48 protein-coding genes (2 of these 48 cut by a window edge) are annotated in these 56557 nt (G+C 71.3%); 28 read left to right on the forward strand and 20 right to left on the reverse strand.

The annotated features are described in order from the left end of the window. Together K8638_RS20295 and K8638_RS20300 are read left to right on the forward strand one after the other, a co-directional pair. Positions 1-622, forward strand: the 3' portion of a protein-coding gene (locus tag K8638_RS20295) for an AEC family transporter (RefSeq protein ID WP_223756209.1). It extends 284 nt beyond the left edge of the window; the window shows 622 of its 906 coding nt (coding positions 285-906); its start codon lies beyond the left edge, outside the window; its stop codon occupies positions 620-622. Between the two features lie 154 nt (positions 623-776). Continuing rightward, a complete protein-coding gene (locus tag K8638_RS20300; RefSeq protein ID WP_223756210.1) occupies positions 777-1577 on the forward strand; it encodes a nucleotidyltransferase family protein in 801 nt (266 codons plus the stop codon). 30 nt (positions 1578-1607) lie between these two features. On the opposite strand, the gene K8638_RS20305 is transcribed toward K8638_RS20300, so the two are convergent. Together K8638_RS20305 and K8638_RS20310 are read right to left on the reverse strand one after the other, a co-directional pair. Continuing rightward, the gene (locus K8638_RS20305) at positions 1608-2327 is read right to left on the reverse strand and encodes a hypothetical protein (protein WP_223756211.1); all 720 of its coding nucleotides are present in this window, start codon (positions 2325-2327) and stop codon (positions 1608-1610) included. A gap of 294 nt (positions 2328-2621) precedes the next feature. After that, the gene (locus K8638_RS20310; RefSeq protein WP_223756212.1) at positions 2622-2831 is read right to left on the reverse strand and encodes a hypothetical protein; all 210 of its coding nucleotides are present in this window, start codon (positions 2829-2831) and stop codon (positions 2622-2624) included. Between the two features lie 242 nt (positions 2832-3073). On the opposite strand from K8638_RS20310, the gene K8638_RS20315 reads away from it, so the two are divergent. Further along, the gene (locus K8638_RS20315) at positions 3074-3277 is read left to right on the forward strand and encodes a hypothetical protein (protein ID WP_223756213.1); all 204 of its coding nucleotides are present in this window, start codon (positions 3074-3076) and stop codon (positions 3275-3277) included. 59 nt (positions 3278-3336) lie between these two features. Then, complete coding sequence (locus K8638_RS20320; protein ID WP_223756214.1) at positions 3337-3624, forward strand: hypothetical protein; 288 nt, start codon at positions 3337-3339, stop codon at positions 3622-3624. Between the two features lie 13 nt (positions 3625-3637). On the opposite strand, the gene K8638_RS20325 is transcribed toward K8638_RS20320, so the two are convergent. After that, the gene (locus K8638_RS20325; RefSeq protein WP_223756215.1) at positions 3638-4834 is read right to left on the reverse strand and encodes a hypothetical protein; all 1197 of its coding nucleotides are present in this window, start codon (positions 4832-4834) and stop codon (positions 3638-3640) included. A gap of 143 nt (positions 4835-4977) precedes the next feature. On the opposite strand from K8638_RS20325, the gene K8638_RS20330 reads away from it, so the two are divergent. The 6 genes from K8638_RS20330 to K8638_RS20355 all read left to right on the forward strand — a co-directional run bounded on the left by K8638_RS20330 (position 4978) and on the right by K8638_RS20355 (position 16693). Then, the gene (locus tag K8638_RS20330; protein ID WP_223756216.1) at positions 4978-8061 is read left to right on the forward strand and encodes a carboxypeptidase-like regulatory domain-containing protein; all 3084 of its coding nucleotides are present in this window, start codon (positions 4978-4980) and stop codon (positions 8059-8061) included. Then, complete coding sequence (locus tag K8638_RS20335; RefSeq protein ID WP_223756217.1) at positions 8058-10493, forward strand: alpha-2-macroglobulin family protein; 2436 nt, start codon at positions 8058-8060, stop codon at positions 10491-10493. The genes K8638_RS20330 and K8638_RS20335 overlap by 4 nt, the downstream gene beginning before the upstream one ends. Before the next feature lie 192 nt (positions 10494-10685). Further along, positions 10686-11720 carry a trypsin-like peptidase domain-containing protein gene (locus K8638_RS20340; RefSeq protein WP_223756218.1) on the forward strand — a complete coding sequence of 345 codons (1035 nt, stop codon included), beginning with the start codon at positions 10686-10688 and terminating at the stop codon, positions 11718-11720. A 51-nt stretch (positions 11721-11771) separates the two neighbouring features. Continuing rightward, on the forward strand, positions 11772-14306 hold the full coding sequence (locus tag K8638_RS20345; protein WP_223756219.1) for a hypothetical protein: 2535 nt from the start codon (positions 11772-11774) through the stop codon (positions 14304-14306). Positions 14307-14561: 255 nt separating this feature from the next. Next, the gene (locus K8638_RS20350) at positions 14562-16151 is read left to right on the forward strand and encodes a carboxypeptidase-like regulatory domain-containing protein (RefSeq protein ID WP_223756220.1); all 1590 of its coding nucleotides are present in this window, start codon (positions 14562-14564) and stop codon (positions 16149-16151) included. A 158-nt stretch (positions 16152-16309) separates the two neighbouring features. After that, the gene (locus K8638_RS20355) at positions 16310-16693 is read left to right on the forward strand and encodes a hypothetical protein (RefSeq protein ID WP_223756221.1); all 384 of its coding nucleotides are present in this window, start codon (positions 16310-16312) and stop codon (positions 16691-16693) included. A gap of 8 nt (positions 16694-16701) precedes the next feature. Here the strand turns inward: K8638_RS20355 and K8638_RS20360 are convergent, their stop codons facing one another. Next, complete coding sequence (locus tag K8638_RS20360; RefSeq protein WP_223756222.1) at positions 16702-18201, reverse strand: serine/threonine-protein kinase; 1500 nt, start codon at positions 18199-18201, stop codon at positions 16702-16704. A 44-nt stretch (positions 18202-18245) separates the two neighbouring features. Between K8638_RS20360 and K8638_RS20365 the strand changes: the two genes are divergently transcribed. The 9 genes from K8638_RS20365 to K8638_RS20405 all read left to right on the forward strand — a co-directional run bounded on the left by K8638_RS20365 (position 18246) and on the right by K8638_RS20405 (position 28298). Continuing rightward, positions 18246-19127: a YARHG domain-containing protein gene (locus tag K8638_RS20365; RefSeq protein WP_223756223.1), complete on the forward strand. Its 882-nt coding sequence runs from the start codon at positions 18246-18248 to the stop codon at positions 19125-19127. A 73-nt stretch (positions 19128-19200) separates the two neighbouring features. Beyond that, a complete protein-coding gene (locus K8638_RS20370; RefSeq protein WP_223756224.1) occupies positions 19201-19875 on the forward strand; it encodes a MotA/TolQ/ExbB proton channel family protein in 675 nt (224 codons plus the stop codon). 2 nt (positions 19876-19877) lie between these two features. Beyond that, positions 19878-20306, forward strand: coding sequence for a biopolymer transporter ExbD (locus K8638_RS20375; RefSeq protein ID WP_223756225.1), 429 nt, complete (start codon positions 19878-19880; stop codon positions 20304-20306). Positions 20307-20316: 10 nt separating this feature from the next. Beyond that, the gene (locus tag K8638_RS20380) at positions 20317-21105 is read left to right on the forward strand and encodes an energy transducer TonB (RefSeq protein ID WP_223756226.1); all 789 of its coding nucleotides are present in this window, start codon (positions 20317-20319) and stop codon (positions 21103-21105) included. A 149-nt stretch (positions 21106-21254) separates the two neighbouring features. After that, a complete protein-coding gene (locus K8638_RS20385; protein WP_223756227.1) occupies positions 21255-24023 on the forward strand; it encodes a TonB family protein in 2769 nt (922 codons plus the stop codon). Between the two features lies 1 nt (position 24024). Then, positions 24025-24948, forward strand: a complete 924-nt coding sequence (locus K8638_RS20390; protein WP_223756228.1) for a hypothetical protein — start codon at positions 24025-24027, stop codon at positions 24946-24948. 90 nt (positions 24949-25038) lie between these two features. Beyond that, entirely contained in the window at positions 25039-27195 is a 2157-nt protein-coding gene (locus K8638_RS20395; protein ID WP_223756229.1) for a caspase family protein, read from the forward strand. A 37-nt stretch (positions 27196-27232) separates the two neighbouring features. Continuing rightward, a complete protein-coding gene (locus K8638_RS20400) occupies positions 27233-27841 on the forward strand; it encodes a hypothetical protein (RefSeq protein WP_223756230.1) in 609 nt (202 codons plus the stop codon). 37 nt (positions 27842-27878) lie between these two features. Next, entirely contained in the window at positions 27879-28298 is a 420-nt protein-coding gene (locus K8638_RS20405; RefSeq protein ID WP_223756231.1) for a hypothetical protein, read from the forward strand. A 9-nt stretch (positions 28299-28307) separates the two neighbouring features. Here K8638_RS20405 and K8638_RS20410 read toward each other — a convergent pair whose 3' ends face one another. Continuing rightward, positions 28308-29087, reverse strand: a complete 780-nt coding sequence (locus K8638_RS20410; RefSeq protein WP_223756232.1) for an alpha/beta fold hydrolase — start codon at positions 29085-29087, stop codon at positions 28308-28310. 97 nt (positions 29088-29184) lie between these two features. Between K8638_RS20410 and K8638_RS20415 the strand changes: the two genes are divergently transcribed. Then, the gene (locus K8638_RS20415; RefSeq protein WP_223756233.1) at positions 29185-29703 is read left to right on the forward strand and encodes a nuclear transport factor 2 family protein; all 519 of its coding nucleotides are present in this window, start codon (positions 29185-29187) and stop codon (positions 29701-29703) included. A gap of 123 nt (positions 29704-29826) precedes the next feature. Here K8638_RS20415 and K8638_RS20420 read toward each other — a convergent pair whose 3' ends face one another. From K8638_RS20420 to K8638_RS20435, 4 genes are all read right to left on the reverse strand, one after another. Beyond that, the gene (locus K8638_RS20420) at positions 29827-30582 is read right to left on the reverse strand and encodes a LamG domain-containing protein (RefSeq protein ID WP_223756234.1); all 756 of its coding nucleotides are present in this window, start codon (positions 30580-30582) and stop codon (positions 29827-29829) included. Positions 30583-30948: 366 nt separating this feature from the next. Next, positions 30949-31359, reverse strand: coding sequence for a DUF2379 family protein (locus tag K8638_RS20425; protein WP_223756235.1), 411 nt, complete (start codon positions 31357-31359; stop codon positions 30949-30951). A gap of 322 nt (positions 31360-31681) precedes the next feature. Further along, positions 31682-32038, reverse strand: a complete 357-nt coding sequence (locus K8638_RS20430) for a hypothetical protein (protein ID WP_223756236.1) — start codon at positions 32036-32038, stop codon at positions 31682-31684. Between the two features lie 189 nt (positions 32039-32227). Beyond that, positions 32228-33571 (reverse strand): erythromycin esterase family protein, encoded by a 1344-nt coding sequence (locus K8638_RS20435; protein WP_223756237.1) that lies wholly within the window; start codon positions 33569-33571, stop codon positions 32228-32230. Positions 33572-34108: 537 nt separating this feature from the next. Here K8638_RS20435 and K8638_RS20440 point away from each other — a divergent pair. From K8638_RS20440 to cglB, 5 genes are all read left to right on the forward strand, one after another. Next, complete coding sequence (locus tag K8638_RS20440; protein WP_223756238.1) at positions 34109-35707, forward strand: methyl-accepting chemotaxis protein; 1599 nt, start codon at positions 34109-34111, stop codon at positions 35705-35707. A gap of 19 nt (positions 35708-35726) precedes the next feature. Next, complete coding sequence (locus tag K8638_RS20445; protein ID WP_223756239.1) at positions 35727-36338, forward strand: YfiR family protein; 612 nt, start codon at positions 35727-35729, stop codon at positions 36336-36338. Positions 36339-36903: 565 nt separating this feature from the next. Further along, positions 36904-38091, forward strand: a complete 1188-nt coding sequence (locus tag K8638_RS20450; RefSeq protein WP_223756240.1) for an efflux RND transporter periplasmic adaptor subunit — start codon at positions 36904-36906, stop codon at positions 38089-38091. Further along, the gene (locus K8638_RS20455; protein WP_223756241.1) at positions 38088-41273 is read left to right on the forward strand and encodes an efflux RND transporter permease subunit; all 3186 of its coding nucleotides are present in this window, start codon (positions 38088-38090) and stop codon (positions 41271-41273) included. The genes K8638_RS20450 and K8638_RS20455 overlap by 4 nt, the downstream gene beginning before the upstream one ends. 283 nt (positions 41274-41556) lie before the next feature. Beyond that, positions 41557-42828: an adventurous gliding motility lipoprotein CglB gene (cglB, locus tag K8638_RS20460; protein ID WP_223756242.1), complete on the forward strand. Its 1272-nt coding sequence runs from the start codon at positions 41557-41559 to the stop codon at positions 42826-42828. Here the strand turns inward: cglB and ureG are convergent. The 7 genes from ureG to K8638_RS20495 form a co-directional block, all read right to left on the reverse strand. Beyond that, positions 42819-43550: an urease accessory protein UreG gene (gene ureG / locus K8638_RS20465; RefSeq protein WP_223756243.1), complete on the reverse strand. Its 732-nt coding sequence runs from the start codon at positions 43548-43550 to the stop codon at positions 42819-42821. The genes cglB and ureG overlap by 10 nt on opposite strands. Before the next feature lie 12 nt (positions 43551-43562). Then, a complete protein-coding gene (locus K8638_RS20470) occupies positions 43563-44225 on the reverse strand; it encodes an urease accessory protein UreF (RefSeq protein WP_223756244.1) in 663 nt (220 codons plus the stop codon). Between the two features lie 13 nt (positions 44226-44238). Next, positions 44239-45954, reverse strand: a complete 1716-nt coding sequence (gene ureC, locus K8638_RS20475) for an urease subunit alpha (protein ID WP_223756245.1) — start codon at positions 45952-45954, stop codon at positions 44239-44241. After that, entirely contained in the window at positions 45951-46721 is a 771-nt protein-coding gene (gene ureA, locus K8638_RS20480) for an urease subunit gamma (RefSeq protein ID WP_223756276.1), read from the reverse strand. The genes ureC and ureA overlap by 4 nt, the downstream gene beginning before the upstream one ends. 211 nt (positions 46722-46932) lie before the next feature. Continuing rightward, positions 46933-48087 carry a serine/threonine-protein kinase gene (locus K8638_RS20485; protein WP_223756246.1) on the reverse strand — a complete coding sequence of 385 codons (1155 nt, stop codon included), beginning with the start codon at positions 48085-48087 and terminating at the stop codon, positions 46933-46935. Positions 48088-48261: 174 nt separating this feature from the next. Continuing rightward, a complete protein-coding gene (locus tag K8638_RS20490) occupies positions 48262-50103 on the reverse strand; it encodes a serine/threonine-protein kinase (protein WP_223756247.1) in 1842 nt (613 codons plus the stop codon). Beyond that, positions 50100-51023 (reverse strand): DUF2381 family protein, encoded by a 924-nt coding sequence (locus K8638_RS20495; RefSeq protein WP_223756248.1) that lies wholly within the window; start codon positions 51021-51023, stop codon positions 50100-50102. Before K8638_RS20495 ends, K8638_RS20490 begins: the two co-directional genes overlap by 4 nt. Before the next feature lie 386 nt (positions 51024-51409). On the opposite strand from K8638_RS20495, the gene K8638_RS20500 reads away from it, so the two are divergent. Beyond that, positions 51410-51769, forward strand: coding sequence for a hypothetical protein (locus tag K8638_RS20500; protein WP_223756249.1), 360 nt, complete (start codon positions 51410-51412; stop codon positions 51767-51769). A 62-nt stretch (positions 51770-51831) separates the two neighbouring features. After that, on the forward strand, positions 51832-52743 hold the full coding sequence (locus K8638_RS20505) for a hypothetical protein (RefSeq protein ID WP_223756250.1): 912 nt from the start codon (positions 51832-51834) through the stop codon (positions 52741-52743). A 127-nt stretch (positions 52744-52870) separates the two neighbouring features. Here the strand turns inward: K8638_RS20505 and K8638_RS20510 are convergent, their stop codons facing one another. The 4 genes from K8638_RS20510 to K8638_RS20525 form a co-directional block, all read right to left on the reverse strand. After that, on the reverse strand, positions 52871-53716 hold the full coding sequence (locus tag K8638_RS20510) for an urease accessory protein UreD (RefSeq protein ID WP_223756251.1): 846 nt from the start codon (positions 53714-53716) through the stop codon (positions 52871-52873). 99 nt (positions 53717-53815) lie between these two features. Further along, positions 53816-54181, reverse strand: coding sequence for a PilZ domain-containing protein (locus K8638_RS20515; RefSeq protein WP_223756252.1), 366 nt, complete (start codon positions 54179-54181; stop codon positions 53816-53818). 92 nt (positions 54182-54273) lie between these two features. After that, positions 54274-54960 (reverse strand): zf-TFIIB domain-containing protein, encoded by a 687-nt coding sequence (locus K8638_RS20520; RefSeq protein WP_223756253.1) that lies wholly within the window; start codon positions 54958-54960, stop codon positions 54274-54276. A gap of 116 nt (positions 54961-55076) precedes the next feature. Then, positions 55077-56009 (reverse strand): LysR family transcriptional regulator, encoded by a 933-nt coding sequence (locus tag K8638_RS20525; protein ID WP_223756254.1) that lies wholly within the window; start codon positions 56007-56009, stop codon positions 55077-55079. A 131-nt stretch (positions 56010-56140) separates the two neighbouring features. Here K8638_RS20525 and K8638_RS20530 point away from each other — a divergent pair, with 131 nt between their 5' ends. After that, a protein-coding gene (locus tag K8638_RS20530; RefSeq protein WP_223756255.1) for an NAD(P)-dependent alcohol dehydrogenase crosses the window boundary here: on the forward strand, positions 56141-56557 show its beginning. It continues 579 nt past the right edge of the window; the window shows 417 of its 996 coding nt (coding positions 1-417); it begins with the start codon at positions 56141-56143; its stop codon lies beyond the right edge, outside the window.

Here is a 56557-nt window from a genome sequence, read left to right on the forward strand (position 1 = left end):
GACGGGGGGCCTGGGCAACACGGCCTTCGTGGGACTGCCCATGGCGGAGGCGCTGCTGGGGCAGGAAGGGCTGGCCGTGGCGGTGGTGGCGGACCAGCTCGGCTCGTTCATGGTGTTGTCCACGCTGGCGACGCTCGCGGCGACGCGGGCGAGCGCGGAGACGCCGCTGCCGTGGCGCGTGCTGGCGCGGAAGGTGGCGACCTTTCCTCCGTTCCTGGCGCTGGTGGTGTCGCTGGCGCTGCGGCCATTCGGCTTCCCCGTGTGGCTGGACACGGTGCTGGAGCGGCTGGGGGCGCTGCTCACGCCGCTCGCGCTGTTCTCGGTGGGGTTGCAGCTCCGGCTGACGGGGCTGCGGCACCGGGTGCCCGCGCTGGTGCTGGGGCTGTCCTACAAGCTGCTGCTGGTGCCGGGGCTGGTGATTCTGGGGCTGCTGGCGATGCCGGGCCTGGCGCCCATGGTGGTGCAGGCCACGGTGCTCCAGGCGGCGATGGCGCCCATGGTGAGCGCGGCGATTCTCGCGGCCGAGCACGAACTGGACCCGGAGCTGGCCGTGCTCATGGTCGGCGTGGGCATTCCGCTGTCCTTCGCCACCGCTCCGTTGATGCTGTGGCTGGTGCGGTGAGGGACGCGGGTGGACACGGGCCGAGCCTGCCCGGCCGCCCTGCCTGCGGGCATGCGGCCGTACCGCTGTCGTGCAGGCACCGTCCCCCTATCTTTCGCCCATGGCTGAGCAACCACCGAAGGCCTCGGGTGCGCCCGGGGGAGACCCGCGGCGGATGGAGGTTCGGCGGCCCATCGCCGAACTGGGCGCGCGCGCCTACGCCATCCAGCTACTGAACGATGCCGGCATCCCCTTCCTGGTGGGCGGTGCGTACGCGTTCGCGCACTACACGGGCATCTACCGCGACACGAAGGACCTCGACCTCTTCATCCGCAAGGCCGACGCCGACCGCGCGCTGGAGGTGCTCGGCCAGAATGGCTGGCGCACCGAGAGCAACGTCCACGGCTGGCTGCACAAGGCCTTCTGGGACGACTTCCTGGTCGACCTCATCTTCGCGGCCGGCAACGGCCTCACCGTCGTCGACGACGGCTGGTTCGAGCACGCCGCCGGCGCGCAGATGCTGGGCTGCCCATGCAAGGTGCCTCCCGCGGAGGAAATCTTCTGGAGCAAGGCCTTCGTCCTGGAGCGCGAGCGCTTCGACGGCCACGAGCTCACCCACCTCCTGCTGAAGGCGGGCAGGGACTTCGACTGGCCGCGGCTGCTCAAGCGCTTCGACCGGTACTGGGAGGTGCTGCTCGGGCACCTGATGTTCTTCCGCTTCGCCTATCCCGCGGACCGCGCCATCGTCCCGGATTGGTTGATGAACGAGCTGCTCTCCCGTGCCAGCGGCTCCGTGCAGGAGGGCAACTGGGAGCAGAAGCTCTGCCGGGGCCGGCTGCTGTCCTATGTGAGCTACGAGGTGGACCTCAACGAGTGGGGCTACGAGGACGGCCGCGCCTGGGACGAGCAGGACCGCGAGCGGGGTGACGCGAAGCTCGCGACGGGACACGCGAGCAGCATCCACGGGCCTCACTGAGACAGGGCGCGCGGAGGGGAGCGTCGCGCCTCATGTCCCATCGGAGAGCGGAGGGAAGGCGCTCTCCGCCCTGATGGAGCCGCGGGCCTGCTCGTCCGGTTCGTCCCAGCCGGAGACCGGCTGATGCCCTTCTTCTTCCAGCATCATCATCGCGATGTGGTGCGCGGGCACGCTGAGGTCTTCGATGTCCTCCTCGGCTCGGGAGGTGCGGGAGCGCGCCTCGCCCTCGCTCAGTCCCGCGAAGGCCATGGCTGGCGGAGCCGACAGCCACTCCTCCTCGGTCATCGCGGGCGCCTGGGAGCGGGGCTCCGGGGGGACGGCGTGAGGTTTCGCGGCGCCCCGCGCCTCCGCCACGGTCGAGCGGGGCTTCGCCATCCCCTGGGCCCCCACCGTCGTCGTGGGAGGCCTCGCGGCGCCAGGGGTCTCCATCGCCGCCGCGTGAGGCTTCGGCGGCATCGCGGCGGTGGTGCCTACCTCCACGCCGGATGCAGGCGGACGCGGTGCCGCGAAGGGGGCCTGCCGCGCCCAGCTCGCGGGCGCGGGCGGAGGCGCGGGCATCTGCATGCCCATGGGCATGGCTCCCTGCATCCCCATCCACGGAGTCCGGGTCCGCTCCCACGCCGCCGCGAGGGAGGCCCAGGACGTGGCCAGCTCCGCCCACGACGCCGCGATGTACGCCCACGCCTGGGCCACGTCCGCCCAGGAAGGGGCCGCCTCGGAAGCGCCGGCCTGTCCTCGTGCCGGTTCCATCCCTGGAGTGACACCTTCGCCGCTCATGACGCACCCCCTGGAAGCAACGTCTTCCCTCCAGGTCCGCACGATTCACGCCAATGCAACCCGGGCAGCCGTGCAGGCAGAGGCCGCCACGAAGACGGAAGCCCCGCGAGCATGACGCGGGGCCCTCCATCACGCGGCTCCTCACCGCGCCGTGACGTCGAAGGTCTCTGGACGGAAGTGGGAAGATTCCCGCGGTGCTCCAGCGAGGCGACACATCGGGCGGCGGGGCCGGAGCCGCTCCACGCCACCCGGAAAAAGAGTCCGGCGTTACGCGAGCGCGGTCGTGGCGAAGGACAGCTCCACGCCGTTGTCGCGCACACGCATCTGCGGCTTGGACAGCCAGTGGCACTGCGGACAGTAGCTGTGCGCACCCGCCTGTGAGGCGCGCACAGTCACTTCGCCGCCGCAGAGCACGCAGCCGTCGGGGAGGACGAATTCGGCGAACTTGTCGCCGTTGCTGCTCTCGAAGTGAGTCATGCTCTTGAGGTAACGCAGGATCCGCGCGGCACAAGGTGACCCGGGGTGTACCCCGGTACGCACAGCCACCGGCCGCTTCCATGGCGTCTCGTCCAGGCAGGCGGGCAGCCGGGCCCTCCTGCAATCCTTACCGCCTCCCCCCCGAGTGCTGACTGCCCGACACCCCAACCGGGGAAGTCCACGGCCTCCGGCTGGCACGGGGATTTCAAGGGGAAGGGGGAATGGATGTGGGAGGGGATGGCATGGGCGAGGTGGCACAGGTGGAGCTTCTCCACGACAAGCGGGGCTGGGGCGTGGAGGTGCTGACGCGGGAAGGGGCCGTCCGGCGCTACCGCTACGGCAGCGAGGCCCAGGCCCGGTACTTCGCCGCCGTGTTCGCCCTGGGGCCCCGGGTGCTGCCTCCGGTGGCACCCGCGCGGCGCAAGCGCTCCCGGCGGGCGGCCTGAGGCCCCTACCCCGGCTTCCCTCTACCCTTGCGGGCGGGTTTCGGAGAGGCTTTCGCGCCATGAGCGACGCATCCAAGCCCTTTCTTCACCGTCCCAACCGCCAGCACATCACCAAGGAGCCGGACCCGGCGGGCCGCTGGTCCACGCAGTTCCCGGACATGATTGGCTACGCCAGCCAGGGTGGCGGCAAGGTGCCGGCGGACTTCGGCTGGAACACCAACCCCAAGCAGTGGCAGGAGGAGATGACCCCGGAGACGCTCGCGGCCCGCTACGACGAGCTGCGCATCCTCCCTCCGAAGCCCCAGGCCCCGGCGCTGCCGCAGGGCACCGAGGCCAGGAAGGAGTAGCGCCCCCGCGCTCCTAGCTGAACGGCAGGGCCGCGAGCCGCTCCCGGAAGCGCGAGAGCATGTCCCGCGTCCCTGCCTCGTCCAGGCCGCCGCCGGCCTCCTGGCGCGCCTTGCGCAGGAAGAGGTCGAACGGCGCCGAGCGCCCCTGCAGCGCGCCCGCCGCGTCCACCGCCTCCGCCAGCACGCGGGCGGCACCCTGCGAGCCGAGCGCCAGGTGCATCTCCACCTGCTCCAGCTTCATCCCGCACTCCGCCCATACCGCGCGGTCGTGCACGATGAGCCAGGTGCGCGTCACCTCCTCCATGTGCCCGTCCAGGGCCGCGAGGAAGGGCTCCACGATTTCCGGGAGGGTGTCCGGCCCCAGCTCCGGCCGGGAGGCCGTCTCCAGGAGGCGCGCGCGTGCCTCCAGCACCTCGCGCTTATGGGGCGTGCGCAGCGCCACCGACGCGGGCAGGGAGATGAAGGCCGACAGGCTCTCCGCCACCTGCTTCGCCAGCGCGGGCCGCGCGGAGGGCTCCGCCTTCGCCGCGCGCTCCAGCCGGCCTTGCAGGGAGCGGCGCAGGTCCGCCGCCGCCGCGCGCAGGGCGGCCCGCGCCGCCACCTGGTGCACGTAGCCGGGCACCACGTCCTCGCGGCGCACGTCCTCGAAGGCCGCGGCGGTGAGGTAGACGAGGTCGCCGATGCGGACGCTGAAGTCGGCGCGGAACGCCTGCAGCTCCGCCATCAGCGTCCAGCGGTCGCTTACCACCTCCGGGCGGCGCATCTGCTGGCCCAGCTCGCCCACGCGCTTCGCCAGCCGCTCCGCGCTGGCGTGCAGCACCGCTTCCACCTCCTGCGCCAGCCGCTCGTCCGAGCTGGCGGGAGGGGGCGCCCACCCTTCTCCGCCGCCGGCCGGGCGCGCGGGTGGGGGGAACTCCTTGTTGATGGCGGCGACGAGCTGGTTGACGCCCATCACCGTGTCGCCGATGGCCGGCGCCATCGTCTCCCACAGGGACAGGTCCGCGCCGCCGTCCGGCTCCACGGAGGTGGGCTCGTACTTCGCGATGCTCAGGTGCCCCAGCCGGTCGATGGCCACGGCCGCGGCGCGGTGGACGCGCGTGAGACGGTCCGCGAGGTGGCGGTCCGTGAGTAACTCCAGGAGTGTCTCCAGCCGGGAGGGCAGGGCGTCCTGGGGAGGACGGGACTTGGGTTTGGGGGTCGGCGCGGGCATGTGGGGTGTGGGCTGTGGGCCTCGACGGCGGACAGCGGAGGAGGAACCCTAGCGCACCGTTACAATCCGGTGAAAATCCGGGGCTCGGCAGGGAACGGCCGCCCCTGCGTAGGGTGTCGTAGAGTGGGGAAAGGGGAGGAAATATGACAAACCGCTTTCGCCGCCGGCTGCTGGCCGGGGGGCTCGCCGCGTTCCTCGTGGGAGGCGCGCTGGCCGTGGCCTCGTGGGACGTGTGTCTGTCCGCCTGGGCGCTGCGCGGGGTGAAGGTTCCGCGCTGCCCGGACGGGCAATTCCGGCAGACGGTGGGGCTGAGCGCCTACGGGCTGTCGCGCGGAATCGCGGGCCCGGTCTCCGTCTGGGCCCAGGCGCATGCACCGGACCCGCGGCACGGCGGGCTCATGGACAGCCGGGTGCGGCGCGGCTCCGCGGAGCTGTTCCTGGTGGACGCGGAGGGGAAGGAGACGCCGCTCACCCCGGAGAAGGAGCACGGCTGGCAGCGGGATGACGCGTACGCGCTGGCGGCGCGGGTGGCGCTGCCGCAGGTGCCGGATGGGGACTACAAACTGCGCGCCCGCGTCACCAGCCCGCTGGGCACGGACACGGTGGACGCGGCGCTACCTTTATATGCGCCCGCGCGTGTGCACGTGCTGACGGACCGGCCGCTGTACGAGCCGGGCCACGAGGTGCGCTTCCGCGCGGTGGTGCTGCGCGCGAAGGACCTGTCGCCGCTGGACGGCCGGCCCGGGACGTGGCTCTTGAAGGACCCGTCCGGAGAGGTGGTGCTGGAGGAGCGCGCGCCGGCGGGCCCGTGGGGCGTGGTGGCCGGCAGCTTCCCGCTCGACAGGGGCGCCGCCACCGGCACGTGGACGGTGAGCTGGTCCAGCGGTGGCGCGCAGGCGCAGGCCGCCTTCCAGGTGGAGCCCTTCACCCTGCCGCGCTTCCGCGTGGAGGCGCAGAGCCCGAAGCCCTTCTGGCGGGCCGGGGACACGCCGGAGGTGGAGGGGCAGGTGGTGTACGCCTCGGGCGCGCCGGTGGCGGGCGCGGAGGTGGAGCTGGACTGGAGCCACTCGGGGGACTGGCCACCGCCGGTGGAGTGGCTGGCGGACGGCGGGCTGCCCAGGCGTGCGCGCACGGACGCCGCCGGCCGCTTCCGCGTGGTGCTGCCGCGCGTGCCCATGGACCTGCGCGGCAACGCGCGGCTGACGGCGGGCGTGGTGGCGAAGGACGCGGCGGGTGACAGGGTGGAAGGCGCGGTGTCGCTGCTGCTGGCCGAGGACGCGCTCGCCGTTTCCGCGGTGACGGAGCTGGAGGACGGACTGGTGGCGGGCTTCAGCAACCGCGTCTACCTGCGCGCCACCACCGCGGATGGCCGGGTGCTGCCCGGCACGGAGCTGACGGTGAAGCGCGCGTGGGACCCTCGGGACGAGGGCGTGCGCGCGGTGACGGACGAGGACGGCGTGGCCGCCTTCCAGTTGGACCCGGGGCCTCCCGTCAACGTGGTGGTGCCGCCCATGCCGGTGCGCCGTCCGCCGCCGCCTCCGCCCGTGGAGCTGGGCGGTGTGAGGGATTTGGTGGATGAGAGTGGAGAGGCATCCTTGCAGGACCAGCTCGCGGTGGAGGGCTGGCTGCCGTCGCTCTTCCCATGCGCGCGCTTCGTGACGCCGGACGACGGCTTCCAGAACGTGGAGCTGGGGCTGCGCGTGGGCGCGGGGGGCGCGGTGGCGGACGTGGTGGGCGCGGACGGCCCGCTGGCGTCGTGCCTGGCCACGGTGCTGCGCTCTCGCGCGCTGCCGCCCGGGCGTGAGCGCGTGCTTCGGCTGGAGCTGGGGGGGAGGGACCCGGACCTCCCCCGGCTGGAGATGGAGGTGGAGGAGGCCGCCGGAGAGAGCGCGCCGCTGTCGGGCGTGCTGGCCACGGCGGCGAGGGACGCGCGCGTGTGCCTGCCCCGGAACCTGGAGGTGGAGGCACCGCTGCCGGCCGCGCTGAGCTGGCGGCTGGGAAGGACGGGGCCGGAGGTGGCGGCGTCGTGGGTGACGCTGCCGAAGCAGGAGGGGGCGCTGCCGGCCTCGGTGCTGCCCTGCATCCAGGAGAAGTTCAGCCGGCTGCGGCTGTCCCCGGCGCCGGAGGAGAAGGACGCGCGGGCCGAGGCCCTGGGGGTGGCGCGCTTCACCGCGTACCCGGCGGGTGCCGGCGGCGAGGACGGGCCCGCGCAGGCCACCGTCTTCCTGGGCTACGAGCTGAAGGTGAGCGCGAAGGACGCGGGCGACACGAAGCTGGTGCTGCGTCCGGCGCAGCTTCCGGACACGCGGCTGCGGGCCACGCCGGTGCTGGCGCGCGCGGGGGACGAGGTGCGCATCGACCTGATGCGTGGCCCCGGGTACGCGGGCCAGCTCCCGGAGGAGCTGGTGCTCCAGGCGGGCGCGACGCGGCTGGAGGCGAAGCTGGAGAAGGGCTCGCGCACGGCGCGCTTCCGGCTGCCGGCGGACTTCGAGGGCTGGGCCGAGGCGCAGTGGGAGGGCGCGGTGGCGCGGGTGTACGTGGCGCCGCGCGCGCAGCTCTCCCTGGAGGTGTCGCCGGAGAAGCCGGCCTACGCGCCCGGCGAGCTGGCCCACCTCCAGGTCCGCACGTGGGTGGACGGCAAGGAGGGACCGGCGGCGGTGGGCCTCTTCGGCGTGGACGAGACGCTGGGGCAGCTCGCGCCGCTGCCGGGCGCGGACTCGCTGGGCAGCGTGCGGCCCGTGCCCTCGGTGGCCACGCCGGCCTTCGGTGTGCTGGATGGGCAGGCGCTGGCCATGGGGCGCATCCGCGGCTCCAACGCGGCGGCCGCGGCGCTGCTGCGGGTGAGCGCGGTGCCCCAGCGCGAGGACGCCGAGCCTCGGGTGTCGGTGAACGCGACGAGCCCCTTCGAGCCGGACGCGGAGCTGACGGAGCCCTTCTACGCGGTGCTCGCGGAGCTGCACGCGCAGGTGCGGGCCTGGGAGGAGAAGGCGCCCGAAGGGGAGACGCTGGACCCCGCGGAGATGGCGAAGCTGTGGGACGGCGCGCTGGCCGCGTGTGAGAAGCGCGGCGAGCGGGTGACGGACGCCTTCGGCCGCCGGCTGCGGCTGTCGAAGCTGCCCTCGGACCTGCTGGCCCTCACCGACCCGCGGTCCGTGGTGTCGAGCGGGACGCGGCTGCCGGAGGACGTGGAGAACTGGAACGCGTGGGTCGCCCGGGAGGCGCCATGAAGCGCACAGTCGTCGTGGGGGCGGTGGGCCTCCTCGTGGGATTCGTACTTGCGTTGTTCGTGCTGGTGCTCGGGGGCGACATCCTCCGGAGCGGCTTCGGTGCGTCCGCGAACGCGCTGGCGGGCGAGCCGGAGCACGTCGTGCTGCGACTGAAGCAGATGGACTCGTTCGGCGGCGCGGTTGCCCAGGAGGTCGCGGCGGCGCCCGCGGCCGCTCCGATGGAGGAGGGCGGGATGCCCTCCTCGCCCCCCATGGCCAAGAAGCTGCGCGCCGTCCTCAAGGAGGAGATGCCCAAGGGTGCCGGGGCCGCGCGCGGGGGCATGGGCGGGCTGGAGGAAGCGCCCGCGGAGGAAGCGGCGCCGAGCCGGGCGTGGTTCCCGGAGACGTTCCTCTTCGAGCCGCTGGTGGTGACGGACGCGTCGGGCGCGGCGACGGTGCCGGTGCGCGTGCCGGACCGGCTCACCCGGTGGCGGGTGCTGGCGCTGGCGCACTCCCGCTCCGGCGCGCAGGCGGGCGCGGTGGCGGGCTTCGCGGGCACGCTGCCCACGTACGTGGACCCGGTGCTGCCGCCCTTCCTCCGCGCGGGGGACGCGGTGCGGCTGCCGGTGCAGGTGGTGAACACCACGGAGTCCGCCGTGGAGGCTCCGCTGAAGGTGGAGGTGCAGGGCGCCACGGTGGAGGGCGGCGCCCGCGCGGTGCGGGTGCCGGCGCGGGGCAGCGTGGTGGAGTACGTGACGGTGCGGGTGGCCGGGCCCGGGCCGGTGTCCGTGCGCGCCACGCTGGGCGGCGCGGACGCGGTGGTGCGGGACTTCGACGTGTGGCCCACCGGGCGTCCCGTGCTGCAGACGCGCGGGGGCACGCTGGCCGCGCCGCGCACGCTGTCGCTCTCCGGGCCGGACGACGCGCAGACCGGCAGTGAGCGGGTGCGGCTGCTCGTGTACCCCGGCGCGCTGGGCGTGCTGCGCTCGGAATGGGGCACCGCGGGGACTCGCATGAGCACCGCGGACGTGGCCTACGCGCTGACGCTGGTGGGGCGCTCGCCGGAATTGCTGGCCGCGCTGGGCGAGACGCAGTCGGCGGAGGCGCTGAAGGCGCTCACCTCGGGCGAGAAGCGCATGGCCTCGCCGCCGCGGCCGGTGGAGGGCGCGGTGGACGTGGAGGCGATGCGCAAGTTGCTGGCACAGGTGACTCAGCGCGCGCTGCGCGAGGGCCGGGCGCCGGACGTGGCCACGGCGGCGCTGCTGGCGGAGGGCGCGCTGGCGCACCCGGGCAACCCGGTGCTGGCCCGCCTGGGCGAGCGTCTGGCGGCTCAGGTGGCGGCGGCGCAGCTCCCGGACGGCACCTGCCAGGGCGGTGACGGCTGGACGCTGCAGCGGCTGCTGGTGGCCACCGCGGACTGCACGCGCGCGGTGAACGCGGCGGCGGGCACGCCCGAGGGCAAGCGCCGCGCGGCCCTCTTCACCGCGCGGGCCTCGGGGGCGCTGGAGCGCAACCGGGCGCACGTGAAGGACGGCTACACCGCGGCGGCGCTGCTGGCGAGCGGCGCGGTGACGGGCGCGCTGAAGGACGACCTGCGCGCCCAGGTGCGTGACGCGGTGAAGACGCGCGAGGGTGGGGCGTACCTGCCGGTGGAGCCCGGCGTGGTGGACGCCAGCGGCCAGACGCCCTCGGAGGCGGAGGCCACGGCGCTGGCGGTGCTGGCGCTGGAAGGAGACACGAAGGCGCCGCTGGCGGACCTGGGCGCCTCGCTGCTGTCCGGCTACGAGCCCGTGCTGGGCTGGGGCGGCGGGCGCGCCAACCGGCTGGCGCTGCGCGCGGTGGTGGCCCTCTTCCGCGAGCCGCTGCCCGCCCAGGTGCGCGTGGTGCTGGAGCGGGACGGCCAGCCCATCACCGAGGGCACCTTCGATGCCAGGGCGCTGCGCGAGGTGCTGGCCCTGGAGGCGGCGGCGCCGGGCTCGGCGGGGGCGCACACCTGGACGGTGCGCGCGGAGCCCGCGGTGCCCGGGCTGGGCTTCTCGCTGGCGCTGGCCGCGGCGGTGCCCTGGAAGGCGGAGTCCCAGGGCGGGCTGGAGCTGTCGGTGAAGGGGCCCGCGGAGGCGAAGGTGGGACAGCCGGCGGAGGTGGTGGTGCAGGCGTCCACACCCTCCGGCCTCGAACTGGAGCTCCGGCACGGGCTGCCCGCGGGGGTGCAGGTGGACCCGGCCAGCCTGAATGCGCTGGTGTCCGAGGGCCGGGTGACGTCCTGGGACGCAGAGGACGGCGCGGTGACGCTGAAGCTGCCGCCCCGGGGCGCGGGTGAGCCCTTCCAGGCGCGCTTCCGCGTCATCCCCACGCTGGCCGGCACGCTTCAGGCGGGGGCTTCCTCCCTGAAGGTGGTGGCGCGCCCGGACCTCGTTTCCTACGTACCTCCTACCACGTGGGCGGTGCGCTGATCGCCACGTCCTGCCCCCGGGGGCACTGTCGTGGACAGTGTCTCCGGGGAAATGTCTGCTCAGCACCGTCCGGGTTCCGAATCGATGGCGGTCCCCGCATACCCCCCCTGTGAATCCAGCCGGGAGATGCGGCAGATTGCCGTGAGCGTCGCGAGGCCGGCCCCGCCTCGTGGTTTCATCGTGGGTGACACCATGGAGCTCGACGCCGACGAGAGAGACGAGCTGCTGCGGGTGCTGCTCAGCGCCTTCCCCTCGGTGGAGGAGCTGCGGCGCGTGGTGGGGGCCAACCGGCGCCAGGAGCTGGAAGCGCTCGCGTCCACGGGGAGCGTCCGCGAGCGCATCTTCGCGCTCATCCACCGGGCGGAGCTGGAGGGGTGGACGCGCGAGCTGGTGACGGGGGCGTACGCGGCCCTGCCCCGCAACCCCCGGCTGCTTCGCTTCGTGCAGGGGTACTTCGCGTCCGTGCAGCGGAGCATCCCCCGCGTCAGCCTGGAGCGCATCTTCGGCCCGGGGTGGGCGGGGGGCGGGCTGGACGTGTGGCGCCGGCGGCTGACCTCCATCGGGCGGCAGGTGTGCCGCGTGGAGCCCCAGGTGGGCGCGGCGCTGGGCACCGGCTTCCTCGTCTCGCCGAACGTCGTCCTCACCAACTTCCACGTCATCGAGAACAAGCTGCTGGAGTCGCTGCGCGTGCGCTTCGACCACAAGGTGCTGCCGGACCGCACGCTGCTCCAGCCGGGAAGGGTGTACCGGGTGACGAAGTGCCTGGCGCACAGTCCCTACAGCCCCGCCGACCTGATGCATCCCCGGCCGCGCGAGGCCACGGTGAGCGAGCTGGACTATGCCTTCCTCCAGGTGGAGGGCGCTCCGGGCGAGGCACTGGTGGACGGCGAGTCCCGGGGCTGGCTGGAGCTGCCCGAGACGCGGGAGCCCTTCACGCCCGGCAGCCTGGCGCTCATCTTCCAGCACCCGGAGGGCCAGCCGATGAGCGTGGCGGTGGACGAGTTCCTGGGCGTCAACCCGTCCCGCACGCGCGTGGCGTACCGGGCCTGCACGGGGCCGGGCTCCTCGGGCGCGCCGTGCTTCACGCAGGACCTGCGGCTGGCCGCGCTGCATCACAGCGGCGGCCCGCGCATGCCGTCCTCCACGGGACACAACGAGGGCATCCCCACCGACACCATCCGGGACAGCCTGCCCCCGCGGGTGCGCGACGTGCTGGGGTGGAGGTGAGGGGCCGGGGCGCGAACTGGAGCCGTGGGGCGCGCCTGTTATCGTCGGTGGATGAAACCCTCCTCCACCCGTTCCGCCGTCCTCCGCCATGGCGCGGGCCTCGCGCGCCTGGCCCTGGTCCTGTGGCTCATCGCGCCGTGGGTGGCCGCCCGGGCGCAGCAGCCGGTCCGGCTGCGCGTGGCCGGCGCCTCCGCCAGCAACGAGGTGAAGCTGCGCACGACGTCGGAGGACTTCCGGCACGTGTTGCGCGTGGACCTGCTGACCGTGCCGGGCGCGGAGGGCGAGGAGCCGTTGCCCGGCGGCGTGACGGTGCTGGTGGACCCGCTCCAGTCCCAGGACGGCGTGCAGGTGCCGCTGACGGCGACGATGAGCGGAGCCGTGGCCGGTGGCACCACCGCGCTCATCACCGCGCGGCAGCCGCTCCAGGTCGAGCTGTCCGGCCGGCTGCCGGCGGTGGGGGACTACACGGGACAGGTGGTGCTCCTCCACGCGGGCGGGCGGGAGACGACGGCGCTCACCGTCACCCGCGTGCAGGCGGTGCCCGCGGTGCAGTTCGTCGCCGCGTCTCCGGCGGTGGCCTCGTCGGGCTGGGGCTGGAGCACGGTGGATGCCACCGTGCGGCTGCCCTTCAAGGAGACCGCGGGCGTGAGCGGGCGGATTTCCTCTCCACGGCTCCTCCAGCTCCAGCGCAAGGCCCCGGACCTGGGCGCGGTGCTGGTGCAGCCGGACTTCGCGGAGGCCCGATTCACCGTGGAGGGCGCGCCGCCGGGCGGCGACAGCCAGGACGCGGTCTCGTTCCCGCTGGAGGCCCATGGCAGTGGCGCGCTGGTGCTGTCCCTGCGCGGGCTGGACGGGCCGGGCGAGTACACCGGCACCGTGCGGATATCCGTCCCCTCGGGCGCGCCGGTGGAGCAGACCTTCACCGTCTGGGTGCGCTCTCCGTGGACGTGGGGCGCGCTGCTCATCGCGCTGGGGGCGCTGTCCTCGTACGCGGTGCGGCTGTACTCGCAGCGCATCCGCCCGCGGGCGCTGCGCCTGCAGCGGGCGCTGGCGCTGCGCCGCAGGCTCCAGTCGCTCATGAGCGGGCAGGACGCGGAGGCCCGGGAGGTGGGCCGCGCGGTGCGCGGGCGGATTGACGCGCTCGTGTCGGAGATTCGCAAGCCGGTGCGGGGCATCCGCGTGGGCGACGCGGAGCTGGCGGCGGTGGAGCCCCGGCTGCGGCTCTACGAGGCGTGGTGCGACGCCGCGCGGAAGGTGCGGGCGCTGCCGGAGGAGGTACGTCCGCCGCAGGCAAGCCAGGTGCTCGCCGCCGCGGAGGAGGCGCTGCGCGGCGAGGACGTCTCGGCGGAGCAGCTCGAGGCGCAGCTCAAGGCGGTGCGGGAGCTGGACGTGGCGGGGCTCGCGCGCGCGGGGCTGGAGGCGCGGCTGCAGGACATCGACAAGCAGGCGCGCACGCTGGCGAAGCAGCGCGGGGAGGAGGACACCCTGGGCTTCCGGCTCACGTACGAGCTGCTGCCCCTGTTGGGGACGGTGCGGGATGCGCTCGCCGGGCCGGACCTGGCGGCCGCGCGGCAGCAGCTCGAGCTGGCCCGCCGCTCCTATTTCGACATCCTGTGCGCGGAGCTGTCCACGGCCGTCGCCGCCCTCTCTCCGCCGCGTGGCTTCACGGCCGACGAGTGGAAGGAGCTGACGGCGGACGTGAAGGAGCGGCTGCGCCAGGCCCGGGCCCGCGCCGATGCCAGCGTGGATGATGCGTTCCGCCTGTACCAGGGGGCCCATGCCATCTACGTGCGCCGGCTCGTCATGGAGCTGCGCAAGGAGGTGGAGCAGGCGCGCGAGGAGGCCGACACGGACGAGCAGCGGACGCTGCTGGACGAGGTGGGCGCGAAGCTGCGCGAGGCGCTGGGGGCACTCGCGGCGGAGTCTCCGCACGAGGCGGCCATGAAGTATGGCGAGGCACGGGATGCCCTCCACCGGGCACACTCGGTCCAGGTGCGCCAGCGCATCCTGGCGCTGCGAGCCGACGTGGCGAAGGCGCGAGCCGGGACGACGGAGCAGTCGCAGCTCAACGAGCTGGGGGCCATCGACCGGTGGCTGGAAGAGGCCCGGGCCGCCCTCGACGCCGAGGCGCCGCAGGAGGCCGCGCTGAAGTACGAGCGGGCGCGAAAGGCCCTCCAGAGCTACCCGAGCCCGCAGCGGGTGACGGCCGGGCAGGTCGTCCTGGAGTCCTTCACGGCGGGAGGGGTGGAGCAGGAGGCCAGCGCGCCCACGGGGGGCAGCATCCCCTCGCTCCCGGAATCGCCCATGGCCCTGCCCCCGCTGGGGGAGCTGGACGGACTGCCGCTGCCGTCACCGCGCCATCTGTGGCTGGTGGAGCTGGGGGTGCTGGTGCTGCTCACGGGGCTGGCGGTGGCGCTGGGGCTCCAGTTGCTCAATGTCTTCTCGCCCACCTGGGGCGGCTTCGGCGCGGGGATGACGGCGTTCCTCTGGGGCTTCGGCCTGCACCAGGTGGGCAACGCCACCTTCGAGGGGCTCACCGGGCTGCTCACGCGCGTGGAACGTCAGGGCTCTTCGTCCTCCAGTTGAGGGCCTGGCCCCGTTTCCAGCCCATGGAATTGCCAGGATGGGCAATTCTTTGCGTATAGGCATGTGAGTGACTGCGTGAGGGGAAAGGCCCACCGGGGCCATGTCGGCTCCGGTCAATGACAGACGTGGGTGCTATTCACATCAGCACGCGCAGGGCTCCGCGACGGGGCCGGCACGGGCTCCCGCGCGCTGACTCCCACCTGAGAGGTCATCACCATGCGCCTTCGCGCTGTATGTCTATCCGTTGTGTCCCTCATGCTGCTGAACTGCGGTGGCTCCACCGGGCAGGACCCCTCGGTGCACCCTGACGCCCTGTTGCCCTCGTCCGAGACGGGAGACCTGCCCGCCCTGGCGGAGGTGACGGCGGATGCGGGCACCCCCACCTCGACGGTCCAGGAGCCCTCCACTCCGGTAGGCACCGTCTCCGGACAGGTGTTCGACACCCGCTTCGTGCCGCTCTCCGGCGTGGACGTGACGCTGTCCAGTGGCCCGCGCCTGCTCACCACCACCACCGCCGCGGACGGCACCTTCGCGTTCGAGGGGCTGCCGGCCGGGGCGGAGCTGCTCGTGTCCCTCCAGAAGGCGGGCTACGCCGCGACGCGGGTGCCCGTCACCATCAACGCCCAGGCGGGCGCGTTCCCGCTGGGGAACGCGAACGCGCTGGTGGGGCCGCTCATGCTCGCGAAGCTGGACGGCAGCGTGCGTGTCGCCCTCTTCACCTCCGAGGGCCGTCCGGCCCGGGGGGCCCGCGCCTTCATCGAGGCCACGCCGGTCTGGTCCGACCTCACGCGGGGCGGAGCGCACGGGGAGCTGGGCGGCGCCGTCTTCGCGGAGGCCACCGCGGACAACGACGGGCTCGTGACCTTCACCGGCATCCCCTCTCCCGAGGAGCTGTCCCGGCTCGGTGGCCTGGGCGCCTCGGGGCTGACCTATGTCATCACCGTGCCGGCGCTGGACACCAACGCGGACGGCAGCGTGGAGTCGAGCGGGCTGACCACGGCGCTCGCCGCAAGGGACCTGCTCCAGGACGCCTCGGCGCGCATCCTCGTGCTGCCCGCGGCCCGTGCCACGGGCTCGCTCTCGGTCGTCTCCACCAACGTGCCGTCGCTGACGGGAGGCTCCCCGCTGCCTTCGGAGAACATGCTCCGGCCGGGAGAGCCCCTCCAGCTCGTGTTCAGCCAGGCCGTGCAGCCCTCGTCCCTGCTCGTGCGGATGACGGACGAGACGGGCAAGCAGAGCCTCGCCATCACCACCAGCCTGGGAATGGGCGGGCAGGTGCTGACCATCACCCCCACGGCCACGACGGCCGCGGGCCGCGAGTACAACGTGCAGGTCCGCGCGGTGTCGCTGGACAACGGCACCACCTGGAGCGGGACGGGCTTCTTCTTCGGCGGTGACGTGCTGGCGGCCCTGCCGCCGGGCGCTCCGGTGGTGAAGTTCACCGACCTCAACGCGAACAACATCCTGAATGCCGGTGAGACGGTGCAGTTCCTCTTCGACCAGCCCGTGGGCCAGTTCGGCTCGCCGTCCCCACAGGCCTTCGTCGAAGCGGACCTCAACGCGAATGGCTTCCTCGGGGATTACACGGGCGAGCACGGCTACAGCGGCGCCGGCTTCAGCGTGTTCCGGAGCGAGCCCATGAGCGAGCCCGGAGTGCTCTTCCCGCTCGTGTCCTCGGGTTACACCACCCGGTACGCCTTCACGTACTCGGGTCCCAACCTCGCGGTCGGGACGCGGGTGCACCTGGCACTCTCGCGCCTCACCAGCCCGGGGGTGGGGCTGCAGACGACGTGGGGCCAGCCGCTCGTGAGTGACGTGCAGGCGCCCCTGTCCGTGGGCCCGTAGCGGGACACGCTTCCCCGCGGGGACGGTACTTCTCCGCGGGGAGGTGGCTCCGAGCGGCCGCCCCCCTTCCCGCCGTCCAGGCAGGGGGCACCCCCTCCGGGTCACACCCTCCGCCCGCTCACTCCGGTCCTGTGAGACCCGAGCCAAGGAGGGCCGTCATGAGCGCCCTGCAAATCATCCTCATTGGAGCCCTGGGCAGCGCGCTCCAAGAGCTGCTGCACTGGTACGGACTGCGTGAGCACCTGTCGACCCCGCGCTACAAGCAGGTCATCAAGTCCGTGTCGTATTGGATTGTCACCGGCCTGATGATTGTCGGCTCGGGCGTGGCGGTGTGGCTGTGGTTCTCGGACGACGCGGACCTCCCCGCGCGCCAGTACCTCGTTCTGGGCGCCGCGCTCCCCCTCATCTTCAAGAAGGCGGTGGACGTGGTGGTGGGGGCGAAGCCCGTGGACGTGGCCCGGAGGACTGGGCAGGGGCCTGCCTCCACGCTCAGCGCCTACTTCCGGGGCGGAGTCGGCTTCGGGGAGCAGCGCCTGGCCTGAGTCGGCGCTCACGGCCCGTCGAGCGCCACCTCCACCGTCACCGGCATCCCGCGCTTGCGTGGCCACGTCAGCCCCGCGAGCGCCTCCTCGATGCAGCGGCCCGCCACGGTGCCGGCCAGCGGGCCCTCCACCTTCGCCTCCGCGTGGCCCGCGCCGTCCAGCTGGAGCAGCACCCGCACCCGCTCTCCCGCGGCGCCTCTCAGGCACGACATGGCCCGCGCCTGTCCGGCCCGGGCCACCTCCGTCACCTCCGCGACGAAGCTCTCTCGTGACTTCGCCACGTTGGCCACCAGGGCCGCCACGATGAACAGCAGGAAGCCTCCGTACAGGTACAGCAGCCGCGAGTGCGGTACGAAGCGCGTCGCCGGCGTCGGGGGCGCCCGGTCCTCCGCTTCGGGCTCCTGCTCGGACGCCGGCGGCAGTGCCTCCAGCGTCTCCAGCGCGGCGGCCCGGGCGCGCAGCTCCGCCAGCGTGGGCACGTGGGTGCGCGCGCGAATCCGCTCCTCGCCGAAGAGGTCTCTCAGGAACGCGGCCAGCTCCTCGCGCCCGTCCCCGGGGGCGAAGGCGTCGCGCAGCGCCTCCAGGGCCCGGGCGAAGTCGGCGGCGGTGGCATAACGGTCCTCCGCCTTGGGGGCCATGGCGCGCATCACCACCGCGTCCACCGTGGGCGGCAGCTCCGGCCGGTGGTGGCTCGGCGGCGGCGCATCCCCGCTCATGGCCGCCTTCAGCGAGTCATAGTCATGCGAGCGCCGGAACGGGTCCACGCCGGTGAGTGCTTCGTAGAGCGTCACCCCCAGCCCGTATACGTCCGCGCGCCGGTCCACCTGTCCACTGCCCTTGCGCTGCGCTTCCGGAGGCTGCGAGCCCACGTGCTTGAAGATGGGGCCGCTCATCAGCCGCACGGCCGTGCGAGCGAGGGCGAAGCCGGACAGCTTCACGCCACCGTCGTACGCGAGCAGCACGTGCGCGGGCGCCACGTCCCGGTGGAGCACCCCCAGCGACTGGCCCTGTGCGTCCGTGGCTTCGTGCGCGGCGTGCAGCCCGTGCGCCACCTGCGCGGCCACCCACAGCGCCATGGGGACGGGCAGCCGCGTGCCCTTCGCGTCCAGCGCGGCGAGCACGGAGGAGAGCGTCTCACCCGGCACGTACTCGGTGACGAGCTGGAAGAAGAGCGGCCGGGGCGCGTCACCCGCCGTCCCCGGCGGGGTGTCCAGCCACGTGTCCAGGGTTCGGAGGATGTTCGGGTGGGAGAGCTGCGTCGCCAGCCGCCACTCCTCGTGGAAGACGGAGGCCGAGGTCTGGGCCAGCGCGGAGCTGGTGGGGAGCTGGTGGATGAGGACGTCGCCGTGCTCGCTGCCGTCTTCCTCCACGCGCCGCGCGAGCAGTGCGCCCGTCGTCCCGAACTCGGGCCGCTGGAAGACCGCCACGTAGGCGCCGAGCTGCCAGAGCAGGGGCTTTCCATCCGGGAAGACGGAGCGCTCACGGGACGGGTAGAGCAGGAAGGACAAGAGGGCGGTCTCCTACGCGGAGCGTAGGCTATCGTCCCGGGGACATGAAATTGCCCACCGGTAGCCTCGGCTGTCTTGTCGCGTTCATCCTGGCCCTCGCCGCCCCGCCTGCGCTGGCGGGAGCGGGCTGTCTCTGTGACGTCGACCTGTACCCCAAGGTGCTGCTCGGGAAGGCCACGGCCCAGGACCTCTCCCGGTGTGAAGAGGGCCGTCCGAGCCGGGAGGACGCGCTGAGCTGCATGCGCGCCCTCTCCTACAAGAACGTGAAGCAGGGCGACCAGACGGCGGAGTCCTTCCGGCTGGGCGTGGACGCGCTGGTGGCCGCGTCGAAGGACAAGGCGCTGTCGAAGGGGGCGGCGAACCTGCTGCTCTCCTCCCAGTCCTACCGGGATTCCACGGTGCGAGCGAAGGTGCGCCCCGTCATGGTGGCCGCCGGCCGTGCGCCGCTGTGGGACACGCTGGTGTCGGCGTCGGACGGGGACGCGGCCGCCTTCACCCGGGCGCTCTACGCGTACTGCGAGCACTACAACGTCATCTCCGAGCTGGCCCTGGAGGACGTGACGCTGGACCAGCTCTGGCCTCCGCCGGCGGGCGTGAAGCCCGCGGACGCGCGCAAGCGGCTGGCCTGCCCCTACGGGCAGAACCTCCTGATGGCCGCCGCCATCCGCTCGCTCCAGGGGAAGGTGCCGGCGGACGCGCTCGCGCTGCTGTCGCCCGCGCAGCTCCGGCTGCTGCGCAACGCCGTGTATGCCCGCCACGGCCGCGTCTTCCAGGCGAAGGACCTCCAGGACTTCTTCTCCCGGGAGCCCTGGTACCAGCCCGACCCCGCCTACACGGACGCACGTCTCACCGCCGAGGACCAGCAGCACCTGACGCTCATCCAGGCCGCCGAGGCGAAGGCGGCGAAGGGGGGCCGGAAGGGCTGAGTGCGCACCGGGTGACACATTTTCCGGTGGGCGGTGTTCCCTTCGCGCAAACGCGGTTCACGAGGGGAACTACATGTCGTCCATCGCTGTCTTCGCCCAGGCTCCCGCCGAGGGGTTGGGCTGGCTCAGCAGCAAGCTGCTCGGGGTGACGCTCACCTCCGCCGAGTGGGTGCTGTGGGTGCTGGTGTGCCTGTCGGTGCTCTCCATCGCCATCATGCTGGAGCGCACGGTGTACTTCGCCCGCAACCGGCTGCCGGACTCGGAGGCGCTGGCGGTGCGGCTGGCGCGCGGGGAGCTGGACGCGGTGCGCGCCGCCATCCAGGGCCGCAAGGGCATGGAGGCCGCCGTCATCCGTGAGGGGCTGGCTTCCACGGCCCAGGGCGCGGATTCCGTGGAGCAGGTGATTGCCTCCACCATGGCGCGCGAGCGCCCCCAGTACGAGCGCTTCCTGTCCTTCCTGGGCACGCTGGGCAACAACGCCCCGTTCATCGGCCTGTTCGGCACGGTGCTCGGCATCATCAAGGCCTTCCACGACCTGGGCTCCATGAATGCCAAGGGCGCGGCGATTCAGCAGACGGTCATGGCCGGCATCTCCGAGGCGCTCGTCGCCACGGCGGTGGGGCTGGCCGTCGCGATTCCGGCGGTGGTGGCCTTCAACATCTTCAACCGGCAGCTCAAGACGCTCACCAGCCGCGCCAATGCGCTGGGCCATGCGCTGGTGGGCAGCCTGCGCGCGGAGGTCCGTTAGTCATGGCCGGCGGCGCGCAGGACAACGAGGAAGAAATCACCGGCATCAACGTCACGCCGCTGGTGGACATCGTGCTGGTGCTACTCATCATCTTCATGGTGACGGCCAACTTCATCGTCCGCGAGACGGTGGAGGTGGACCTGCCCCGTGCCGCCAACGGGGGTGAGACGGTGCAGGGCCTGGTCAACGTGGTGCTGGACAAGGACGGCAAGCTCTTCTTCGACGGCACGGAGATGAGCGAGGCGGACCTGTCCGCGAAGGTCGCGGAGATGGTGGCGAAGGACAAGGACACGCGCGCCATCATCAGCGCCGACCAGTCGCTGCCCTACGGCCGCGTCATGCGCCTCATCGACGTGGTGAAGGGGCAGGGCATCGCCAGGTTCGCCCTCAACATCGAGAAGGACGTCGCGCCCACCGCGCCGCGGGGCTGAGGCCAGAGTCATGAGTGAGATGGTGCTCGACGACAGGGCGTGGGTGCTGCCGAAGCGGAGCGGCAACGGAGTGCTGGTGGGCTTCGTGGCCGGCTCGCTCGCGCTGCACGGGCTGGCGCTGGTGGGGCTGCACGCGCGGCCCGCGGAGCGGCCGGTGGCTCAGCGTCCGGTGGAGATGGTGATGGTGGAGGTCCAGAAGCCGCCCCCGCCTCCTCCCGTGCCGGAGGAGCCGAAGCCCGAGCCGCCTCCACCGCCCAAGGCGCGCGTGCGGCCTCCCCCGGTGAAGGTGGCCGAAGCGCCGAAGCCGCTGCCCCCGCCTCCGGTGGACGCGCCGCCTCCGCCCAACGAGACGCCGCCCAACGCGAAGCCGGCGCCGCTGGTGGTGGGCCTGTCCATGTCCTCCACCACGAGCGCGGGCGGCTTCGCGGCGCCGGTGGGCAACACGCTCTACGGCCGCACCGCGGACCGGGCGAAGGCGCCGCAGGAGGTGAAGGCCTACAGCGCGCCGAAGTACACGCCCATCTACCAGGTGGACCGGGAGCCGGAGCTCGCCAACGAGGTGAAGATTCCGTACCCGGAGGAGGCCCGCCGCGCGGGCATCGAGGGCACGGTGACGCTCTCCATCACCGTGGACCTGGACGGGCGCGTGGTGTCCGCGCGCGTGCTCAACGGGCCGGGGTACGGGCTCAACGAGGCCGCGCGCAACGCCATCCTCCGCTTCCGCTTCCGCCCCGCCGTCAAGGGCGGCGAGGCCGTCTCCACGGAGATGAAGTACTCCTACACCTTCCTTCTCGACTGATGCTCCCGCTCCCGCTGAGCGAGGGGCGGAGCGAGGGAATGCCGCGCGCGGCTGGTTCCACCCCTCTCCAGCCGTTGGCGCCGGAATTCTCCACGAGGCCACTGCTCCGCCTCTCCCTCGGTGGGAGCGGGAAACGACTCTCACCCCGTATGCTTGCCCACGCCATGTCCCCGAATGTGAAAGCCCGAAGCGCGCTCGCCGCGGCCTCGCTCCTGCTGGCGGCGCCTGCGCTCGCCCAGGCACCCCAGGCCGGCACCGACACCGCGCAGCCCGAGGCGGCGGCGCCCGCCCAGGCCCAGCCGACGATTACGAAGCCTCCCGAGTTGGTGCAGCAGGTGGAGGCGCAATACCCGCCCGACGCGCTCGCGCAGGGCCTCACCGCCTCCGTGCGCCTCATCATCACCATCGCCGAGGACGGCACGGTGTCCGACGTGCAGCCCACGGAACCCGTCGGCAACGGCTTCGACGAGGCGGCCATCGCGGCGGTGCGCCAGTTCCGCTTCTCGCCCGCGGAGGTGGACGGCGTGCCCGCGCCGGTGCAGGTGGAGTACGTCTACCACTTCACCCTCAACGCCCCGCCTCCCGCGGAGGGCGCCGAGGTGGAGGAGCCCGAGGCGCCGAAGGCCACGCTCACCGGCCAGCTCATCTCGCGTGGCAGCCGCTCGCGCGTGGCTGGTGCCACGGTGCGCTGCGGTGACGACCCGGAGGCGCCCGAGGCGGTGTCCGACGCGGAGGGCCGCTTCACCCTCCAGGTGCCCCCCGGCGAGTGCGCGGTGCGCGTCGTCGCGTCCGGCTACCAGCTCTACCAGACGAAGGAGCAGCTCAAGCCGAACGAGACGACCGAGGTGAACTTCTACCTCGCGCCCTCGGGTGGCGCCCTGGAGACGGTGGTGCGCTCCGAGCGGCCGAAGAAGGAAGTCGTCCGCCGGACGATTACGCGCCAGGAGGCGCAGAAGACGCCGGGCACCTTCGGAGACCCCATCCGCGTCATCCAGGCGCTGCCGGGTGTGGCGCGTGCGCCCTTCACCTCCGGCGAGCTGCTGGTGCGCGGCTCCAACCCCGGCCAGACGGCGACGATGATGGACGGGGTCCGCATCCCCATCCTCTTCCACCTGCTGGGCGGCCCCTCGGTGGTGAACGCCGAGTTCATCGACCAGCTCGACTTCTACCCGGGCGGCTACGGCAGCCAGTACGGCCGCGCGGTGGGCGGCATCGTGGAGGTGGGCACGCGCAAGGGCGCCGCGGACACGCTGCACGGCTCGGTGAAGGTCGACGTCATGGACGCCGGCTTCTTCCTGGAGTCGCCCATCACCGACGGCATCAGCGTGGCCGCCGCGGCCCGGCGCTCGTACATCGACACGCTGCTGCCCGCCTTCCTGCCCAAGGACGAGGGCAGCACGCTCTCCATCGTGCCGCGCTACTGGGACTACCAGCTCCGCGTGGACTTCGGCGCGAAGCGCGGCGCTTCCTCGGAAGAGGAGGCCCAGGCGCAGGCGGGTGGGGCGCGCAGCTCCGGCTACGTCATGGCCTTCGGCAGTGACGACCAGCTCCGGGTGGTGTCCTCCGGCCCGAAGACGGAGCGCGACATCGACCTGAACACGCACACCAACTTCCACCGGCTGAAGGGTGACTGGACGTACCGCAAGGGCGCGCTCACCTCCGTCTTCACGCCCTACGTGGGCCTGGACAACAGCAGCTTCGAGTTCGGCACCGCGAGGCAGGACGGCAGGCAGTACTCGGTGGGCGCCCGCGAGGTGCTGGGCATGGAGCTGTCCTCCATGCTCTCCCTGCGCACCGGCCTGGACCTCGTCTACGAGTACGAGTCGTACGACGTGGAGTTCCCCGCCCCGGAGGACTTCGAGTACGTGTCCTTCCCGGGCGCCGAGTCGGTGGGGGAGATGGTGAAGGAGCGCATCTCCCTGGACTCCTTCGACGGCGCGCTCTTCCTGGAGGCGGACGTGAAGGTGGGGAAGTTCACCTTCACCCCCGGCGTGCGCGGCAACCTCCACCTGGTGGGGGACACCCAGAACGTGGCGTTGGACCCGCGGCTGTGGGTGCGCTACGCGGCCACCGCGCGCACCAGCCTCAAGGGCTCGCTCGGCCTCTACAGCCAGGCGCCGGAGACGTTCCGCTACGTCATCGCGCCGTACGGCACGCCGGACCTGGTGTACCAGCGCGCCTTCCAGTCGAGCCTGGGCGTGGAGCACCGCTTCACGGACGTGCTCGACGTGGACGTGACGGGCTTCTTCAACCGCCGCTTCAAGAACGTGGTGGAGCCCGGGCAGATTGTCCAGCGTGAGAGCGGCGGCTTCTACCAGGAGCGCTACTCCAACGACGGCATCGGCCGCGCGTATGGCATCGAGTTGATGGTGAAGAAGAACCGGGCCTCCGCGCAGGACAAGTGGTCCGGGTGGCTGTCGTACACGCTGAGCCGCGCGCTGGACGGGCGCGCGGGGCCCAGGCCCGAGAGGAATGGCGGCTTCGGCGGCGGCTTCAGCGATGAGGACGCGCCCACGTATGGCCTCAGCATCTGGGACCAGACGCACATCCTCACGCTGGTGGGCAGCTACGTGCTGGGCAACGGCTGGGAGCTGGGCGGCCGCTTCCGCTACACCACCGGCCGGCCGACGACGCCGCTGAACCACACCTATGACTTGTACGAGTCCGACCGGAACGGCTACCGCCCCACCTACGGCTCGCTGTACTCGAGCCGGACGGATGGCTTCCACCAGCTCGACGTGCGCGTGGACAAGAGCTGGCAGTTCCAGAGCTGGACCCTGACGGCGTACCTCGACGTGCAGAACCTCTACAACGCGAGCAACGCCGAGTTCGTCTTCAACGACTACCGGTACCGTACGGAGTACGAGATTCCGGGCATCCCCCTCCTCCCCGTGGTGGGCGTGAAAGGAAGCTTCTGACATGAAGGCCCTGCTCAAGTACGGCGGCCTCCTGCTGGCGCTCGGCGCCAGCGCCTGTGTGGACGTGGAGGACCAGCCCTCGAAGGTGCATGACTTCCGCGTGCTCGGCATCTCCCTGGAGAAGCCGGAGCTGATGGCGCCCACCTGCGAGCGCACGCCGGAGGCCCTGGACGTGCTCGCCGCGGAGGTGACGTACCGCGCCCTGCTGGTGGACCCCGCCGGCGAGGGCCGCCCCATCCACTACACGCTGTGGGCGTGCGCGGACACGGAGGACAGCCGCTGCTCGGACGAGGCCAACCGCGTGATGCTGGCGGAGGGCACCGCGACGGCGGGAGAGCTGTCGCTCGCCATCCGCCCCGGCGCGGCCACGGTGGGCGAGGACAGCCTGCTGCTGGAGCGCGTGCAGGAGACGGACCCCTACAAGGGACTGGGTGGCATCCGCATGCCGCTCGTGCTCCACGCGGTGGCGGGGGACGAGGAGGTCTACGCGCAGAAGCTGATGGTCTTCTGGTGCCCGGTGGTGGAGGGCATGACGGAGAACGTGCAGCCGGTGATTCCGGGCGTGCTGCTGGACGACGCGCCATGGGCGGAGGACGCGCTGCCGGAGCTGAGCGGCAAGGGGCCCTTCGTGGTGACGTCCGAGGACGTGTCGGCGCTGGAGGAGACGTACGTGGTGCCGGGCCTGCGGCTGGACGCCGTCACGCTGACGGAGGCCTGGGAGATTTCGTGGCACGCCACGTTCGGCGAGTTCAGCCCGCAGGTGACGGGCGGCGCGGACCTGGGAGGCCAGAAGGGCAAGCACCGCACGGAGTGGGAGCCGCCGGAGGACGCGACGGAGGCCCGGGAGGTGACCTTCTGGGCGGTGGTGCGCGACGGGCGGGGCGGCAGTTCCTGGGTATCGCGCCGCGCCCGCTGGAGTCCGTGAGCGAGACGGCTCGCGAGGGGGCGGCCAAACGCGGTATGCCACCGGCGCTCAAGTGACGCCGGGCCGGGGCTGGCACGGAGCGGGAAGCGGATGATGACACGCACCACAGCGGGGGGATGGGGACGTGTGGCCGGCCTGCTGGCCATGGTGGGGTGGGCCTTGTGGTGCGCGCCGGAGGCCAGGGCGGAGAGCCCCGCCGAGGCGCCGGAGTCGACGCTGCGCCGCTTCGCGCTCATCGCCGGCTCCAGCGAGGGCGGTACGGGCCGCGAGCGGCTGCGCTACGCGGGCTCGGACGCGCTGGCGATGTCGCGCGTGCTGGAGGAGCTGGGCGGCGTGGCGGCGGCGGACCGGGTGCTGCTGCTGGAGGCGGACCGCGCCGGGCTGTTGCGGGCGCTGGAGCGGATGAAGGTGCTGGCGGCAGCCGCGGAGTCCCCGGGCGTGCGGCGCGAGCTGGTGCTGTACTACTCGGGCCACTCGGACGGGGAGGGGCTGCTGCCGCGGGGTGAGCGGCTCTCCTATGAGGATTTGCGGCGGGCGCTGGGCGGGGTGCCGGTGGACGTGCGCATCGCCATCTTGGACTCGTGCGGCTCCGGCGCGCTCACGCGCTACAAGGGCGGCGTGCGCCGGCCGGCCTTCCTCACGGATGCGTCCTCGCAGGTGAGGGGCCATGCCTACCTGGCCTCCAGCTCCGCGGACGAGGTGGCGCAGGAGTCGGACAGCATCGGCGCGTCCTTCTTCACGCACTTCCTCGTCACCGGCCTGCGCGGCGCGGCGGACACCAGCGCGGACGGGCGGGTGACGTTGCACGAGGCCTACCAGTTCGCCTTCCACGAGACGCTGGCGCGCACGGAGCGCTCGCAGGGCGGTCCTCAGCACGCGGCCTACGACATCCAGCTCGCGGGCAGCGGTGATTTGGTGATGACGGACCTGCGCGGCTCCAGCGTGCGAGTCGCGGTGGCGGAGGACGTGCAGGGGCGGCTGTTCGTGCGCGACTGGGGCAACCAGCTCGTCGCGGAGCTGCAGAAGCCGGGAGGCCGGCGGCTCGCGCTGGGGCTGGAGGCCGGGCGCTACCACTTCGTCCTGGAGCGTCCCACGCAGCGCTTCGAGGCCGAGCTGTCGGTGTCACCGAAGGGTGGGGCGGAGCTGCGGGCGGAGCACTTCGTCCCGGTGTCGCTGACGCGCACGGCGGCGCGAGGCGGCGAGGCGGTGGCCGAGGTGCCCGAGGCGCCCGGGCCCGCGGTGGACGTGCCCACGGTGGCGTTCAACCTGTCGCTGGTGCCGCCGCTGTCCACCAGCTCGCTCTGGGGTGGCAGTGGCCTCAACCACGTGGCGCTGGGCGGGCTGGCGGTGCGCTCGCTGCAGCTCCGGGGGCTGGGAGCGGCGGGGGGATTGGGGTGGGTGGACGGGACGATGGAGGGCGTGCAGGTGTCGGGCATCGCCAACGTCGCGGGGGGCGAGGTGCTCGGGCTCCAGGCGGCGCTGGGCGGCAACCTCGCCTTCGCCGGGGGGACGGGCGGGCAGCTCTCCACCCTCTTCAACATCGCGGAGGGGGCCTACACGGGCCTCCAGCTCAGCTCCACGGCGAACCGGGCGACGTCGGACTTCCACGGGGTGCAGCTGGCGGGGGGAATCAACCTGACGGAGCGGCTCGCGGGGGTGCAGGTGGGGCTCATCAACATCTCGGGGAATGTCTCCGGGGTGCAGGTGGGGCTCATCAACGTGGCGTCGGACGTGCGCGGGGTGCAGCTCGGGTTCATCAACATCGCGGATGACGTGTCGGTGCCCATCGGCATCCTGAGCATCGTGCGGAAGGGGCGGCTGGCCTTCGAGGTGTCGGCGGACGACTACGGCCCGGTGTCGGTGAGCCTCAAGTACGGCAGTCGCAGCGTGTACGTGCTGTTGACGGGAGGGTTGCGCATCGAGCCACGCGCCGCATCGACCTACACGATGATGGGGCTGGGCGTGCACTTCCCGCTGGGCGAGGCGGAGCGGTACTACCTGGACGTGGACGTCGCCTCGCAGTTCATCGGCTCGGCGGGGAAGGGCTCGCTGAGCCGGCTGCGGGCCATGGTGGGCTGGGAGCTGAGGCGGCGCTTCGCGCTCTTCGGGGGCGTGTCGGTCAACGCCTATGTGCCGTACTCCGAGGAAGAGGATCCGGACGTCAGCCTGCTGCCCCAGTGGAAGCTGGGGCGCGGGGCGGACTCGACGCGGATGTGGCCCGGGTTGCTGCTCGGGGTGCGCATCTGAGGGGGAGTTCATGCATGCTGGGTTGAGCTGGTCGGTGATGCTGGGCCTGCTGGTGGGGTGTGCTTCCAACACGCCAGTGCCGAGCGTGCCCGGGGACTACTGGCGCACGGGCAATCATGTTCATGTGAGAGGGCCCTGGGATGCCATCCAGCCATCGAGCAACGTCGATGCGGTCATCGATCAACTGTGCCCTGCCATCATGAAGTTGCCGCGCGCGCGGGATCGCGAGTATGGCCAGGAATACTGCGGCGCCATCTACTCCCTGGGCGATGGCACATACTACGCCAGCATGCCGTCTCCGCTGGGCGAGCCAGTGCCAGTCGGTCCCGCGAATAAGAAGAAGTGCATTCCTCCTCGTTACGTTGTTGATGAGCGCGGCCGTCCTGTTGTTCTCGGAGACTTTCACAGTCACCCGTGGTCTCCGTCGCCCATGAGCCCCGCCGACCGGATTGCGGCGACACAGATTTGGAGCATTCGCATCCAGTTCGACCGGGCCTGCACCGTCATGAAGCTCATCCCCTATCTCGACAGCGATGCGCGTCCCGGCGAGGTCTATCTGCGCAAGGAGAAGCGCTGGAAGCTGGTGGGCGTCATCAGGCCGGAGGACAAGAGGTACGGTCTGGTCACGGCAGTGGGGGACGAATGACGTACGACGTGCGGACTCTTCGAGCGAGGAACCTTCCATGAAGCGCGCACTTCCGGCCTTTCTCCTTCTCTTCCCCGCTTGTGCGCTCTTCCAGCGCCCACCACGTCCGGTCCATGCACCGCCCGACGAGGCGGCCGGTGTGGAGTTTCCCCTGGCGCTCCCACTTGATGGCCGGCAGGTCGTCGGGGGCACCATGCTGCGGGCCATCCAGCTGGCGATGGACGACTACTTCCCGTGGGATCGTAAGCTCCCATCGGGAGCGACCCCGCTCCAGGAGTGTCTCTCCCGTCGTGAGTCCTACGACGTAGCTGCCGCCCCCGGTCCGGAGGGGGTCATGTACGTCAGCATCATCCCCAACGCGGAGGCATGTGACATCGGTGGGCCTCCCATCCTGGACGTGGGTGCCAATTACGCCATCGACACCCGGGGTTGGCGCATCCTGCTGGTCCAGCAGTAGCCGCTCTCCTCACCCCTGCATCAGCCACTCCAGCAGGGCCTGCGGCGCGTCCACGTGGACGAAGTGTCCCGCCTCCGGGAGCGTGGCCACGGGGCAGCCCGCGGCCACCATGCGCTCCGAGTCCGCGTCCGTCACGTACTTCGCGCGCCCGCCCCGGATGCAGCGCATGGGCGGGTGGTCCTTCCGCTCCACCGCTTCCCACAGGTCCGTGCCGTTGACGCGCGAGTGCAGGTCCGCCAGCGCCTGCCGGTCGAACCGCCAACGCACGCCGTCCGCCTCGGTGGCGAGGTTCATCAGCAGCCAGTCCGCCAGCGGCTCGGAGAGCCCGCGCCCCGTCAACTCCGCGCGCATGGCCCGGCGGTTGTCCGCGCGTGGCGGCGCCTGGAGGAGCACCCCCAGCACCTTGCCGCTCTCCGACAAATCTCCCGGCACGGGGCCCGGAGTGATGTCCAGCAGCGTGACGCTCCGGACGGCCTCGGGCACATGGAGGCTGCCGGCGAGCGACACCCGCCCTCCGAGCGAGTGCCCCACCCAGTCGAACGGGCCGTTGACACCCTTGGCGCGCGCGGTGTCCACGACGTCGCGGGCGAGGGTGAACAGGTCCGCGCTCGGGGGCAGTGCCGGAGAGGCGCCATGGCCGGTGAGGTCCGGCAGCAGGAAGCGGCGGCTCGGGTCCGCCGCGCTCCAGGACGCCGCGAGCGAGCGCAGGTTGCGCCCCGTGCCGAGAAAGCCATGCAGCATCACCGTGGCCACCTCGCCCTCACCCACCTGGAAGCACTCGAGCACCATCGTCCTCCGCCTTTCTGTCCGCCCACTCCGCGCCTTGACCCGGGGCGGACCGTGCCGCTTCATACCGCGAACCCTCCTCCTGACGAGGTCTCTCCGCGTGACGACCGTCTCCTTGCTGCTTCTCGTGCTCGCCGCCGCCCCGGCGGGCGGAACCGCCGCCGACCCGAAGGCCGCCGTGGCCGCCGTGCTGGATGACTGGCACCAGGCCGCTGCCGCCGCGGACGAGCCACGCTACTTCGGCCACTTCACCGCGGACGCCGTTTTCCTCGGTACGGATGCCACCGAGCGCTGGTCTCGCGACGAGTTCCGCGCCTGGGCGAAGCCGTACTTCTCCCGGGGCAAGGCGTGGAGCTTCAAGCCGGTGTCGCGGCACATCACCCTGTCGAAGGACGGCACGATTGCGTGGTTCGACGAGGCGCTGGACACGCCCAACCTGGGCCCCAGCCGGGGCAGCGGCGTGCTGGTGAAGGAGGGCAGCGCCTGGAAGATTGCCCAGTACAACCTGTCCGTGCCCATCCCCAACGACATCATGGCCGAGGTGACGAAGCGCGTCGCCGCGTACGAGAAGGCGAAGGCGAGGGACAAGCCCGCGGTGCCCGCGCCCGCGAAGAAGTAGTTCCGGACCTGGCGTCCAGATCGAGTTCCGTATCGAACGCCGTATCTGGGGGGCCGCACATGAAAGGAATTGGACAGCCCTCCCAGAGTCATCTCCCTCAAGCCTGAGTTTTGTCAGGCGACCCTACTGCGCGCACTGTAGAAGCCCCGCCACCTGACCGTGATCGAAGGCGGTAGAGTAGAGGCGAACCTCGTCCAGGCGTCCCGCCAACGCTCCGTTCGCGGACTTGCGTCGGCCAAGCTGGAGCGCTTCGGAGTTGGTTCGAGGTTGGCCCGAGGTGTTGAAGTCCGCCGCGCCGTCCTTGATGCCATCCAAGTAGACGGTCATCCGCTTGAAGGTGTTGTCGTAGACGGCAGTTACATGGCGCCAAGTTCCTAGAGGGTGGGCCGCGTCCACGAAATTGGTGGCGCCGTAGGTGGCGCACCCTCCGATGTCACACCAAGCTCCGCCCATATAGACGGGACCAACGCTCGCTGAGGCACTAAACGTGACCGCGAGCGTGACGCGATTGTTGTAGACATGGAGATTGTAGTTGGTGAACCAGCTTGTTGTGTCCTTGCTCAAGACGTTGATCTCTCCTCGGGTTGCGTCGAGGCTCACCCAGGCCGACAGCGTGAAGCTCCCCGCGAAGCTGATAGAGGGGCTGTTGGGGATAGAGACATAGCCGGCACCATTGAGTTGCATGCTGTCCACGTTGCAGGCGGCGTTGGTGCCTCCCTGATATCTGGCGCCGCCAACGAACACGCCCGTATTGGAGTTGCCGGACGAGTCGGTCACCTGCGGTGAGCCATCATCGAAACGGTAGTCGGCGTTGGCGGCGGTGGACTCAGTGGCCATGGCCAACAGAACGCACGTGAACAACATGCTAAGTTTCTTCATGGGCATCTCGCTTTTTGAGCCGGTCGAGCGACACGGTTGAGCGTGCCTAACAAGAAGCAGACTTGACTCAAAGGAAAATGCCCCATTGTCTATTTTAGTTAGGCTGGGCATCCCCACTGAGGCGGAGAGACCCTCCACTCTGTTCTACCCGTCATCTCGTAGCCCCACGCGCCGTACCATGGCGACGAGCCTCACTGACCTGCCTCTGTTCTCTGAATCACTCACACGCGCGGAGGCAGAGGAATTTTGGGGTCTTGACGTCACCAACATGAACAGGGGCGGCGGCTCGGTTGTAGAGCGGTCCTCCCGGGAGTCGCGCACGGGGTGCACCCATGCGGAGGCGACATGGGGGCCGCACGTCATGGCTCAGAGCCGGTGCTTGCGAGAGCGCGCCGCCGAGCCCAGCATTGCCAGCTTCTCGAGCACGATTTCGGCCTCCTCGCGATAGAGAGGAACTACCTCCACCGCGAGGAGGTCTTCCATGAGCTTGCGAGCCCCCTCCAGGTCTCCGGCGTCTCGCAGGCGGTAGCAGCGGAGGAGGGCCCCTGACACGCGGTGGGACCCCTCACGAATCCTGCGCCGGATTTCCCGGAGGAGGGCCGAGGAGGTGGATTCCTGCTGCAACGCAGCCTGGGCCTCCTCGTCGCGGATGGCCACCTGTCGCGCAGTGCGCAGTAGCAGTGCTCGGGTGTTCTCCGTGAGCTCCATCGGGACTCCCTTGACGAACACCTGTTGTGCGAGGTGCCACACCTCGTCCCAGTCCGTTTCTTCCGTCATGGCGACTCCCTCTTCCTTCGCTTACGGCATCTGCCGCGCGGCCACTCACGCTGCCCCTCGCAGTAGCGGATGCAGTCATCGAGGCGCCATGATGGCAATGAGGTACTTCCAGCTATCCGACAACGTTTCCATCCCTGGCCGTTGGGAACTGGGCCACCCCGGCGACGCACGGGCCCGCGAGGTGGAGGACCCTTGGATGTTCCGGGAGGGCCATCCGGTGAAGGTGAAGAAGCGGCTCTCCGTTCTGGTCGAGGAGCCGGGTATGGCCCTCGACTTCTCTCTGGCGGGCTTCAGCACGCCCGTCGTCCACGTCAAGCAACGACTACTTCGAGCCAGCGGGACCCAGTTCGGCCGGAAGTGGCGTTCGAAGGAATCGCACTCCCGTCGGTAGCCGAAGGACCTGGAAGCCCTGGCCAGCAATTCTGACCAGGTCGCCGTCAGAGGCGTTCCCGCTGGCGAGCCACCTGTCCGCATCCTCTCGTGTCGCGAATGTTTGAGCGACACGAACTTCGGGCGATGCCTCTGAGAACTCCTGCTGGTACTTGAAAAAGTCATCCAGCTTCTTGATGTGGCGGATGTAGAGCAGCGCGATGGCGGAAAGCTGGATGGCCGTCTCCTCTTTCGAGCCGGGCGGGTAGTTGCCGCTTGCTGCGTCGAGCATGCGAAGCGTCGCATCCATGTCGAAGTCTTCTGGGGTTGCCATGGCACACCGGGTCTTTCGCCCTGGTTGGATTGCAAGAGGGGCGAGGCTCCGAGTGGCTGTCCTATACGCGATCCGACGGGTCTGTCCGTAGCTCCAGGAGAGGAAGGGAGTGAGGGTGCCACGGCCCCTGGGGTCGGACCCGGGTCGTGGCCCTCACTCCGCTCCTCACAAACCGAACGGATAGGTATCGGGCGCGTCCTCCTCCTCGTGGCCCGCCTCCGCGTCGAGCGGCCTCAGGGGCCGCGTCTCGTCGTAGTGCAGCACCGCGTCGAACTGCGCGGGCAGGTCCGCCTGGAAGTAGTGGCTCCACCGCTCCGTGCGCGGCACGTACACGACGCCGATGGCCCGCTCCAGGCGGCGTTCGCGCAGCCCACCGGCCGCCTCGCCCAGGTCCTCCATGCGCAGCAGGAAGGAGGGCACGCCCACCTCGTGGAAGAGGTGCTCGTAGCTGCCGTGCAGGGCGGGCCGGATGCGGCGGCGCAACCCCGGCTCATCCCACTCCCGCGCGGCGATGACCACTCCGCTGTACGTGGTGAACCCCACGTTGAACGTGTCCCGGCCGTGCCGCTGTCTCAGCAGCTGGCCCAGGTTCAGCTCCCCCTGGTCCCCCATCTGCGTGGCGCGCGCGTCCCCCAGGTGCGAGTTGTGCGCCCAGATGACGATGCGCGCCTTCCGCCCCCCACGGGACAGGTGCGCCCGCAGCGCGTCCGCGGTGTCCGCCATGTGCGTGTCGCGCAGGTTCCAGCCCTCGTGCCGGCCGGCGTACATGGCGCGGTAGTAGCCCTCCGCGTCGGCGGCGAGCCGGGCGTTCTGCTCGGCGAAGAAGCGCGCGTCCTCGTCCCGCGCATTCAGCGGCGCGCGCTCCCGCAGCTCCAGCAACTGCTCCGTGACCTCGTCCTCGCACGGGTCCGCGTACCCGTACGCCGTGGCATGGCCGTACGCCTGCGGCTCCTCGCCGAAGTGCTCGAAGCAGGCGTAGCGCTCGCGCGCGCGCCGGGCCGCCGCGGGGTCTACCTTCTCCAGGTAGTCCACCACCGCGCGCATGGAGGCATGCAGGCTGTAGAGGTCCAGTCCATAGAAGCCCGCGCGCCGCTCCGGTGCCACCGAGGCATTGTGAGCGCGCAGCCAGGTGACCAGCTCCTCCACCTCCCGGTTGCGCCACATCCACCGGGGGAATCGCTGGAACTCTCCCAGGGCGTCGGCGGCGCTCGTGTCCGTGCCCTCGCCGTGCACGAAGGTGTTGACGCGCAGCGCGTCCGGCCAGTCCGCCTCCACGGCCACGGCGGCGAAGCCCTTCTCGGAGATGAGGCGGCGGGTGAGGGCGGCGCGCGCCTGGTAGAACTCATGTGTGCCGTGAGTCGCCTCGCCCAGGAGCACGAAGCGGGCCTCGCCGATGCTCTCGATGAGCGGGTCCAGGTCCGAGGGCCTGCCACTCATCGGCAGCACGGCCGCCCGGACACCCTCCAGCAGGGCAGGCGGAATCTCCCGCGCATCATCGAACGGGCTCATGCCCCCAAAGGTGGGGCGGCCTGCCCGCGCTGACCAGCACCCTCCCATCGCAGACAGGAGGGCAGGCAGGCAGCCGTCTCGCGGCCTCACTCCCGGTGCGGAACGCGGATGTCCCGACAGACGTGTGCACCCGCAGTGGTGCCGCGATTTGTCAGCACCGAGTGTTTCTGACCCCACGCGCCCCACGCGAAAATCCCTCCAGCCCCGACAGTTCAGCCGCATGTCCAGGGTCTTCGGCGAAGCCAGGGCGGCTCCGGCGCGGGTCCATTGCTTGCAGCATGTTTTCCGGCGATGCCCCCCACACCCCCCTCTTCGTTCGACCCCCGGGCTTCAGGAAGGCTGCTCGCTCAACGCGCGGTGCGGGCCCATGCGAGCCCCGGCGCCCTCGAGCAGCTCCGCTTCGAAGACCTCCTCAACCTGTCCGCGGAGCGCGCCTCCCGGCACGCGCGGCCCCCGGCCCCTTCCGATTCAGCGGCATGAGAGGAGCGCTCCCGGGCCGCCCGGGGCTCCTCCTCTTGAACAGAGGTTCCTGTCCTCATGTGGTCGTTTCTGATGCGCCAATCGCTGCGAGTGAAGTTCATCGCGCTCGTGGCCGCCATGCTGGCCGCCATCTCCCTCTTCCTGCTCGCCTTCTTCCCCGCGCAGCTCGACTCGCTGGCGCGCCGCTCGCTGGAGGACCGCGCGGAGGGCATCGCCACGGTGCTGGCGTCCGCCGTGGCGCCGGCGCTGGACTTCGATGACGCGGACCGAGTCCAGGAGCTGCTGCGCGGCCTGGAGTCCGCTCCGGGCTCCACCTATGCGGTGGTGCTGCGCGAGGACGGCTCCCGCATGGCCGCGTGGAGGCCCGAGGCCATGCCCCCGGCCGACGTGCTGCCCATTCCCACGGACTCCCATCACCGCGTGGTGACGCTGGGAAGCCACATCCACACCGGCCTCAAGGTGGTGGGACGCACCGGCGGGCAGGGCGTCATGGTGCTGGGCTTCAGCCTCCAGGAGGTGGAGGCGCAGCAGCGCCACAACCTGCTGGTGGTGGGCCTGGTGTCGGCGCTGCTCTTCGTGCTGGGGCTGAGCCTGACGTTCGTGGTGGGCACCCGGGTGGTCCGCCCCGTGGAGCGGCTGCGCGTGGTGGCCGAGCACATCGCCCGCGGGGACCTGGTGGAGGCCGAGCGCACGCTGGGCGGGGCCGACGCCGTGCGCCAGCAGGCCGACGACTTCGAGGCACGGCGCTTCCAGTCGGACGAAGTGGGCCAGCTCGCGGGCTCGTTCGCGCTGATGCTCACCCTGCTGCGCCGCTCCACGCGCACGCTGCAGGACGCCGCCCAGCGCCTGTCGGAGAGCATGTCCGCGCTCAGCCTCACGGCGAGGGACCAGGAGGCCGTGGTGCGCGAGCAGGCCACCACCATCCAGTCCACCCAGGCCTCGGTCCAGGAGCTGCGCCTGACGGCGGACATGGCCTCGGAGCGCGCCGAGGCGGTGCTCGGAGTGGCCGCCCGCGCCGACGCCGTCGGCACCGCGGGCGAGAGCAGCATCGAGCAGAGCCTCCAGGGGCTGGGGGACATCCGCACCCAGGTGGACCAGATTTCCGAGCGCATCCGCGTCCTCGGTGAGCACGCGATGCGGGTGGGTGACATCACCTCCACGGTGAAGGATTTGGCGGACCAGTCCAACATGCTCGCGCTGAATGCCTCCATCGAGGCGGCGCGGGCGGGGGACCACGGCAAGGGCTTCGCCGTCGTCGCGCGCGAGGTGCGCAGCCTCGCGGACCAGTCCATCAAGCGCACGGTGGAGGTGCGCCAGTTGCTGGAGGGCATTCGCGAGTCCATCCGGGCGGCGGTCTCCATCTCGCAGAGCGGGGCCACCCAGGTGGCGCGGGGCCTGGAGAACGTCCGGGCCTCGGGAGAGAACCTCCGGGAGCTGGCCGCCATCGTCCGGGCCAACCGGGCCGCGGTGGAGCAGATCGCCAGCGCCGTGTCTCAGCAGAACACCGGCATCAACCACATCTTCTCCGCCATCGGTGACCTGGGGCGGCAGATGGACCAGAGCGTGGCCCGGCTCGAGTCCACCGGACGCGCCATCAGCGTCGTCCGCGACGTATCCTCGGTCGTGCTGACCGTGGCCAACCAGTACCGCATCTGACTTCACGGACACGACTTCGATGATTCCCTCCATTCTCGAGCGCTTTCGCTTCCGCCGGCCCGCCGCCCGTGGGTGGCTTCCGCTGATGGGTCTGCTGCTGGGGGGCTCCGCCCTGGCCACCATGGCGGGTTCTCCGGTGGACCGGCAGGCCGTCATCACCCTGCGGTCGCTGGCGTATGACAACCAGCTCGCGAAGCGGGCGGGGAGCTCGCTGACGGTGATGGTCCTCTACCGTGAGGGCCATGCGGCCTCGATGGCGCAATCCGAGAAGCTCACGGCGGCGCTGGCCGGGCTGAAGAACATGAAGGTGCAGGGCCTGCCCATGAATGCCACGCGGATGGCCTGGGCCGGCGTGGGGCCGCTCCAGTCCAGCGTCGAGGCGCAGGACGTGGACGTCCTCTTCGTCTGTGAAGGGCTGGAAGCGGACCTGGGAGCGCTCACGGCCTTCAGCCGCTCCCAGAAGCTGCTGACCGTCGCCGGCACCGCGGGCATGGTGGAGAAGGGCGTGTCGCTGAGCGTCTTCCTCGCCGGTGACAAGTACTCCATCGGCGTCAACCTCCCGGCGAGCGCCGCGGAGGGCGCCTCCTTCAGCAGCGACCTGCTCGGCCTGGCGAAGGTGGTGGTGCGGTAGTCCGCTTGCGCCACGAGTGAAGTCCTCGTGGCCTTCCAGCACACCGTCGGGCCCGGGGCCGCGATGCCCTGAGTCCTGACGTAGGCGCCGCGGCGAAGCCGGAGGTGCGTCTCATCCCCACCGGCGCCCGCGTACGCCGCGCCGAAGAATGCGTTGCGGTGCTTGCTCGGGGGTTATTAGTAACCCGCCATGTTTCATTTCGTGGCCGGACACACCCCCCTGTTCCACGTGCCCGCGGCGGGCGCGTGGATGGCCGCCACCGCACGCGCGCTCCTCGCTTCCTCCGAGGCACGCGTCTTCGACCGCCCCGGCGCGCGAGAACGCCGGCCCCTCCCCTGTTGTAGCCAACGCGGCGCCGCGGCTCGCGACCTGTAAGGGTCGCCGGAGCCGTGCGTGAGCATGCCGTGTACCCGCCGCGCCTGAGCGCGCGCGGCTGACACTCCACCTGCATCCATCGCCCACCGGCGACACCGCGTCTTGAGCCTCCATGGCCGGCGCGGACGCCGACTCGCGGGGACGCGAGTGCATTCGTGCCGTCCGGTATCGGGCGGAGAAGGAGTCATCCATGAAGTTGCGACGTGTTCTGGTCGGAGCGGCCCTGGTCGCCCCGATGGTGGTGGGAGGGTTCGTCCTGGCGCGCGACGGGAGCGACGCGCCGGGGAACGCGGGCGGAGCCCAGGCGGCGCCGCCCGAGGTCGTCGTGGCCGAGGTCGTCACCCGCTCCATGCCGGAGAGCGCCGAGTTCACCGGCACGCTGGCCGCCGTGCAGAGCGTGGAGCTGCGCCCCCGCGTGGGCGGGTACATCGAGTCCGTCCGCTTCGCGGAGGGCGGACGGGTCAAGGCCGGACAGGTGCTCTTCCAGCTCGACGCGCGCACCTTCGAGGCCGCCCTCGCGCGGGCGAAGGCGGACCAGAGCCAGGCCGAGGAGCGGCTCGTGCTGGCGGAGAGCAAGTACGCGCGCGGTGAGAGGCTCCTGGCCGACAAGGTCATCTCCCAGAGCGACTTCGACGTGCTGAAGGCGGACCGCGCGGAGGGCCGGGCACGTGTCGAGGCGGCTCGGGCCGCCGTGCGCACGGCGGAAATCGACCTCCATGACACCCGGGTCCGCGCGCCCATCGACGGCAGGGTGGGGCAGGCGCTCGTCACCGCGGGCAACCTCGTCAGCGGCGGCACCGCCAACGCGACGCTGCTCACCACCATCGTCTCGGTGGACCCGTTCCACGTCTACTTCGACGTGGACGAGCCCACCTACCTGCGCTTCACGAACGCGGGCCCCACCGGCCGTCAGGCCGACGGCCGCGTCCACCCCGTGCCCGTGCGCGTGGCGCTGCTCGGAGAGGAGGGATTCCCCTGGGAGGCGAAGCTCGACTTCCTCTCCAACAAGGTGGACCCCGTCACCGGCACCGCGCGGGCCCGCGCCGTGCTGTCCAACCCGGATGGGAAGCTCACCGCGGGCCTCTTCGCGCGTGTGAGGCTGGAGACGGGCGCGGCCCGGCAGACGGTCCTCATCGACGAGAAGGCGGTGGGGACGGACCAGCAGGGGCGCTACGTGCTCGTGGTGCGCCCGGACGCGTCGCTGGAGCAGCGCCGCGTGGAGCTGGGCGCCTCGGAGGGAGGCCTGCGCACGGTGCGCAAGGGGCTCTCTCCCGGTGAGCGCATCGTCCTCAGGGGGCTCGCCCGGCCCGGCGCGAAGGTGACGCCGAAGCGGGTGGCCATGGCCGAGGCGGCTGGGCAGGAGGGCTCGCGGCCATGAAGTTCACCCACTTCTTCGTCGACCGGCCCATCTTCGCGGCCGTGCTGTCCGTGCTCCTGCTCATCGCGGGCGGGCTCGCGATGGTGCAGCTCCCCCTGAGTGAGTACCCCGCCGTCGCGCCCCCCACGGTGGTGGTGCGCGCGGCCTATCCCGGCGCCAACCCCCGGGTGACGGCCGAGACGGTGGCCGCCCCGCTGGAGCAGGAAATCAACGGCGTGGAGGGCATGCTCTACATGTCCTCGCAGGCCACCAGCGACGGCCGCGTCACCCTGACAGTCACCTTCGCCCAGGGCGTGGACGCCGACCTCGCGCAGGTCCAGGTGCAGAACCGGGTGGCACGCGCGCTGCCGCGTCTGCCGCAGGAGGTGCAGCGGCTCGGCGTCGTCACCGAGAAGACCGCCACGGACATCCTGATGGTGGTGCACCTCGTCTCCCCGGACGGAAAGCTGGAGCCGCTCTACCTCTCCAACTACGCGGTGCTCCAGGTCCGCGACGTGCTCCAGCGCATCCCCGGCGTGGGCAGCGTGGTGGTGTGGGGCGCGGGTGAGTACAGCATGCGCATCTGGCTGGACCCGCAGAAGCTCGCCGCGCGCAAGCTCACCGCGAGCGACGTGGTGGCCGCCATCCGCGAGCAGAACGTGCAGGTGGCCGCCGGTGTCGTCGGGCAGCAGCCGGACGCGAGCTCGGCCTTCCAGATGACGGTGACGACGCAGGGGCGGCTCACCGACGAGGAGCAGTTCTCGGACATCGTCATCAAGGTGGGCGAGGGCGGGCAGGTGACGCGCCTGCGCGACGTGGCCCGGGTGGAGCTGGGGGCCAGCAGCTACGGGCTGAAGGCGCTGCTGGACGGCAAGTCCGCGGTGGCCATCGGCATCAACCAGGCGTCCGGCTCCAACGCGCTCGAGGTCTCCGCCGCCGTGCGCGAGAAGATGGAGGAGCTGAAGCAGGCCTTCCCGGAGGGCATGGAGCACCGCATCGCGTACGACCCGACCTTCTTCGTGCGCGCCTCCATCAAGAACGTGGTGAGCACGCTGCTGGAGGCGGTCCTCCTGGTGGTGCTGGTGGTGGTGCTCTTCCTCCAGACGTGGCGGGCCTCCGTCATCCCGCTGGCGGCGGTGCCGGTGTCGCTGGTGGGCACGGCGGCGGTGATGCACCTGCTGGGCTTCTCGCTCAACACGCTCTCCCTCTTCGGACTGGTGCTCTCCATCGGCATCGTGGTGGACGACGCCATCGTCGTCGTGGAGAACGTGGAGCGGCACATCGCCCTGGGGGCCAGTCCCAAGGAGGCGGCACGCCGGGCGATGACCGAAGTCACGGGGCCCATCATCGCGATTACGTCCGTGCTGGCGGCGGTCTTCGTGCCCACCGCGTTCCTGGGAGGCCTCACCGGCCAGTTCTACCGGCAGTTCGCGCTCACCATCGCCATCTCCACGCTGCTGTCGGCCTTCAACTCGCTCACGCTGAGCCCGGCGCTGGCGGGCGTGCTGCTGCGCGGGCACCATGGGAAGAAGGACGCCCTCACGCGCCTCATGGACGGGGCGCTGGGAGGCTGGCTCTTCCGGCCCTTCAACCGCTTCTTCGACCGGGCCTCGGAAGGCTACGTGAGCGCGGTGAAGCGCGTGGTGCGCGTCAGCGCGGTGGCGCTGCTCGTCTACGCGGGGCTCCTCGGGCTGACGTGGGCGGGCTTCGCGAAGGTGCCGAAGGGCTTCGTCCCCATGCAGGACAAGTACTACCTCGTGGGCATCGCGCAGCTCCCGCCCGCGGCGTCGCTGGACCGCACCCACGAGGTGGTGAAGCGCATGTCGGAGATGGCCCTGGCCGAGCCGGGCGTGGCGCACGTGGTGGCCTTCCCGGGCCTGTCGGTGAACGGCTTCGTCAACGCGCCCAACGCGGCCGTGGTCTTCACCATCCTCGACACCTTCGAGAATCGCTCCACGGAGGACCTCTCCGCCAACGCCATCGCCGGCCGCCTGCAGAAGAAGTTCAGCACCCTCCAGGAGGGCTTCACGGCCATCTTCCCTCCGCCGCCGGTGCCGGGCATGGGCGCGCTGGCGGGCTTCAAGCTCCAGGTGGAGGACCGGGCGGGGCTCGGGCCGGAGGCGCTCTACGAGGCGACCCAGGCGCTCGCGCGGCGGGCCTCGGCCGAGCCGGAGGTGGCGGGCCTGATGTCCGGCTTCGAAATCAACGTGCCGCAGCTCCGGCTGGACGTGGACCGCGTGAAGGCGAAGACCCAGGGCATCCGGCTCGGGGACATCTTCGACACGCTGCAGATTCAGCTCGGCTCGCTCTACGTGAATGACTTCAACCGCTTCGGGCGCACGTACCAGGTGAACGTCCAGGCGGACGCGCCCTACCGCATGCACGCGGAGGACATCGGCCAGCTCCAGGTGCGCAACCCGCAGGGAGGCATGGTGCCCCTGGCCTCGCTGGTGGACGTGGCGCCCACCTTCGGCCCGGACCAGGTGACGCGCTACAACGGCTACCCCTCCGCGGACCTCAACGGCGTGGCCCGGCCCGGTGTCAGCACGGGGCAGGCGGTGGCGGCCATGGAGCGCATCGCGGCGGAGACGCTCCCCGCGGGCATGAGCTTCGAGTGGACCGACCTCACCTACCAGGAGAAGCTCGCCGGGAAGGAAGGGCTGCTCGTCTTCCCGCTGGCCATCCTGCTGGCCTTCCTCATCCTCGCGGCGCAGTACAACAGCTGGACGCTTCCGCTGGCGGTGCTGCTCACCGTGCCCATGGCGCTGCTGAGCGCCATCGCGGGAGTGTGGCTGGTGGGGGGAGAGAACAACATCTTCACCCAGATTGGCCTCGTGGTGCTGATTGGGCTCGCGGCGAAGAATGCCATCCTCATCGTCGAGTTCGCTCGCTCGAAGGAGGACGAGGGCATGGGCGTGGTGCAGGCGGCGCTGGAGGCGTGCCGGCTGCGGCTGCGTCCCATCCTGATGACCTCGGTGGCCTTCATCATGGGTGTGGTGCCGCTGGCGACGGCCACGGGCGCCGGCTCCGAGATGCGCCAGGCGATGGGTGTCGCGGTGCTCGCAGGCATGCTGGGGGTGACGCTCTTCGGGCTCGTGCTGACGCCCATCTTCTACATCGTCATCCGCAAGCTGGAGGTGCGGAGGGCGGAGCCGGAGCCCTCCGTGCTCCCGCCCGGAGCGACGGGAGCCCCGGGGCACTGAGCGCCGCCGCCAGGGCCATCGCCTATGCCATCGAACAGCCCGGCGACGTCGATGTCAGCGAATGCACTGTCTGGCCGGCCGCGAGGCCCTGCTGAGAGGCCCCCTCCATGCGCACCCTGTCACACCGAAAGTGACGCGTGCGGTCTGTTGTTGCAATTTGGTGATGAGGCTGCGCGGGCCGCATGGATGGGGCGCGTAAGGCTTGGCATTGAGCGGACTGGGCGCGCTAACCTGCGCGCCCGGACTCGCAGGGGCCGTCCGAGGAAGAAGGAGACCATCATCCATGCGCGTCAAGCCAGCCCTCCTGGGCGCTCTGTCTTTCGGTGCCAGCGTGAGCGTCCTCGCGGTGGCCTGCCAGTCCTATGATTTCGAGAAAGTGGAACCCGTGTTCCTCGCGCAGACGACGGTCGAGGTGACCCTTCATGCGCGAGACAGCAAACCCAACATCATGCTGCTGGTGGACACCTCCGGGTCCATGACGCTGCCGGTGGATGAGTCGGACCCGGACTGCCGGGTGCCCTACAATGGCGAGCAGGTCATCTGTGGGAACAGCGATGAGGTGCCCTGCAACACCGCGGTCTGCCCCACGCGCTGGACGGAGCTGCAGGCCGCGGTGCCGGGTTTTCTCGCCAGCGCCGGCCCGCATGTCCGCTTGGGCCTGACGACCTATCCCGACACGAATGGAGAGAGGGGACTCGACGCGTTCTGCAGGCCTTCCTCCTCGCGCACCGTGCAGAAGGACTTGCCGGAGGCGGAGGACGATGCCTCGCTGCTGGAGCACGCCAATAAAATCAACAACATCATCCAGGCCATCCCCAACTCGGGAGCCGGGAGGCCCGTGGGGGGCACGCCGACGAGCTTGAGCCTGCGCTTCGTGAAGGACCTGCCCGGCTTCCAGGACAAGGACCGGAAGCAGTTCGTCGTGCTGCTCACGGACGGGGTGCCCAACTGCAATCCGGACAATGTCTACCAGGGGAGCGACGCCGAGTGCCGGTGCACCACCGAGTCGGGATGTGGTCCCACCCAGACGGGACGGCGTGGCTGCCTGGACAAGGACGCCTCCGTGTCCGCCGTGCGGGAGCTGAGGGCAGCGGGGATTCGCACCATTGTCATCGGCTTTGGCGCGGAGACGGCGACCGGGGACGGCCCCGCGGTGCTGGAGGCAATGGCCCAGTACGGAGACTTCCCCCGCACCTGCAAGGACGGGCAGACGTCGTGTGGCCCGGGTGACGCGTGCGACCCCGTCACGAACCTGTGCCAGCGAAGCTACTACCAGGCCGCCAACAAGGAGGAGCTGGCCCAGGCGCTGGAGGACATCAGCAAGGATGTTCTCGGGGACGAGCCCTGCCTCATCAAGTTGGAACCCTCCGAGCTCCCCTCGGACCCGTCACTGATTGTCGTCTATGTCGACGGCGAGCGCACCGCCGCGGGCGAGGGCACCTGGACGCTGGGGGAGGATGGCGTCCGCTTCAACGGCGCGATGTGTGAGCGCATCCTCGCCTCTACCCCGGATGCGCCCGTTGACATCGAGGTCCGCGCCATCCGTCAGCGGTAGGCGCTCGTCCGCAGCCGCCACGCGGCGAGGAGGTGCTCCACCACCTCGTCCAGGCCCACGCCCTTCGTCACCTGGGTGAAGACGAAGGGCCCGCCGCCGCGCATCTTCCGGGCGTCACGCTCCATGACGCCCAGGTCCGCGCCCACGTGCGGCGCCAGGTCCGTCTTGTTGATGACCAGCAGGTCGGACTGGGTGATTCCGGGGCCGCCCTTGCGCGGCACCTTGTCGCCGCCGGCCACGTCGATGACGTAGACGGTGTAGTCCGCCAGCTCGCGGCTGTACTGCGCCGCGAGGTTGTCCCCGCCGCTCTCCACGATGAGCAGCTCCGGATTCAGCTCCTCCATGAGCTGCTCCAGCGCCATCAGGTTGTGGCTGATGTCCTCGCGGATGGCCGCGTGGGGACAGCCGCCCGTCTCCACCGCCTTGATGCGCTCGGGGGACAGGGCCTGGTTGCGGACCAGGAACTCGGCGTCCTCCTTGGTGAAGATGTCGTTGGTCACCACGCCCAGGCGGACGCGCTCCCGCAGCTTGCGGCACAGCGCCAGCACCAGCGCCGTCTTCCCGCTGCCCACCGGCCCGCCGATGCCGATGGTGAAGGCGCGGCTCTTGTAGTCGCGCTGCTTCGGCTCCTCGCGCTCGTGGAAGTGTCCCGGGTGGTCCCACTCCTCGTGCTCGTGGTCGTGGTCATCGTCGTGGCCGTGGCCGCGGTGGTCGTCGTGCATGTGCGCTTCACCTCAGGACAGGAAGAGCCTCGAATAGAGCCGGTCGTGCGTGGAGCCGAGCAAATCCAGCAGGGGAGAGGGCTGCGCCAGCGCGTCCACGCCCAGCCCGGCGCACTGCTCCAGGACGGTGTCCAGCAGGGGCGTGGCCTGGTGCTGGAGCTGGTGCGACTCGTGTGTGCCGACGATGCCCAGCCGCACCGCCGCGGACAGCGTGCCCCGCAGCGTCAGGGACAGGAACAGCCGCTGCGCGTCCGTCCGCTCCACGTCCAGCGTGCGCAGCACCGCGCCGAACACGGGGGCATGGTGGAAGCGCAGCCCCTGGGCGCGGGCCGCCTCGCGCAGCGGCGCCACCGGCGAGGGGAAGATGCGGGCGCAGGTGTCCAGGAAGGCCCGGCCCTGCGTGCGGCTGGCGCGGTTGGCCACGTGGTTGGAGAGGAACGCCTCCGCGCGCGCATCGAGCGCGGGCAGCTCCGAGGGCTCCCCGTGCGCCGCGCTCACGAGCGGCAGTCCGCCATGGCCCGCCTGCCATAGCAGCTCGCGCACGAAGCGCCGCAGCTCCGGCGCCCCGCGCACCTCGCCCTGCTGGACGGCGGCCTCCAGCCCTCCCGAGTGCGCGAAGCCCCCGGTGGGAAAGCCCGAGTCCGCGAGCTGTAACAGCCTCCACGTGGAGCCCATGGCGTACGGGCCCTCAGAACAGCGAGTAGAGCTGGGCCAGGGGCAGCCGGTGGGCGGGCTCGCAGCGCAGCAGCTCGCCGTCCGCGCGCACCTCGTACGTCTCCGGGTCCACGGTGATGACGGGCAGCGCGTCATTGAGCTTCATGTCCCGCTTGCCCAGGCCCCGGCAGCGGCTCACCGCGGACAGCCGCTTGGTGAGGCCCAGCTCGTGCGTCGTGCCTTCCGCCAGCGCGCGGGCGGAGACGAAGGCCACGCTGGTGGCGCCGCGCGCGCGGCCCCGCGCCCCGAACATGGGCCGCATCAGGTACGGCTGCGGGGTGGGGATGGAGGCGTTGGCGTCACCCATCTGCGCCCAGGCGATGAAGCCGCCCTTCAGCACCAGCTCGGGCTTCAGGCCGAAGAACGCTGGCCGCCACAGCACCAGGTCCGCCAGCTTCCCCACCTCCACGGAGCCCACCTCGTGCGCCAGGCCGTGGGCGATGGCGGGGTTGATGGTGTACTTCGCCACGTAGCGGCGGATGCGGAGGTTGTCGTTGTCGCCGCGCTCCTCGCGCAGCCGGCCGCGCTGCTCGCGCATCTTGTGGGCCGTCTGCCAGGTGCGGCAGATGACCTCGCCCACGCGGCCCATGGCCTGGCTGTCCGACGACATCATGCTGATGGCGCCCAAATCGTGGAGGATGTCCTCCGCGGCGATGGTCTCCCCCCGGATGCGGCTCTCCGCGAAGGCCACGTCCTCGGGAATCTCCCGGTCCAGGTGGTGACACACCATGAGCATGTCCAGGTGCTCGTCGAGCGTGTTCACCGTGTACGGGCGCGTGGGGTTGGTGGAGCTGGGCAGGACGTTGGGCGCGCCGCACACGCGGATGATGTCCGGGGCATGACCGCCGCCCGCGCCCTCGGAGTGGTAGGTGTGGATGGTGCGGCCCTTGAACGCGGCCAGCGAGTCATCCACGTAGCCGGACTCGTTCAGCGTGTCCGTGTGGATGGTGACCTGGACGTCCTCGCCCTCGGCCACCGAGAGGCAGGTGTCGATGGCGGCCGGCGTGGTGCCCCAGTCCTCGTGCAGCTTCAGGCCGATGGCGCCCGCGCGAAGCTGGTCCACGAGCCCCTGGGGCAGGGAGGTGTTGCCCTTGCCGGTGAGGCCGATGTTCAGCGGAATCGCGTCCGTGGCCTGGAGCATCCGCTGGAGGTTCCACGCGCCCGGCGTGCAGGTGGTGGCCTTGGTGCCGGTGGCGGGCCCGGTGCCACCGCCCACCCACGTGGTGATGCCGCTGGCGAGCGCCTCGTCCGCCTGCTGGGGGCAGATGAAGTGGATGTGCGTGTCCAGCCCGCCCGCGGTGACGATGAGCCCCTCACCGGCGATGGCCTCGGTGGTGACGCCCACCACCATGCCGGGTGTCACCCCGGCCATGACGTCCGGGTTGCCCGCCTTGCCGATGCCGGCGATGCGCCCGTGCTTGATTCCGATGTCCGCCTTGTAGATGCCCGTCCAGTCGAGGATGAGCGCGTTGGTGATGACACAGTCGAGCGCCTCCGCGTCACCCACGCCGGCCTGCTGCCCCATGCCCTCGCGCAGCACCTTGCCGCCGCCGAACTTGCACTCGTCGCCGTAGGCGGTGGCGTCGCGCTCCACCTCGGCCCACAGTCCCGTGTCGCCCAGCCGCACCCGGTCTCCCGTGGTGGGGCCGAACATGTCCGCGTAGTGGCGGCGGTCCATCTTCCGGCTCATTCGCCCTCCTCCTGGTGACCGAAGCCCTGCTGTCTCACCGCCTCCATGGCGCGCTCGCGGCCCTCGGGCGACACCTTCCCGCTGCCCAGCGCGTTGCCGCCGCGCACCACCGCGTCACCGGCGATGGCGACGAGCTGCACCGTCTTGCTCTCGCCCGGCTCGAAGCGCACCGCCGTGCCCGCGGGGATGTCCAGGCGCTTGCCGTAGGCCTTCGCCCGGTCGAAGACGAGCGCGCGGTTCGTCTCGAAGAACGGGTAGTGGCTGCCCACCTGGATGGGGCGGTCTCCCGTGTGCGTGACGCGCAGGGAGATGGAGTCGCGGCCCTCGTTGAGCACCAGCTCTCCGGGCTGCACGCGCACCTCGCCCGGCGTTCCCTCGGGGGCGGTAGAGGGCGCGCCGAAGCGCTCGCGTGGGGGCACCGGCAGGAAGCTGCCGTAGAGGGCCAGCTCCAGGTCGCCGTGCTCGGCGACGATGGGGTGGTGCACCGTCACCAGCTTCGAGCCGTCCGGGAAGGTGCCCTCCACCTGCACCTCCGCCACCAGCTCCGGCACGCCGTCCATGACCTGCGCGCGGCCCAGGAGCCGGCGGCCCAGGTCCATCAGCTCGGCCACGCTCCGGCCGTCGCGGATGAACTCGAGAAGCTGGGTGGCGATGAGCGCCACCGCCTCCGGGTAGTTGAGCCGTACGCCTCGCGCGAGGCGCTTCTGCGCGAGGAAGCCGGCTTGATGCAGCAGCAGCTTGTCGACGTCTCGGGGAGAGAGGTGCACGCCGGCAGGGTAGCGCGCTGCGTCACGGGTCGCCAGGGTGAGCCCGCCTTCATGTCCGGAACAGGCCATGGCTCCAGGCCTGATTCAAAGAACGTGGTGCTCTACACCTCCTGTCAATCCCATCAGCCCGCGCGCTCGGTAACGCCCAGCGGACTCCGCATAAGCGCCGTCATGGCGGCGCGAAACGACGCCGGACGCTGGGCGGGCGCAGTCACGGCGGGCTCGGCTCCGTCGTGATGGTGTCCACGCAGAACGCGCTCTGCGCTCCATCCTCGTCGTCGGCCAGCGCTTCACCCGCCCTCTTCACCGCCGCCTGGATTTCGTCCGCCGCGTTCTTGGGGCTGTACCCGCCGCGCTCCCGGAGCACGCGGGCCAGGTCCTCTTGCAGCGCCAGTGCGGACGGGTAGCGCTCCGCCGGTTCGCGGCGCAGCAACTCGCGGAGCACCACCCGCGTGGGCTCGGACAGCCCTTGTGTTACCGCGTCCACGTCCGCCGGAGTGAAGGTGGCCGCCCGCAGAAGGGTGTCCTCCGGGTCCACCCCTCCCCACTCGTCCTGAACCCGCGCGATGGCGCCGCCCAGGCGCTCCCGCTCCCCTTCGGGAATCAAGGCCCACAGCTCTCCCGTCAGCAGGGTGGGCGCGCTGAGCAGGTGCCTCCCAGTGGCGAACTCCACCAGCACCATGCCCAGCGTGAACAGGTCCGAGCGCGCATCCTCGGGCTGCCCGAGCAACGCCTCGGGCGAGGCCCAGTAGACTTCGCCCCGGGCGCCGGGGCGGCGTGTGCTCCGCTGGCCTGGAAGCCGCGCGGACGCGAGGCCGAAGTCCGTCAGCTTCACCTCCCCCGCCAGCGTCACGCGGATGCGGACAGGGTCAATCGCCCGGTGGACGATGTTCAGCGGCATGCCCTTCTCACTCTGGCAGGAGTGCGCGTGCGCCAGGGCCCCGGCCACCTGGGTGCCCACGTACAGCATGAAGGATTCAGGAAAGTAGCGTCCGTGTGTCAGCGCCACCTCCACCAGGGTATTGAGCGAGCATCCGGTGACGCACTCTGAAATCACATACAGGGCGCCCCGGGCCTTGTGCATTCCGTGGACGCGGGCGATGTTCGGATGGCGCAGATAGCTGGCGAGCCGTACCTCTTCCTCCAGCCGCTTGCGCGCCAGCTTCAGCTCGGGCGAAACAGCGGGCAGGGGCAAGGCCTTGAGGATGACCTTCCCGCGTGCGTCGCCGTTGACGCGCCTGCGCGCCACCAGCACCCGCTCGCCATGGTGGCCGGGCCCCAGGTCCTCCACCAGTTCGTAGGTGGACTTTCCACGCGAGAAGAGAACCGTCCCCGGGGGAAACCAAGGGGCACCAGCATAGGCCATGAGGGAGTCTCCTTCCTGAAGGCGCGGCGGCGGACGCCGCGCGGAAGCAGGGAGGACACTACGCGTGGGTAGTCCCGGAAGAGAAGGACTCCCCAGGTTTGAGGGTCAGGTTATCGCAACACTGTTGCTGGAGCTACTTTGGCCAGTTTCCGCAAAGAGTCTTTACGTCCCTCCTCACGGCCACTGCCCGTAGACGAAGCGCGCGGGCGCCTTTGCATCCACTATCGCGGCACCGGGTTCGGAGCCGGGAAACTTCTTCACGCCCCCATTGAGGCTGAGCGAGATGCAGACGGGAAAGTCGCGGAAGTCGCGTCCACCTGGCGCGTCCTCGTAACGGCTGTACTCGACTTCGGAGGGGACCACGGCGCGGGTGTAGCGCCCCACCACCGTGTCACCACTCGTCCAGAGCTGGCCGTACAGCCGCGTGCCCTCGGGCAAGCCTCTCCACCCATGCGTCACGACACTGACAATCTTCCCATCGCCCACGAGGGCGAAGCACCCGACACCCTTCTGCCAGCGGTCCCGGGCCCTGCACTCGTCGGAGCTCTCCACCGCGTCGGGCTGACTCACGTCAACGTTGAGACGGAGAGACTTACCGTCCGGCAGCCCCCTGTACTCCATGGCTTCCACGGCGTCCGGGGGGCACGCCTCCCGCGTGGGCGTCACCTGGGAGGCGGGACAGCCCAGCGCCGCGGCACACACCCCGGCCACGGCGCCTTGCGTGAGGGACTTGGGGCTGAAGGCGGGCGCGGCCTTCTTCGGCTTCTTCGCGGCGGCCGGACTCGGGGGCGGCTTCATGGGGGCACTCACAGGGAGACTTTCCTTCTCAGCGGGGGGCAACTGGGACGGGGACGGTACCGCACCGACGGACGGCACGGGCGGGGAAGGTGGCGTGTCCGGGGCCTTGGCACGCGGGTCGGTGGAAGGCTTTGGCGCGGCCCGGGACGGCGGCGCTTCCGGTGAGGGGGCAACGCGCGGCCACGCCACCGCGGCGGCAACCACGAGCACGGCGGCGGCCACGGCCCACGCCAGCACGCGCCGCCGTGCCCGTGCTTGGGGGCGCTCCGGGGCCGTGGTGCCCGCTTCCGGAGGGGGCTGGACGGTGGCCCGCCACTCCGCGCCGCCCTGCCTTCCCAGCTCTTCCAGGGCGCCCGCCATGGCGGCCAGCGCGGGCCGCCGCGGCTCCACGTCTCGCACCAGCCACCGCTCCACCCAGGCGCTCAACGCCTCCGGCACGCGCGGGTTCACCTTGCGCGCGGGCGGCGGCGCCAGGGTGGGGCTGTTCACGTTGAGGCGGGGGGCCTTGCGTGCGCCCGCCCGGCGCGCGGGCTCCGCGTCCGTCAGCGCGTCATAGAGGCACACCGCCAGCGAATAGAAGTCATCCTCCGCCGGGAAGTCGTACCGGGCGCTCCGGTCATTCTCATGCTCCTTGTAGAAGCGGGCCGCCTCGGGCGAGCGGTAGCGGTTGGTGCCCGGCGGCAGGGGCGCATCCGTCAACTCGTGCGCCCCGGAGTACTCCCCCGCCCCCAGGTCGATGATGACGGGCTCGCCGTCTGCCCTGCGCACCATGACGTTGGACAGCGAGATGTCGCGGTGGCGCACGCCGCGGCGGTGCATGTACGCCAGCGCATCCACCAGCCGGGCGAAGACGTGGAGGACCTGTTGGAACGTGGGGCGCGCCTCCTGAATCCACGCGGCCAGCGTCCAGCCCTCCACGTACTCCATCACCAGGTAGCCGTAGCCCGCCTCGGTGCGCGTCCAGCCCAGCACCTTGGCGATGTTGGGGTGGTCCAACTGGACGAGGCACACCAGCTCCCGCAGCAGGCGCTGGTCCGTCTTGCCCGGGTCATCGCTGGACTGGCGGTGCTTGGACAGCTTGAGGGCATAGGGACGGCCCTTCCTCTCGCACTCGTACACGTCGCCATAGGCGCCGCCGCCCTTCCACCTGCGAATCCGGTAGGAGGCGTCGAGGCGGGCGCCGGGCTTGAGGAAGTCGGGGGGTTCCGCGTTCATCATGGGCCGCTCTTCTCCTGCTTCTTGTCCTCGATGACCACGCCCGAGACGGACAGGGGCCGGGTGCCGTCCGCCCCCTCCACCACCAGCGCGAAGCCTTCCCCTGGCTTCCCGGGCGGCCCACCAAACTCCACTGACACGCGGGCTGTCTTCTTGGGCGCCAGCACTTCCGGCGCCATGGCCACCGTGCGCGCCTCCACGCGGCCGGTGGACGCACCCTCCAGCCACGCCCGCCCGGGCCGCCAGGGCTGCCCGGTTTCGTTCTCCACCTCCACTTCCAGCACCACCCACGTATGCGCCCGGAAGCGGCGGACGTCCGTGGCACTCATGCCCGCCGTGCCCGCGTTGGACCACTGCTTGAGCCTGTCAGAGGCGACGCCTTCCTCCCCCACCTGTCCCGAGAGGACCCACCCGGCGGGGCCCATGGCCCTGGCGCGCTCGCGTTGCGTGGCCAGCTCCGCCTCGCACGCGGCGCCGCGGGCCTCCAGTTCGGCCAGCCGCGCGTGCATCCCCTCCGGCGCGGGGGCGCTGCGGAAGAACATCACCTGCGTGTCCGCCACGTCCTCGGCGGCCACGAGCGTGACGACGACCGCGGGCGGAGTGGGCGCGTTCAGGAGCGGCACGCGCAGTGCCACGCCTTCGCCCAGGTCCCCCTCCGCCATCAGCGTGACGGAGCTCTCCGAGATGCTCAGGAGTCTGACGCCGTCGGGGGCGCCCCGCTTCACGGCCTGCACGTCGAGCTCGGCATCGAAGGTGAGCGTGGTGGGGATGCCCCGGGCGACGGGAACCACCTCGGTCTTCGCCGTGAGGAGCACGCGGCGGAAACGCAGGGAGGGGGGCGTCTCTGCTTCCGCTGCCCACGCCGCCATGGACAGGAGCGCCAGCAGAAGCCCGGGAAGGTGTGGCAGGGAACGGAACCTCATGGGTTGACCGTAGCAGACCCCACTTTCTTCCCGAGCGTGTTCCCGGCGTGGCAGTGGGCAACACGCGGGTGTGAGGGCCAGGTCTGGAGCCCCGGTGCCTCGCGCCATGGGGCAGACTCCCGGGGTGCCCCGAGGTGATACGCGACACCAACGCTGGCCACCGCCGCACTGCCTGGCGCGAAGAAGAGGTGGCCTCCTGTCGTGGCTGTTCGGCCCTGGACGTGTGGCCACGGGGAACGTGAAGACTCCCGACACGTAGGCACCTGACAGCAGGGCCCGCCCACTCCAGGTATTGCGCCTGATGCAGGTGGCTCCGGACCCGCGGAGCCCTTCAACTCGCCACCCGAGCGGTGCTGGTCTCCCTCTTGATTCGCGCGGGGGCTGACATGACGGGTCTGCGGGTGGTGTGGCTGCTGCTGGGACAGTCGGAATCGCGCGGGGTGGAGGGTGAAGGAGAGCCAGCGTACTGGCTGGGCCCGGACGAAGAGGCGCTGCACTATGGCGTGAGCCTGGAGGTGTCCGGGCTGGCACTGCTGCCGCGCATGGACACGGGCTCCCTTGAAGGCTACGCGCAGGTCGAGCCCACGCTGATTCTGGATGGCGCGGAGCGCTTTGGCCTCAACGCGGGCGCGCCCCTACGCCTTGTCGTCGCGCGGGGCACCTCCTCGGCACGGACAGCGGCGGCCTGCTGCGCGGGCGCGACTGGGACAGCCTCTCGGACTTCGGGCAGTGGCTACGCGAACTGAAGGTGGGCGCGTCCTCCTCGCCCGCCAGGCTGCGAGCCGGGGCGCTGGAGGAGTACAGCCTCATGGGCGGCCACCTTGTGGGGCGCTACTCCAACCGCTTCAACCCCGACTACCGCCCCGCCGGGGCCGTTGTCTCGGGCGCGGTGGGGCCGCTGCACGCGGAGGCCTTCACCAGTGACGTCCTGGCCGCGCGCATCCTGGGCGGTGAGCTGGCCCTCAACCTCGCGCACTTCGTGGGCGACGCCTCCCAGCCCACCGGCTGGTGCGCGCTGTCGGTGTCGGCCGTGCGCGACTTCGGCAGGGCGGAGGGGCGGACGCCCGAGGTGACGCTGGCGCACGCCGACCTGGACGTGGGACTCGTCTTCCGAGATGACCTCCAGCTCTTCCTCCTGGCGGGAGCGGGCACGCGTGCGGGAACGGTGGGAGCCTGGGGGGCCCTGCTGGGCGTGGGCCTGGAGGTTGTCTCCGACACCTTGGAGGTGCACGCGCAGGTGGAGGCGCGACGGCAGCGCGGGGGCTTCCGCCAGGGCTTCTTCGGCCCGGACTACGAGCTGGGCCGCTTCGTCGCCGCCGGGCCCTCCCCGCTGCCGGTGGCCCAGGCACCTTTCGCGGACGGCTACTCCGCCTTCGGCGAGCTGAGGGTGGCGCGCGACACGCTGCACCTGGACCATGCGCGGCGCGAGCTGCACCTGCGCGTGGCGGCAGAAGCCTTCAGTTGGGGGCGGCTGGACGCACTGGTGCGCGTCTCCACCTGGCAGATGCTGCGCCACCTCCACCTGGCACTGGACGCGCTGGCGGTGGGGGTGGGCCAGCCCAACGCGCGCTATGCCGTCTCCGGCGAGGTGCGCCACCGCTTCAGCCGGCGCCTGTACGTGTTGGCGCGCGGGGGCACCCTGTTGTTCCCGCAGCCGGACTCCACCGTGCGGCCCGGGGCGCAGGCCCTGCTGGGCCTGGGCGCGGACTCCGCGCGCTGAGCCGGCGCGCACTCCTGCGCACGACAACCGCCATACTTCGTCGCCTGGGTGTCTGCCCCAGCTCCCATCGAAAGAGCCATCGCGGTGGGGCCGCCCTTCCGCTCCCCGGGTTCCACTACATCGGTAATCACACTCGGCGCGCCCACGGGTCGTCGCCCAGCAGTGGCGGGAGGAAGGCCAGCCACTCCCGGGTGCAGCGCAGCAGCGCTTCGACGGAGACGGCGGCCGCGCGCAGCATCAGCCCCTCCGTGCCGAGCGGACTGACGGAGGGGATGAGCGCCGCGCGGGACGACACGGGCAGCGCGGCGACTCGGGCGGACAGCGCCTCGCGGGCGGAGGCCAGCGCCGGGCCCACCAGCAGCACGGAGGCCATCGCGTTGAAGCGGCCCAGGCGCTCCGCGAGCGGCCCATGCGTGGGGTCCAGCAGCCAGCGCTCGTCCACCAGTGCGCGGTCCCTCACGGAGACGCGCAGCGTGGACGTGTAGTGCGAGAAGGCCCAGCGCTCGCCGCTGGCCTCACGGCCGGAGGTGACCAGGTCCACGAGGACGAGCGACGCCCCCGTCGCGAGCCGCACGTCCAGCGTCTGCGCGTACCGGGCACCGGTGAAGCACACGGTGGGGTCCGGCACCACGGCGAGCAGCGCGCCTTCCTCTACCCGGGCCGTCAAATCACTGCGGCAGCCCCGGGGCGAGCGGTAGACGCGGTTGGCACCCTGCGTGGACAGCAGCGCGGTGGCGTCCGGCGCCACGTCCACCTCGAGGGAGACATGGTCTCCGTCCACCAACCCGCCGCCGAACGAGCTGGTGTAGGCCCAGGCGGCATGGCCGTGGTTGCGCGGTGTGAGCAGCCGCAGCGGGCTGTGGGCCAGCGCGGTGCGCACCACGGTGCGGGGGCCGGAGCGCTCGAAGGCGAGCCGGGCGGAGCCGGCGCGCGAGGTGCGGTGCCGCGCCTCCACGGGCGCGTGGGTGTTCATGGCGGCGAGCCTGCGGCAGGCCCGGCCGGGACACAACGCCCACCATGGCCCGCGGGCTCTCCGCCTCCGGGAGCCGTGGGGCTGGTCGTCAGGGAACGGCTACGGCGTGTCGGGGCCGCCCTCTTCGTCCGGGATGAGCACCGTCTTGAGCTGCTCCAGCACGGCATCCGAAACGTCGGTGAAGGCGAGGCCCACCTCGTAGCGGGCCACGGCCTTGTCGGGCAGCTTCTTCGTCCACGCCACCCGCGCGTGGCACTGGAGGCACGTGCCGTCCTTCAGGAACAGGTCCAGCTCCAGCGGGCTGTTCTCGGCGTACACGTCGTCGGAATAGATGCGGACGCCGCCGAGGCTGGCATCCAGCACCTGCTGCTTGTCCACGCGCCGCAGCCTCGCCGGCCGCGCGTACAGCGGAGCCGCGAGCCGAGGGAAGCGGCGGCGGTCGGAAGGGGGGGTGTTCGCGCTCACGCTGTGCCTCATCCAGCCTTCTCCGGAAGCGTACCGGCGCTCTTCCGGGACAACCTGGTAGAGCATATGGGATTCGACAGACGGCGTGTAGGTCAGTTGAAAACTTCCGCGACGGCCGTCAGCACGGCGGCCATGGCTTCGCCGACCGCCGTGCCGACAGCGGAAGCTCCCTCCACTGCCTCCATCGCTACCTGGGCGGCGGTGCCAACACCCGATACGAGCATTTCGAGAGTCCCATCGGTCACCACATCCACCGCCACCTCCGCGACAGTCGATACGACCTCACGAGCCGAGGAGGCCTCCAGGCTCGCGCTGGCGGCGGGGGGCTGGGCGGAGGCCATGGCGGCGGTGGTGGCCGCGGCCACGGCGGCGGCGCCTACCAGGGGCTTGAGCGACTTCCTGGGTGCCCGCCTGAGCAGCGTGAGCTCGTCCTCGTCCAGCCAGAGGCCATGACACTGGCCGCAGACATCCACCGCGCAGACCGGCATCCGCACCTGCGAGAGGAGCTCGTCGCAGGTGGGGCAGCGCGCCGCCGGCGAGCCACAGTGGCCACACTTCTCCCGGGGGAATGGGACGGGGTGCCGGGCGTGGCGGCAGCGCCGGGGCGCGGCGCGCAGCGCCTCCCACAGCGCGTCGGACTTCCAGGCCGGCGCCAGCCGCTCCAGCTCGCCACTCTCCAGCCACTGGCCCTTGCAGTGGTCGCAGGTGTCCAGCCGGACTCCGTGCAGCTCGGTGGTTCGCAGGGGGTGTTGAAGGCAGATGGGACAGGGCCGGCTCATGCCGTTGCTCATTAATGGAATGCGGCGGCGGGCGAAAGGTGGCGGGTGGGCCGCCCCGGAGACGGCTCGCGGCAGTCGGGTCCACGGGGCGGTGCACCCACGCCCCGGGCCTTCACTCAGGGGCGGCGCTTGGGGATGTTCGCGGCGCTCGACAGCCGCTCCGGGATGCGCGCGGCGAGCAGGTCGATGGCGGCGCGCACCTTCGAGGGCAGGTGCTTGTTCTGCGCCCAGACGGCGAAGATTTCGTTGCCGTGGCGGCGTTCCCGCTCCAGCACGATGTCGAGCTGCCCGTCACGCACGCGCTCCGCGACGAGCCAGCACGGGAGCCACGCCAGCCCGGCGCCCTGCACCGCGGCATCGGCGAGGGTCTCCAGGTCGTCCATGCGCAGGCGCGAGGGGGGAGACACGCGCTTCTCGCCGCCCTGTCCGTCCGGAAAGTGCCACTGCTTGATGACGCCGTTGCGCCCGTAGACGACGGCCTCGTGTCCCTCCAGGTCGTCCAGTGACTTGGGACGGCCGTGCTTCGCGAGGTACGCCGGCGCGGCGCAGACCACCATCTCCTGGACTCCCAGGCGGCGGGCCGTCAGGCCGGCCTGGTCCGCCAGGGGGGCGACGCGGATGGCCAGGTCGAAGCCGTCCTCGATGAGGTCGGCCACGCGGTCGCTGAAGGAGATTTCCACCTCCAGCCCGGGATGCTGGCGGGCCAGCTCCCAGAGCAGCGGCGCCGCGCAGTGCCGGCCGAACAGCACCGGCACGCTCACGCGCAGGCGGCCCGTGGGGGCGCGGCGTCCGGAGTCGAGCGCCGTCTCCGCGGCCTCCAGCTCCGCCAGCGCGCGGGTGCAGCGCTCGTAGAGGACCTGCCCGTCCTCGGTGAGGCTCTGGCTGCGCGTGGTGCGGAGGAACAGGCGCGTGCCCAGCCGCTCCTCCAGCCGGGCAATGCTCTTGCCGACCGCCGAGCGCGACAGGCCCATGCGCTCGGCCGCGAGCGCGAAGCTGCCGGCCTCGGCGGCCTGGACGAACGCGAGGACTCCACTGAGGCGATCCATCATGGCCCTGCTCCGATTGGTTCCCTCGTGTCTTCAATGAGTCGACGAAGTGTCGCCACTGGCGAAAGGGACTCGTCTCTATATCCCCCGTGCCTCTTTCTCGCAGGACCCCGGAGCGGACGATGAGCGGCACGATGAAGCGTTGGCAGTTGGGGCAGCCTGGCCGGAAGCACCTGGAGCTGGCGGAGGTGGCGATTCCGAAGCCGGGGCCGGGCGAGGCGCTGGTTCGAGTCTCGGCGGTGTCGCTCAACTACCGCGAGAAGCTGATGCTGGATGGCGCCGGCATGCCCCTGCCGTTCGTTCCCACCTCCGACATGGCGGGAGAGGTCGTCGCCACCGGACCGGGCGTGCAGCGCTTCAAGGAAGGCGCGCGCGTCATCGCCAACTTCCAGACCGACTGGGTGGAGGGCCCGGCACCCCGGCAGGTGCGAAGCCTGGGAGGCGGCGCGCCCGGTGTCCTGGCCGAGTACGTGGCCATGCCCGAGCACTGGCTGGTCTCCTCACCTGGAACGCTGGATGACCTCCAGGCGAGCACGCTGCCGTGCGCGGGG

The organism is Myxococcus sp. RHSTA-1-4, from assembly GCF_020037125.1.
Classification (GTDB): Bacteria; Myxococcota; Myxococcia; order Myxococcales; family Myxococcaceae; genus Myxococcus.

Bases quoted from the DNA above. Each gene is read 5' to 3' on its own strand.
- K8638_RS20300 (WP_223756210.1), top strand. From the start codon at position 777: ATGGAGGTTCGGCGGCCCATCGCCGAACTGGGCGCGCGCGCCTACGCC.
- K8638_RS20305 (WP_223756211.1), bottom strand. From the start codon at position 2,327: ATGGAACCGGCACGAGGACAGGCCGGCGCTTCCGAGGCGGCCCCTTCC.
- K8638_RS20310 (WP_223756212.1), bottom strand. From the start codon at position 2,831: ATGACTCACTTCGAGAGCAGCAACGGCGACAAGTTCGCCGAATTCGTC.
- K8638_RS20315 (WP_223756213.1), top strand. From the start codon at position 3,074: ATGGGCGAGGTGGCACAGGTGGAGCTTCTCCACGACAAGCGGGGCTGG.
- K8638_RS20320 (WP_223756214.1), top strand. From the start codon at position 3,337: ATGAGCGACGCATCCAAGCCCTTTCTTCACCGTCCCAACCGCCAGCAC.
- K8638_RS20325 (WP_223756215.1), bottom strand. From the start codon at position 4,834: ATGCCCGCGCCGACCCCCAAACCCAAGTCCCGTCCTCCCCAGGACGCC.
- K8638_RS20330 (WP_223756216.1), top strand. From the start codon at position 4,978: ATGACAAACCGCTTTCGCCGCCGGCTGCTGGCCGGGGGGCTCGCCGCG.
- K8638_RS20335 (WP_223756217.1), top strand. From the start codon at position 8,058: ATGAAGCGCACAGTCGTCGTGGGGGCGGTGGGCCTCCTCGTGGGATTC.
- K8638_RS20340 (WP_223756218.1), top strand. From the start codon at position 10,686: ATGGAGCTCGACGCCGACGAGAGAGACGAGCTGCTGCGGGTGCTGCTC.
- K8638_RS20345 (WP_223756219.1), top strand. From the start codon at position 11,772: ATGAAACCCTCCTCCACCCGTTCCGCCGTCCTCCGCCATGGCGCGGGC.
- K8638_RS20350 (WP_223756220.1), top strand. From the start codon at position 14,562: ATGCTGCTGAACTGCGGTGGCTCCACCGGGCAGGACCCCTCGGTGCAC.
- K8638_RS20355 (WP_223756221.1), top strand. From the start codon at position 16,310: ATGAGCGCCCTGCAAATCATCCTCATTGGAGCCCTGGGCAGCGCGCTC.
- K8638_RS20365 (WP_223756223.1), top strand. From the start codon at position 18,246: ATGAAATTGCCCACCGGTAGCCTCGGCTGTCTTGTCGCGTTCATCCTG.
- K8638_RS20370 (WP_223756224.1), top strand. From the start codon at position 19,201: ATGTCGTCCATCGCTGTCTTCGCCCAGGCTCCCGCCGAGGGGTTGGGC.
- K8638_RS20375 (WP_223756225.1), top strand. From the start codon at position 19,878: ATGGCCGGCGGCGCGCAGGACAACGAGGAAGAAATCACCGGCATCAAC.
- K8638_RS20380 (WP_223756226.1), top strand. From the start codon at position 20,317: ATGAGTGAGATGGTGCTCGACGACAGGGCGTGGGTGCTGCCGAAGCGG.
- K8638_RS20385 (WP_223756227.1), top strand. From the start codon at position 21,255: ATGCTTGCCCACGCCATGTCCCCGAATGTGAAAGCCCGAAGCGCGCTC.
- K8638_RS20390 (WP_223756228.1), top strand. From the start codon at position 24,025: ATGAAGGCCCTGCTCAAGTACGGCGGCCTCCTGCTGGCGCTCGGCGCC.
- K8638_RS20395 (WP_223756229.1), top strand. From the start codon at position 25,039: ATGATGACACGCACCACAGCGGGGGGATGGGGACGTGTGGCCGGCCTG.
- K8638_RS20400 (WP_223756230.1), top strand. From the start codon at position 27,233: ATGCTGGGCCTGCTGGTGGGGTGTGCTTCCAACACGCCAGTGCCGAGC.
- K8638_RS20405 (WP_223756231.1), top strand. From the start codon at position 27,879: ATGAAGCGCGCACTTCCGGCCTTTCTCCTTCTCTTCCCCGCTTGTGCG.
- K8638_RS20410 (WP_223756232.1), bottom strand. From the start codon at position 29,087: ATGGTGCTCGAGTGCTTCCAGGTGGGTGAGGGCGAGGTGGCCACGGTG.
- K8638_RS20420 (WP_223756234.1), bottom strand. From the start codon at position 30,582: ATGAAGAAACTTAGCATGTTGTTCACGTGCGTTCTGTTGGCCATGGCC.
- K8638_RS20425 (WP_223756235.1), bottom strand. From the start codon at position 31,359: ATGACGGAAGAAACGGACTGGGACGAGGTGTGGCACCTCGCACAACAG.
- K8638_RS20430 (WP_223756236.1), bottom strand. From the start codon at position 32,038: ATGGATGCGACGCTTCGCATGCTCGACGCAGCAAGCGGCAACTACCCG.
- K8638_RS20435 (WP_223756237.1), bottom strand. From the start codon at position 33,571: ATGAGCCCGTTCGATGATGCGCGGGAGATTCCGCCTGCCCTGCTGGAG.
- K8638_RS20440 (WP_223756238.1), top strand. From the start codon at position 34,109: ATGTGGTCGTTTCTGATGCGCCAATCGCTGCGAGTGAAGTTCATCGCG.
- K8638_RS20445 (WP_223756239.1), top strand. From the start codon at position 35,727: ATGATTCCCTCCATTCTCGAGCGCTTTCGCTTCCGCCGGCCCGCCGCC.
- K8638_RS20450 (WP_223756240.1), top strand. From the start codon at position 36,904: ATGAAGTTGCGACGTGTTCTGGTCGGAGCGGCCCTGGTCGCCCCGATG.
- K8638_RS20455 (WP_223756241.1), top strand. From the start codon at position 38,088: ATGAAGTTCACCCACTTCTTCGTCGACCGGCCCATCTTCGCGGCCGTG.
- cglB (WP_223756242.1), top strand. From the start codon at position 41,557: ATGCGCGTCAAGCCAGCCCTCCTGGGCGCTCTGTCTTTCGGTGCCAGC.
- ureG (WP_223756243.1), bottom strand. From the start codon at position 43,550: ATGCACGACGACCACCGCGGCCACGGCCACGACGATGACCACGACCAC.
- K8638_RS20470 (WP_223756244.1), bottom strand. From the start codon at position 44,225: ATGGGCTCCACGTGGAGGCTGTTACAGCTCGCGGACTCGGGCTTTCCC.
- ureC (WP_223756245.1), bottom strand. From the start codon at position 45,954: ATGAGCCGGAAGATGGACCGCCGCCACTACGCGGACATGTTCGGCCCC.
- K8638_RS20485 (WP_223756246.1), bottom strand. From the start codon at position 48,087: ATGGCCTATGCTGGTGCCCCTTGGTTTCCCCCGGGGACGGTTCTCTTC.
- K8638_RS20490 (WP_223756247.1), bottom strand. From the start codon at position 50,103: ATGATGAACGCGGAACCCCCCGACTTCCTCAAGCCCGGCGCCCGCCTC.
- K8638_RS20495 (WP_223756248.1), bottom strand. From the start codon at position 51,023: ATGAGGTTCCGTTCCCTGCCACACCTTCCCGGGCTTCTGCTGGCGCTC.
- K8638_RS20500 (WP_223756249.1), top strand. From the start codon at position 51,410: ATGACGGGTCTGCGGGTGGTGTGGCTGCTGCTGGGACAGTCGGAATCG.
- K8638_RS20505 (WP_223756250.1), top strand. From the start codon at position 51,832: ATGGGCGGCCACCTTGTGGGGCGCTACTCCAACCGCTTCAACCCCGAC.
- K8638_RS20510 (WP_223756251.1), bottom strand. From the start codon at position 53,716: ATGAACACCCACGCGCCCGTGGAGGCGCGGCACCGCACCTCGCGCGCC.
- K8638_RS20520 (WP_223756253.1), bottom strand. From the start codon at position 54,960: ATGAGCCGGCCCTGTCCCATCTGCCTTCAACACCCCCTGCGAACCACC.
- K8638_RS20525 (WP_223756254.1), bottom strand. From the start codon at position 56,009: ATGATGGATCGCCTCAGTGGAGTCCTCGCGTTCGTCCAGGCCGCCGAG.